Annotated in this window: 47 protein-coding genes, 2 tRNA genes and 1 pseudogene (2 of these 50 only partly in view); 21 read left to right on the forward strand and 29 right to left on the reverse strand. The window is 74.3% G+C overall.

Annotated features, from left to right (window positions below; all coding sequences use genetic code 11):
• Positions 1-1,224, reverse strand: the 5' portion of a protein-coding gene (locus tag AB0G56_RS21615) for a DEAD/DEAH box helicase (protein WP_360971690.1). It extends 192 nt beyond the left edge of the window; only the first 1,224 of its 1,416 coding nucleotides appear in the window; it begins with the start codon at positions 1,222-1,224; its stop codon lies beyond the left edge, outside the window.
• Positions 1,225-1,559: 335 nt separating this feature from the next.
• Between AB0G56_RS21615 and AB0G56_RS21620 the strand changes: the two genes are divergently transcribed.
• Both AB0G56_RS21620 and AB0G56_RS21625 read left to right on the forward strand, forming a co-directional pair.
• Positions 1,560-1,934: a DUF488 family protein gene (locus AB0G56_RS21620; RefSeq protein WP_360971692.1), complete on the forward strand. Its 375-nt coding sequence runs from the start codon at positions 1,560-1,562 to the stop codon at positions 1,932-1,934.
• A 63-nt stretch (positions 1,935-1,997) separates the two neighbouring features.
• Positions 1,998-2,981 (forward strand): Dyp-type peroxidase, encoded by a 984-nt coding sequence (locus tag AB0G56_RS21625; protein WP_360971694.1) that lies wholly within the window; start codon positions 1,998-2,000, stop codon positions 2,979-2,981.
• 123 nt (positions 2,982-3,104) lie between these two features.
• Here the strand turns inward: AB0G56_RS21625 and AB0G56_RS21630 are convergent, their stop codons facing one another.
• Genes AB0G56_RS21630 through AB0G56_RS21640 form a run of 3 tightly spaced genes read right to left on the reverse strand, consistent with a single transcriptional unit; the run spans position 3,105 to position 5,750 of the window.
• Entirely contained in the window at positions 3,105-4,145 is a 1,041-nt protein-coding gene (locus AB0G56_RS21630) for an NAD(P)-dependent alcohol dehydrogenase (protein WP_360971696.1), read from the reverse strand.
• A 38-nt stretch (positions 4,146-4,183) separates the two neighbouring features.
• Entirely contained in the window at positions 4,184-5,005 is an 822-nt protein-coding gene (locus AB0G56_RS21635; protein WP_360971698.1) for an SDR family NAD(P)-dependent oxidoreductase, read from the reverse strand.
• A gap of 7 nt (positions 5,006-5,012) precedes the next feature.
• Complete coding sequence (locus AB0G56_RS21640; protein ID WP_360971700.1) at positions 5,013-5,750, reverse strand: TetR/AcrR family transcriptional regulator; 738 nt, start codon at positions 5,748-5,750, stop codon at positions 5,013-5,015.
• Between the two features lie 195 nt (positions 5,751-5,945).
• Between AB0G56_RS21640 and AB0G56_RS21645 the strand changes: the two genes are divergently transcribed.
• Positions 5,946-6,569 carry an acetate uptake transporter gene (locus AB0G56_RS21645; RefSeq protein ID WP_360971702.1) on the forward strand — a complete coding sequence of 208 codons (624 nt, stop codon included), beginning with the start codon at positions 5,946-5,948 and terminating at the stop codon, positions 6,567-6,569.
• 34 nt (positions 6,570-6,603) lie between these two features.
• Here the strand turns inward: AB0G56_RS21645 and AB0G56_RS21650 are convergent, their stop codons facing one another.
• On the reverse strand, positions 6,604-8,559 hold the full coding sequence (locus tag AB0G56_RS21650; RefSeq protein WP_360971704.1) for an ABC transporter ATP-binding protein: 1,956 nt from the start codon (positions 8,557-8,559) through the stop codon (positions 6,604-6,606).
• Positions 8,560-8,828: 269 nt separating this feature from the next.
• Here AB0G56_RS21650 and AB0G56_RS21655 point away from each other — a divergent pair, with 269 nt between their 5' ends.
• Both AB0G56_RS21655 and AB0G56_RS21660 read left to right on the forward strand, forming a co-directional pair.
• Positions 8,829-9,914 carry a mechanosensitive ion channel family protein gene (locus tag AB0G56_RS21655; RefSeq protein ID WP_360971706.1) on the forward strand — a complete coding sequence of 362 codons (1,086 nt, stop codon included), beginning with the start codon at positions 8,829-8,831 and terminating at the stop codon, positions 9,912-9,914.
• Between the two features lie 195 nt (positions 9,915-10,109).
• On the forward strand, positions 10,110-12,329 hold the full coding sequence (locus AB0G56_RS21660) for an NADP-dependent isocitrate dehydrogenase (protein ID WP_360971708.1): 2,220 nt from the start codon (positions 10,110-10,112) through the stop codon (positions 12,327-12,329).
• Between the two features lie 146 nt (positions 12,330-12,475).
• On the opposite strand, the pseudogene AB0G56_RS21665 reads toward AB0G56_RS21660, so the two are convergent.
• Positions 12,476-12,822, reverse strand: a pseudogene (locus tag AB0G56_RS21665) (DUF5713 family protein).
• A 148-nt stretch (positions 12,823-12,970) separates the two neighbouring features.
• Here AB0G56_RS21665 and AB0G56_RS21670 point away from each other — a divergent pair.
• A complete protein-coding gene (locus tag AB0G56_RS21670; RefSeq protein ID WP_360971710.1) occupies positions 12,971-14,254 on the forward strand; it encodes a cytochrome P450 in 1,284 nt (427 codons plus the stop codon).
• 27 nt (positions 14,255-14,281) lie between these two features.
• Here AB0G56_RS21670 and AB0G56_RS21675 read toward each other — a convergent pair whose 3' ends face one another.
• The 3 genes from AB0G56_RS21675 to AB0G56_RS21685 all read right to left on the reverse strand — a co-directional run bounded on the left by AB0G56_RS21675 (position 14,282) and on the right by AB0G56_RS21685 (position 16,852).
• On the reverse strand, positions 14,282-14,701 hold the full coding sequence (locus AB0G56_RS21675) for a hypothetical protein (RefSeq protein ID WP_360971888.1): 420 nt from the start codon (positions 14,699-14,701) through the stop codon (positions 14,282-14,284).
• Positions 14,702-14,766: 65 nt separating this feature from the next.
• Positions 14,767-15,345: a sigma-70 family RNA polymerase sigma factor gene (locus AB0G56_RS21680; RefSeq protein ID WP_360971712.1), complete on the reverse strand. Its 579-nt coding sequence runs from the start codon at positions 15,343-15,345 to the stop codon at positions 14,767-14,769.
• Positions 15,346-15,415: 70 nt separating this feature from the next.
• Positions 15,416-16,852 carry a S8/S53 family peptidase gene (locus tag AB0G56_RS21685; RefSeq protein ID WP_360971714.1) on the reverse strand — a complete coding sequence of 479 codons (1,437 nt, stop codon included), beginning with the start codon at positions 16,850-16,852 and terminating at the stop codon, positions 15,416-15,418.
• Positions 16,853-17,024: 172 nt separating this feature from the next.
• On the opposite strand from AB0G56_RS21685, the gene AB0G56_RS21690 reads away from it, so the two are divergent.
• Positions 17,025-19,589: a CHAT domain-containing protein gene (locus AB0G56_RS21690; RefSeq protein WP_360971890.1), complete on the forward strand. Its 2,565-nt coding sequence runs from the start codon at positions 17,025-17,027 to the stop codon at positions 19,587-19,589.
• Positions 19,590-19,650: 61 nt separating this feature from the next.
• Here the strand turns inward: AB0G56_RS21690 and AB0G56_RS21695 are convergent, their stop codons facing one another.
• The 9 genes from AB0G56_RS21695 to AB0G56_RS21735 all read right to left on the reverse strand — a co-directional run bounded on the left by AB0G56_RS21695 (position 19,651) and on the right by AB0G56_RS21735 (position 28,352).
• On the reverse strand, positions 19,651-20,787 hold the full coding sequence (locus tag AB0G56_RS21695) for an LLM class flavin-dependent oxidoreductase (RefSeq protein WP_360971716.1): 1,137 nt from the start codon (positions 20,785-20,787) through the stop codon (positions 19,651-19,653).
• Positions 20,788-20,796: 9 nt separating this feature from the next.
• Complete coding sequence (locus tag AB0G56_RS21700; protein ID WP_360971718.1) at positions 20,797-21,894, reverse strand: LLM class flavin-dependent oxidoreductase; 1,098 nt, start codon at positions 21,892-21,894, stop codon at positions 20,797-20,799.
• Entirely contained in the window at positions 21,891-23,264 is a 1,374-nt protein-coding gene (locus AB0G56_RS21705; RefSeq protein WP_360971720.1) for an NtaA/DmoA family FMN-dependent monooxygenase, read from the reverse strand. The genes AB0G56_RS21700 and AB0G56_RS21705 overlap by 4 nt, the downstream gene beginning before the upstream one ends.
• 19 nt (positions 23,265-23,283) lie before the next feature.
• Positions 23,284-24,507 carry an LLM class flavin-dependent oxidoreductase gene (locus tag AB0G56_RS21710; protein ID WP_360971722.1) on the reverse strand — a complete coding sequence of 408 codons (1,224 nt, stop codon included), beginning with the start codon at positions 24,505-24,507 and terminating at the stop codon, positions 23,284-23,286.
• A 27-nt stretch (positions 24,508-24,534) separates the two neighbouring features.
• The gene (locus AB0G56_RS21715) at positions 24,535-25,557 is read right to left on the reverse strand and encodes an ABC transporter substrate-binding protein (RefSeq protein ID WP_360971892.1); all 1,023 of its coding nucleotides are present in this window, start codon (positions 25,555-25,557) and stop codon (positions 24,535-24,537) included.
• A gap of 71 nt (positions 25,558-25,628) precedes the next feature.
• Positions 25,629-26,609: an amino acid ABC transporter permease gene (locus AB0G56_RS21720; protein ID WP_360971724.1), complete on the reverse strand. Its 981-nt coding sequence runs from the start codon at positions 26,607-26,609 to the stop codon at positions 25,629-25,631.
• A 193-nt stretch (positions 26,610-26,802) separates the two neighbouring features.
• Entirely contained in the window at positions 26,803-26,952 is a 150-nt protein-coding gene (locus tag AB0G56_RS21725; RefSeq protein ID WP_360971726.1) for a hypothetical protein, read from the reverse strand.
• Between the two features lie 228 nt (positions 26,953-27,180).
• Entirely contained in the window at positions 27,181-28,065 is an 885-nt protein-coding gene (locus AB0G56_RS21730; RefSeq protein ID WP_360971728.1) for a glutathione S-transferase C-terminal domain-containing protein, read from the reverse strand.
• Between the two features lie 101 nt (positions 28,066-28,166).
• Positions 28,167-28,352, reverse strand: a complete 186-nt coding sequence (locus AB0G56_RS21735; RefSeq protein ID WP_360971730.1) for a putative leader peptide — start codon at positions 28,350-28,352, stop codon at positions 28,167-28,169.
• Between the two features lie 310 nt (positions 28,353-28,662).
• Between AB0G56_RS21735 and AB0G56_RS21740 the strand changes: the two genes are divergently transcribed.
• Genes AB0G56_RS21740 through AB0G56_RS21750 form a run of 3 tightly spaced genes read left to right on the forward strand, consistent with a single transcriptional unit; the run spans position 28,663 to position 33,898 of the window.
• Entirely contained in the window at positions 28,663-30,738 is a 2,076-nt protein-coding gene (locus AB0G56_RS21740; protein ID WP_360971732.1) for an ATP-binding protein, read from the forward strand.
• A complete protein-coding gene (locus tag AB0G56_RS21745; protein ID WP_360971734.1) occupies positions 30,735-33,032 on the forward strand; it encodes a WD40 repeat domain-containing protein in 2,298 nt (765 codons plus the stop codon). Before AB0G56_RS21740 ends, AB0G56_RS21745 begins: the two co-directional genes overlap by 4 nt.
• Positions 33,029-33,898, forward strand: coding sequence for a serine peptidase (locus tag AB0G56_RS21750; protein WP_360971736.1), 870 nt, complete (start codon positions 33,029-33,031; stop codon positions 33,896-33,898). Before AB0G56_RS21745 ends, AB0G56_RS21750 begins: the two co-directional genes overlap by 4 nt.
• A gap of 346 nt (positions 33,899-34,244) precedes the next feature.
• Here AB0G56_RS21750 and AB0G56_RS21755 read toward each other — a convergent pair.
• Together AB0G56_RS21755 and AB0G56_RS21760 are read right to left on the reverse strand one after the other, a co-directional pair.
• Positions 34,245-34,318: transfer RNA gene (locus AB0G56_RS21755), tRNA-Pro, on the reverse strand.
• A gap of 64 nt (positions 34,319-34,382) precedes the next feature.
• Entirely contained in the window at positions 34,383-34,922 is a 540-nt protein-coding gene (locus AB0G56_RS21760; protein WP_360971738.1) for a MarR family transcriptional regulator, read from the reverse strand.
• A gap of 274 nt (positions 34,923-35,196) precedes the next feature.
• On the opposite strand from AB0G56_RS21760, the gene AB0G56_RS21765 reads away from it, so the two are divergent.
• Positions 35,197-35,664 carry an SH3 domain-containing protein gene (locus AB0G56_RS21765; protein ID WP_360971740.1) on the forward strand — a complete coding sequence of 156 codons (468 nt, stop codon included), beginning with the start codon at positions 35,197-35,199 and terminating at the stop codon, positions 35,662-35,664.
• Between the two features lie 271 nt (positions 35,665-35,935).
• Complete coding sequence (locus AB0G56_RS21770; protein ID WP_360971742.1) at positions 35,936-36,748, forward strand: DUF2690 domain-containing protein; 813 nt, start codon at positions 35,936-35,938, stop codon at positions 36,746-36,748.
• 56 nt (positions 36,749-36,804) lie between these two features.
• Here the strand turns inward: AB0G56_RS21770 and AB0G56_RS21775 are convergent, their stop codons facing one another.
• Positions 36,805-37,317, reverse strand: coding sequence for a hypothetical protein (locus AB0G56_RS21775; RefSeq protein WP_360971744.1), 513 nt, complete (start codon positions 37,315-37,317; stop codon positions 36,805-36,807).
• A gap of 165 nt (positions 37,318-37,482) precedes the next feature.
• On the opposite strand from AB0G56_RS21775, the gene AB0G56_RS21780 reads away from it, so the two are divergent.
• Together AB0G56_RS21780 and AB0G56_RS21785 are read left to right on the forward strand one after the other, a co-directional pair.
• Positions 37,483-37,836 (forward strand): cupin domain-containing protein, encoded by a 354-nt coding sequence (locus AB0G56_RS21780; protein WP_360971746.1) that lies wholly within the window; start codon positions 37,483-37,485, stop codon positions 37,834-37,836.
• A 149-nt stretch (positions 37,837-37,985) separates the two neighbouring features.
• Complete coding sequence (locus AB0G56_RS21785; protein ID WP_360971748.1) at positions 37,986-38,990, forward strand: Gfo/Idh/MocA family oxidoreductase; 1,005 nt, start codon at positions 37,986-37,988, stop codon at positions 38,988-38,990.
• A gap of 173 nt (positions 38,991-39,163) precedes the next feature.
• Here AB0G56_RS21785 and AB0G56_RS21790 read toward each other — a convergent pair whose 3' ends face one another.
• The 4 genes from AB0G56_RS21790 to AB0G56_RS21805 form a co-directional block, all read right to left on the reverse strand.
• A complete protein-coding gene (locus AB0G56_RS21790; RefSeq protein WP_360971750.1) occupies positions 39,164-40,069 on the reverse strand; it encodes a sugar phosphate isomerase/epimerase in 906 nt (301 codons plus the stop codon).
• Between the two features lie 390 nt (positions 40,070-40,459).
• Positions 40,460-41,407 (reverse strand): ATP-binding cassette domain-containing protein, encoded by a 948-nt coding sequence (locus AB0G56_RS21795; RefSeq protein ID WP_360971752.1) that lies wholly within the window; start codon positions 41,405-41,407, stop codon positions 40,460-40,462.
• A 95-nt stretch (positions 41,408-41,502) separates the two neighbouring features.
• A complete protein-coding gene (locus tag AB0G56_RS21800) occupies positions 41,503-42,486 on the reverse strand; it encodes an ABC transporter permease (protein WP_360971894.1) in 984 nt (327 codons plus the stop codon).
• 92 nt (positions 42,487-42,578) lie between these two features.
• Positions 42,579-43,592 (reverse strand): sugar ABC transporter substrate-binding protein, encoded by a 1,014-nt coding sequence (locus tag AB0G56_RS21805; protein ID WP_360971754.1) that lies wholly within the window; start codon positions 43,590-43,592, stop codon positions 42,579-42,581.
• A gap of 518 nt (positions 43,593-44,110) precedes the next feature.
• Between AB0G56_RS21805 and AB0G56_RS21810 the strand changes: the two genes are divergently transcribed.
• From AB0G56_RS21810 to AB0G56_RS21825, 4 genes are all read left to right on the forward strand, one after another.
• Positions 44,111-44,989 carry a deoxyribose-phosphate aldolase gene (locus AB0G56_RS21810; RefSeq protein WP_360971756.1) on the forward strand — a complete coding sequence of 293 codons (879 nt, stop codon included), beginning with the start codon at positions 44,111-44,113 and terminating at the stop codon, positions 44,987-44,989.
• Between the two features lie 19 nt (positions 44,990-45,008).
• Positions 45,009-46,025: a 5-deoxy-glucuronate isomerase gene (iolB, locus tag AB0G56_RS21815; RefSeq protein ID WP_360971758.1), complete on the forward strand. Its 1,017-nt coding sequence runs from the start codon at positions 45,009-45,011 to the stop codon at positions 46,023-46,025.
• A complete protein-coding gene (iolD, locus tag AB0G56_RS21820) occupies positions 46,022-47,944 on the forward strand; it encodes a 3D-(3,5/4)-trihydroxycyclohexane-1,2-dione acylhydrolase (decyclizing) (protein WP_360971760.1) in 1,923 nt (640 codons plus the stop codon). Before iolB ends, iolD begins: the two co-directional genes overlap by 4 nt.
• A 132-nt stretch (positions 47,945-48,076) precedes the next feature.
• A complete protein-coding gene (locus AB0G56_RS21825; RefSeq protein WP_360971762.1) occupies positions 48,077-51,310 on the forward strand; it encodes an amidohydrolase family protein in 3,234 nt (1,077 codons plus the stop codon).
• Positions 51,311-51,491: 181 nt separating this feature from the next.
• Here the strand turns inward: AB0G56_RS21825 and AB0G56_RS21830 are convergent, their stop codons facing one another.
• Positions 51,492-51,953, reverse strand: coding sequence for an SRPBCC family protein (locus AB0G56_RS21830; protein ID WP_360971764.1), 462 nt, complete (start codon positions 51,951-51,953; stop codon positions 51,492-51,494).
• Between the two features lie 218 nt (positions 51,954-52,171).
• Positions 52,172-52,245: transfer RNA gene (locus AB0G56_RS21835), tRNA-Pro, on the reverse strand.
• 179 nt (positions 52,246-52,424) lie between these two features.
• Between AB0G56_RS21835 and AB0G56_RS21840 the strand changes: the two genes are divergently transcribed.
• Positions 52,425-52,949, forward strand: coding sequence for a DUF309 domain-containing protein (locus tag AB0G56_RS21840; protein WP_360971766.1), 525 nt, complete (start codon positions 52,425-52,427; stop codon positions 52,947-52,949).
• A 320-nt stretch (positions 52,950-53,269) separates the two neighbouring features.
• A complete protein-coding gene (gene cobF / locus AB0G56_RS21845) occupies positions 53,270-54,040 on the forward strand; it encodes a precorrin-6A synthase (deacetylating) (protein WP_360971768.1) in 771 nt (256 codons plus the stop codon).
• On the opposite strand, the gene AB0G56_RS21850 is transcribed toward cobF, so the two are convergent.
• On the reverse strand, positions 54,000-54,806 hold the full coding sequence (locus AB0G56_RS21850; protein WP_360971896.1) for a polysaccharide deacetylase family protein: 807 nt from the start codon (positions 54,804-54,806) through the stop codon (positions 54,000-54,002). The two genes, cobF and AB0G56_RS21850, sit on opposite strands and share 41 nt — an antisense overlap.
• A gap of 96 nt (positions 54,807-54,902) precedes the next feature.
• Complete coding sequence (locus AB0G56_RS21855) at positions 54,903-55,751, reverse strand: SDR family NAD(P)-dependent oxidoreductase (RefSeq protein WP_360971770.1); 849 nt, start codon at positions 55,749-55,751, stop codon at positions 54,903-54,905.
• A 317-nt stretch (positions 55,752-56,068) separates the two neighbouring features.
• Between AB0G56_RS21855 and AB0G56_RS21860 the strand changes: the two genes are divergently transcribed.
• Positions 56,069-56,181: the 5' end (the start) of a galactosyldiacylglycerol synthase gene (locus AB0G56_RS21860; protein WP_360971898.1), read on the forward strand. The gene runs 940 nt beyond the window's last position; only the first 113 of its 1,053 coding nucleotides appear in the window; the start codon lies at positions 56,069-56,071; the stop codon falls past the right edge of the window.

The raw sequence follows: 56,181 nt of genomic DNA on the forward strand, positions 1-56,181 counted from the left end.
GGCGCCGGTGATGCGGCTCAGCTCCGCCTCGCCCGAGCGCACCTTGGTGACGGTCGGCTCGATGCCGGCCCCGGCCATCATGCGGCTCGTCTCGCGGCGCCCGGCCGCCTCCACGAGCGTGACCACCCTGCCGGACGCACCGGCGCGGGCGGTGCGGCCGGCCCGGTGCACGTAGTCCTTGGGGTCGGCGGGCGGGTCGACGTTGACCACGAGGTCGAGGTCGTCGACGTGCAGGCCGCGGGCCGCGACGTCGGTCGCCACCAGAACGGTGATCAGGCCGTTCTTGAACTGCGTCAGGGTCCGTGTGCGCTGGGGCTGGGACTTGCCGCTGTGCAGGGCCCCGGCGTGCACCCCGCCGGCCCGCAGATGCCGGGTGAGCTGGTCGACGGCGTGCTTGGTGTCGCGGAACAGCAGGACGCGGCCGTCGCGGGCGGCGATCTCCGTGACGACGGCGTAGAGGTCGGGGCCGTGGACGACCAGAAGGTGGTGCTCCATCGTCGAGACCGTGCCCGCGGACGGGTCGACGGAGTGGACGACGGGGTCGTGGAGGTAGCGGCTGACCAGCTGATCGACGTGGCGGTCCAAAGTGGCCGAGAACAGCATCCGCTGGCCGTCGGGGTGTACCTGGTCGAGCGCGTCGACGACCTGCGGCAGGAATCCCAGGTCGCACATCTGGTCGGCCTCGTCCAGCACGGTGATCCTCACCCGTCCCAGGCGGCAGGCGTTGCGCTCGATCAGGTCGTGCAGGCGTCCGGGGGTGGCGACGACCACCTCGGCTCCCTGCCGCAGCGCGGCGACCTGCCGGCCGATCGACATGCCTCCGACGACCGTGGCCATGCGCAGTCGCAGTGCCTCGGCGTACGGCGCCAGCGCCTCGGTGACCTGTTGGGCCAGCTCCCGGGTGGGCACGAGAATCAGAGCGAGGGGCTGCTTCGGTTCGGCGCGCCGTCCAGCCGTACGTGTCAGCAGCGGCAGGCCGAAGGCGAGCGTCTTGCCCGATCCGGTGCGCCCGCGCCCCAGGACATCGCGCCCCTCCAGGGCGTCGGGCAGTGTGGCGGCCTGGATCGGGAAGGGTTCGCGCACCCCCAGTCCGCTCAGTGTCCGCACCACCTCCACCGGCAGTTCCAGGTCGGCGAAGGAGGCGGCCCAGGGCCGCGCCGGGGTCGTGGCTCCGGGCCGGGCGGGACCGCCGTGCGCGATGCCGGAGTCGTCGGGATGCTTCATGAACAGCCTTCCGCAGGGGAACGTACCGAGGAAGGCCCGGCAGGATCGAACAGCCCGCGCACCAGCAGAACCGAACAGGCGGAAGCGCCCACCGCGACGACCACGCAAACGCGTCACACTAACACGACAGGCCCAGCGCCGACTCCACCGCGAACGCCGGCTGCGTCGCCCCGTAGCCGAAAGTAGCCTACTGCGCCGGACGGTCACCGCGTCGGCGCTCCGGCTCGTGCTCGCGTGCCGGGTCCGGGTCCGGGTCCGGGTCCGGGTCCGGGTCCGGGTCCGCCGATAGAATGTGACGGGCCGGACCGGGCCGGTCGAACCGGAAAGGTGCCGTCATGGCCGGACAGATCAGCTACCGAAGGATCTACGAGGACGTGTCGCCGCGGGACGGCAAGCGCGTCCTCGTCGACCGCCTGTGGCCCCGGGGCGTGAGCAAAGAGGACGCCCACCTGGACGAGTGGCTGCGGGACGTCGCCCCTTCCACCGATCTGCGCCGCTGGTACCACCACGATGCCGACCGCTTCGCCGAGTTCCGCCGCCGTTACGTCTCCGAGCTGGGCGATCCCGATCACCAGCCGGCCGTCGAGCGTCTGCGCGAGCTGGCGGCCCGGGACGACGTCACCCTGCTCACCGCCACCAAGGACGTGGACCACAGCGAAGCCGCGGTCCTCGCCGACTGGCTGAACCACGCCGGGCGCCGGGGCGTCTGACGGACGCGACCGGCTGACGTCACGCCCGGTCCACCCCGCGTCACGAACCTGGAGGCACGTTCCGTGGTCGAGTCACAGTCCGTGATCGCTCCGCCCGCCCGTTCCGCCCTCTTCCTCGTGTGCGCCATCACCTCCGGTGGTGAGGCCGCCGTCCGCGACCTGCTCCCCGACGTGGCCGGTCTGAAGCGGTCGGTGGGTTTCCGGGCGCCGGACGACGAACTCAGCTGCGTCGTCGGCATCGGCTCCGCCGCCTGGGACCGCCTCTTCGCCGGACCGCGCCCGCGCGACCTGCACTCGTTCGTGCCGCTGACCGGCGCCCGTCACCACGCTCCGTCCACCCCGGGCGACCTGCTCTTCCACCTGCGCGCCCGGCGCATGGACCTCTGTTTCGAGATGGCCCAGCTGATCGGCGAGCGCCTGCGCGGTGCCGTCACCGTGGTGGACGAGGTGCACGGCTTCAAGTCCTTCGACGAACGCGACCTGCTCGGCTTCGTCGACGGCAGCGAGAACCCGGAGGGCCGGCCGGCCGCCGACGCCGTCCACGTCGGCGCGGAGGACCCCGGTTTCGCGGGCGGCAGTTACGTCGTCGTGCAGAAGTACCTGCACGACCTCACGGCCTGGAAGGCACTGCCGGTCGAGGAGCAGGAGAAGGTCATCGGCCGCTCCAAGCCGGACAACGTGGAGATGCCCGACGACGTCAAACCCGCCGACTCGCACGTCGCGCTCAACACGGTCACCGACGAGGACGGCACCGAACGGAAGATCGTGCGGGACAACATGCCCTTCGGCCGGATCGGCGCGGGCGAGTTCGGCACCTACTTCATCGGGTACGCGCGTACGCCCGCGGTGATCGAGCAGATGCTGCGGAACATGTTCCTCGGCGACCGGCCCGGCGTGCACGACCGGATCCTCGACTTCTCCACCGCGGTCACCGGCGGCCTCTTCCACGTGCCGAGCGCCGACTTCCTCGACGATCCGCCGCCCGCGCCGGCGGTCGCCTCCGTGCCGGAGCGTTCCCAGGGCGTCGGCGGTCCCGAAGGTGCCTGACCACATGTCCACGCCCCGCCGGGCACCGGCGCTCCTGGTCCGCGCCGGCGAGGCCGTGGTGGCGCTCAGCGCCTCCGCCTGAGCACGCCCGGCGGCCCGTGGGCCGGTGCCGGGACGCGGGTGTCAGCCGTGGGGCAGGATGACCGCCCGCCCGTCGATCAGGCCTTCGTGCAGACGCTCGTAGGCGAGGGGGGCCTCGTCCAGTGTGAAGGTCTGCGTGTGCACGGAGACCGCGCCGGAGCGGGCCAGGGCCAGGACCTCGGCGAGTTCACCGCGGCTGCCCCAGTACGGCGAGCTGACGGACACCTCGAAGGGCAGCACTCCGAAGCCCACGGGGAGTGCGGCACCGCCGATGCCCACGAGGGAGATCTCGCCCTCGACCGCCGCCACGGCGCCGGCGGTGGCGACGGTCGGCTCGGCACCGACGAAGTCGAACACGGCCTCGGCGCCGGCCCCGCCGGTCAGTTCGCGGACGGTGGCGGCGGCCCCGGCGTCGGACAGGACCGTCTCGTGCGCCCCGACCTCGCGGGCGAGCCGCAGCTTGTCCTCGCTGACGTCGAGGGCCACGACGCGGGCCGGGCTCAGGGCGCGCAGCAGCTGGATGGCGACGTGACCGAGGCCGCCGGTGCCGATCACCACGGCGGTGGAGCCCGGCACGAGCCGGGGCAGCGCGCGCTTGATCGCGTGGTACGGGGTGAGGCCCGCGTCGGTCAGCGGGACGGCGGCGACCGGGTCGAGGCCGTCCAGCGGAACCAGGTGCCGTGGGTCGTCGACGAGCAGGTACTCGGCCATCGCGCCGGGAGCGCCGAGCCCCGGCGGGCGGATGCCGAGGGCGTCGGCGCGCAGGCAGTAGTTCTCCTTGCCCTCGGCGCACTTGGCGCAGGTGCCGCAGCCCCAGGGCCCGTACACGGCGACGTGCTCGCCCTCCGCGAGCCCGGTCACCCCGGCGCCCAGCGCCGCGACGGTGCCCACGCCCTCGTGGCCGAGGGTGAGCGGCAGCGGGTAGGGGAAGGCCTCGGCCGGCCAGCTCATCACCGCGAGGTCGGAGTGGCAGACTCCGGCGGCGGTGACCTTCAGGAGGACCTGTCCCGGCCCGGGTTCGGGGTCGGGGACGGTGACCACCTCCGGCGGGGCGCCGATGGTGCGGTACTGCAGTGCCTTCATGGCAGATCGATCCTTCCTCCGGTGTGCTCGGCGGGTGCTCAGACGGCGGTGTAGGCGCCGTCGACGAGGTGGTAGCTGCCGTGGACGTACGAGGCACGGTCGGACAGCAGGAAGGCGATCAGTTCGGCGACCTCCTCGGCGCGTCCGAGGCGGCCGGCCGGATGCAGGGCGGTCAGGGAGCGGTGGGCCGCCTCGCCCATGGTGCTGAGCAGCGGGGTCTCGATGAAGCCCGGGCCGACCGCGTTGATCCGGATGCCGCGGGCGGCGTACTCGGCGGCGGCGGTCTTGGTCAGGCCGACGACTCCGTGCTTGGCGGCGACGTAGGCGGGTGAGCCGGCGAAGCCGACCGAGCCGAGGATGGAGGCCACGTTCACGATCGCGCCGCCGGTTGCGGTGGCCTCCAGGGCGGGCAGTTCGTAGCGCAGCGAGTAGAAGACGCCGTCGAGGTTGGTGCGCACGACGCGCTGGTAGGCGTCGATGTCGTAGGCCCCGGTGGGGGCGCTCGGGCCGCCGATACCGGCGTTGTTCACGGCCAGGTGCAGGGCGCCGAAGGTGTCCTGGGCGAAGGCGACCGCGGCCTCGACGGACTCGGGCCGGGTGACGTCCAGGCGGACGGCGGCGGCCTTGACGCCTTCGGCCGTCAGGTCGGCGGCGGCCTGCTCGGCGCCCTCGGCGTTGAAGTCGGCGATGACGACGTGCGCGCCGCCGGCGCCGAGGCGGCGGGCGGTGGCCAGGCCGATGCCGGAGGCGGCGCCGGTGACGAGGGCGGTGCGGCCGGCGAACTCGGTCGCGTAGTCGGTGAGGGGGGTGGCGGCAGGGGCGGTGGCGGGGGTGGGGGTGGGGGTGGGGGTGGTGCTCATGGTGCGCTCACTTCTCGGTCGTACTGTCGGTGGCCGCGGTCGCGGCCTGGGTGGTCAGGGCGTCGTAGGCCCGCTCGACCAGAGCGGCGAGGTCTGCGGCTCCCGGGGTGCCGTCCTCGGCCGCCCGCGCCCATTGGCGCAGAGCCGCGGTGAGGACTCCGGCGGCGGCTCCGACGACGACGGACGGGCGTACGTCCTGGGCGTCGTCGGTGCCGAGCCGGTCGGCGATGATCCGGATCGACTCCTCCTGGGCGTCGACCCGGATGCGTTCGTAGGCGGCGAACAGGGCGGGCTCGCGGTCCAGCAGGGCCAGCAGCCGCCGCATGTCCGGCCGGACCTGCCAGGCGGGGTTCTCCCGGTCGGCGAGCCAGTCGCCGACGGCCCTGCGATAGGCCAGCAGGGGCGGTTCGGCCGCCGGGCGGGCACGCAGCAGGGCGTTGATGCGGTCGCCGTCGCCGCGTACGAAGTCCAGGGCCGCGTCCTCCTTGCCGGTGAAGTTCCGGCTGAACGTGCGGCGGGTGACGTCGGCGCGCTCCGAGATCGCCTCGACGGTCGTGTCGGCCAGGCCCCGCTCCAGGATCAGCTCCAGGGCGGCGGCGGCCAGTGCGCTGCGCGTCTGGCGGGCCTTGCGCCGTCGGCGGTCCTCGCGTTCCCCGTCCGGCCTTCCGCGGGGGTCGGGTGCGTCGGGCCCGCCGGGGGTGTCGGGGGGGCCGGCCGGGCTGCTGGAGGGCTGCGTCGCCGTCATGCCCCTCACCGTACACCTGTGATGTCCCGACGGGACATCTGTCCCCATGGGTCATGAGTCCGCGGGGACCCAGGTGGTACCCCGGGTGCCGCCCCGGGGGTTCGGGGCTGGGGCACGGGGGCGTCGACTGAGGATGCGGCGGGCGGGGTACCCGGTGGCCGGACGTGCTGGCCCAAGGTCGAAGGGATTCGGGCCATGGCTGATGACACGAGCGGCTCCGTCCGCGAGGAGGCCCGCCCCGCGGACCCCCAGGCACGCGCCTACGCGGACCCGGCGCCGGTGGGCCTCGCGGGGTTCGCGCTCACCACCCTGCTGCTGTCCATCGTCAACACCGGCCTCCTCAAGGAGCCCGGCGCCGTCATCCCGGTGCTGGCCCTCGCGGGGTTCTACGGCGGCATCGCGCAGTTCGTCGCGGGGCTCTTCGAGTTCCGCCGCGGCAACACCTTCGGCGCGACGGCGTTCATGTCCTACGGCGCGTTCTGGGTGACGTACTGGTGGCTCGTGCAGCACCTCGCCGGCGCCGGTGACGTGCACAACGCCCTCGGGCTCTACCTGCTCGGCTGGGGCATCTTCACCGCCTACATGGCGGTGGCCGCGCTGCGTGTCAGCCTCGCCGTGCTCGCCGTGCTCGTGCTGCTGACCCTCACCTACGTCTTCCTGGCCGTCGGCGAGTTCCAGGGCGGAGCGCCGCCCCAGGTGATGACGCAGGTGGGCGGTTGGTTCGGCATCGCGACCGGGCTCGTCGCCTGGTACGCCTCGGCGGCGGGCGTCATCAACGCCTCGCACCGGCGCACGCTGCTGCCGACCGGGTCGCGCTGAGGCACGGCCCGGTCCGGGTCCGGGGGCACCGCTCCTACACGGCCACCTCCTCGCCCTCGGCGGCCGGCCCCGCGGCGACCGGCTGTCCGCCGGCCGGCTGCTCCGCCGCCAACCGCCGCCCCTGCTGCTGTTGCTGGGCGAACTGGGTCCGGTACAGCTGCGCGTACCGGCCGCCCACCGCCAGGAGCTCGTCGTGCGTGCCGCGCTCGACGACCGTGCCCGCCTCCACGACGAGGATGAGGTCGGCGGCGCGCACCGTGGACAGCCGGTGGGCGATCACGACGGCGGTGCGGTCCGCCAGGGCCTCGGTCAGGGCCTCCTGGACCGCCGCCTCCGAGGTGTTGTCGAGGTGGGCGGTGGCCTCGTCGAGGATGACGACCCGCTGGCGCGCCAGCAGCAGCCGGGCGATCGTCATGCGCTGGCGTTCGCCGCCGGACAGCCGGTAGCCGCGTTCGCCGACGACGGTGTCCAGGCCGTCGGGCAGGGAGCGGACGAGGTCGTCGAGGCGGGCCCGGCGCAGGGCGTCCCACAGTTCCCCGTCGTCCGCGTCCGGCCGGGCCAGCAGCAGGTTGGCGCGAACGGAGTCGTGGAAGAGGTGGCCGTCCTGGGTGACCATGCCGAGCGTGGCGCGCAGGGTGGCGGCGCTCAGGTCGCGCACGTCGACGCCGCCGATGCGCACGGCGCCCTCGTCGACGTCGTACAGGCGCGGCAGCAGCTGGGCGATGGTGGACTTGCCGGCGCCGGACGAGCCGACGAGCGCGATGGTCCGGCCGGGCTCGGCGCGGAAGGAGACGCCGTGCAGGACCTCGGCGCCGCCGCGCGTGTCGAGGCTCGCCACCTCTTCCAGGGAGGCGAGGGAGACCTTGTCGGCGGACGGGTAGCCGAAGCGGACGCCGTCGAACTCCACCGCGACCGGGCCGTCCGGCACCTCGCGGGCGTCCGGCTTCTCCTCGATGAGCGGCTTGAGGTCGAGCACTTCGAAGACCCGCTCGAAGCTGACGAGGGCGCTCATCACCTCCACGCGCGCCCCGGCGAGCGCGGTGAGCGGGGCGTACAGGCGGGTCAGCAGGAGGGCGAGCGACACGACGGCGCCCGGCTCCAGGGTGCCGCGCAGGGCGAACCAGCCGCCGAGGCCGTAGACCAGGGCCAGGGCCAGGGAGGAGACGAGGGTCAGTGCGGTGATGAAGGCGGACTGCGCCGTCGCCGTGCGGATGCCGATGTCGCGGACCCGGCGGGCGCGGGCGGCGAACTCCGCCGACTCCTCCTCGGGGCGGCCGAAGAGCTTCACGAGGGTGGCGCCGGGGGCCGAGAACCGCTCGGTCATACGGGTGCCCATCGACGCGTTGAGGGTGGCCGCCTCGCGCTGCATGCGGGCCATGCGGCTGCCCATGCGGCGGGCCGGGACGACGAACACCGGCAGCAGCACCAGGGCGAGCAGGGTGATCTGCCAGGACAGGGTGAGCATCACGGCGAGCGTGAGCAGCAGCGTGACCACGTTGCTGACCACGCCGGACAGGGTGTTGCTGAAGGCGCGCTGGGCGCCGATCACGTCGTTGTTGAGGCGGGAGACGAGTGCGCCGGTGCGGGTGCGGGTGAAGAAGGCGACCGGCATGCGCTGCACGTGGTCGAAGACCGCCGTGCGCAGATCGAGGATGAGCCCTTCGCCGAGCGTCGCCGACAGGCGTCTGCCGAGGATGCCGAGCGCCGCCTCGGCCACCGCGATCGCGGCGATCAGCAGGGCGAGGCGGACGACGTCGGCCCGGTCGCCGTGGGAGACGATCGCGTCGACGACGTGTCCGGCGAGGACCGGGGTCGCCACGGCGAGCAGGGCGGTCACCACGCCGAGGGCGACGAAGCGGGCGATGCGGCGGCGGTGGGGGCGGGCGAACGCACCGATGCGGCGCAGCGTCTCGCGGGCGAAGGGGCGGCGCTCCTGCTGGGCGTTCATCACGCTGTGCAGCTGCGTCCATGCGGTGGTCTCCATACTCATGGAAGAGAACCTAGGACCTCAAGCAACGTTGAGGTCAACGCCCGGCCGTGGGACAGGGGGCGCACAAGCGCGCCCGGGGCGCCGGCCCGGTGCCTCCCGGGCACCGGTGGCGTGCGCCCCGGGCCCCGGTCGCGTACGAACTACCCTTGCGCATGGGGCAGGATGAGCGCTCGCGCATCCCGAAATCGAGCAGGTGATCACGTGACGCAACGTCGCCCACGGCCTTCGACGGCCCCCCTCCCCGCGGCCCGCCCGCACGGAGGCGACCGGTGAGCCGCGCCGTGACCCTGGACGACCTGGTCCTTGCCGGGATCTCGGTGGCCGCGGGCGTGGCGGTCGCGTTCCTGTCGCGCACGCTGCTGCTCTGGCTGGCCCGGCACGCCAAGCGGACCCGCTGGAGCGGTGACGACGTCATCGTGGACGCGCTGCGCACGGTGGTGCCCTGGGCGGCGATCGCGGGCGGCGCGGCCGGGGCGGCGGCGGTGCTGCCGCTGACCCGGGCCGCCCGGCAGCACGTGCACCAGGCCCTGACGGTGTTCCTGATCCTCGTGGTCACGCTCTCGGCGGCGCGGGTGATCGCCGGGCTGGTGCGCACGGTCACGCAGTCCCGCTCCGGGGTCGCCGGGTCGGCCACGATCTTCGTCAACATCACCCGGATCCTGGTGCTGGCGATCGGCTTCCTGGTGATGCTCCAGACCCTGGGCATCTCCATCGCGCCGCTGCTCACCGCCCTCGGCGTGGGCGGTCTCGCGGTCGCGCTGGCCCTCCAGGACACCCTGGCCAACCTGTTCGCCGGGGTCCACATACTCGCCTCCAAGACGGTCCAGCCCGGCGACTACATCCGGCTGAGCACCGGCGAGGAGGGCTACGTGGAGGACATCAACTGGCGTCAGACGACCGTGCGCCAGCTCTCCAACAACCTGGTCGTCATCCCCAACGGGCAGCTCGCCAAGACGAACATGACCAACTTCACCCGGCCCGAGCAGCGGCTGACGATCCTGGTGCAGGCGGGTGTGGGCTACGACAGCGATCTGGAGCACGTCGAACGGGTGACGCTGGAGGTCGTCGCCGAGGTGATGCACGAGATCACCGGGGCCCTTCCGGAACACGAGCCCGCCCTGCGGTTCCACACCTTCGGGGACTCGCGGATCGGGTTCACGGTGATCCTCGGGGTCGGTGAGTTCAGCGACCAGTACCGGATCAAGCACGAGTTCATCAAGCGGCTGCACCGGCGCTACCGCCGCGAGGGGATCAGCATCCCGGCGCCGACCCGGACGGTGGCGCTCCAGCAGGGCGCGGGCCCGGTGGTGATACCGCAGCCGCGCGGGGCGGAGGACGGCGCGGTGTCCGCCTGAGAACGGCGTGGGCGGGGGCTCGCGGTCCCCGCCCAAAGCCGGACCCGCCCACCGCCGAAGGCCGGATCCTGGCCGCGTCAAGGCCGGATCCGGTCCGCGTGAGCGGCGGATCCGGCGCGGACCCCTGTCGAGCCGAGGGCGAGCACGAGATATCTTGATGTCGAGCAATGTTGCAGACGTGGAGCGGAGCACCCGGTGACTGACTCGACCATCATCTACACACACACTGACGAGGCCCCGGCCCTGGCGACGTATTCCTTCCTGCCGGTGGTCCGGGCGTACGCCTCGCAGGCGGGTGTGGCTGTGGAGACCCGTGACATCTCGCTGGCCGGGCGCATCATCGCGGTGTTCCCGGAGTACCTGAGCGAGGACCAGCGGATCCCCGACGCGCTGTCCGAGCTGGGCGAGCTGGCCAAGACGCCCGAGGCCAACATCATCAAGCTGCCGAACATCTCGGCGTCCATCCCGCAGCTGAAGGCCGCCGTCGCCGAGCTGCAGGGCCAGGGCTACGCGCTGCCGGACTACCCGGACGACCCGAAGACCGACGAGGAGCGCGAGATCCGCGCCCGCTACGACAAGGTCAAGGGCTCCGCGGTGAACCCGGTGCTGCGTGAGGGCAACTCCGACCGCCGCGCCCCCGCCTCGGTGAAGAACTACGCCAAGACCCACCCGCACCGCATGGGTGCCTGGACCGGCGAGTCCAAGACGAACGTGGCGACCATGGGCGTCGACGACTTCCGCTCCACCGAGAAGTCCGTCGTCGTCGCCGAGGACGGCGCGCTGCGCATCGAGCTGAAGGGCGACGACGGCTCCACCACGGTGCTGCGCGAGTCGGTGCCCGTGCAGCAGGGCGAGGTCGTCGACGCCTCCGTGATGCGGGTCGCCGCGCTGCGCGAGTTCCTCACCGCGCAGGTCGCCCGCGCCAAGGCGGAGGGCGTCCTGTTCTCCGTGCACCTGAAGGCCACGATGATGAAGGTCTCCGACCCGATCATCTTCGGTCACGTGGTGCGCGCCTTCTTCCCGAAGACGTTCGCGAAGTACGGCGAGACCTTCGCCGCGGCCGGCCTGACCCCGAACGACGGTCTGGGCGGCATCTTCAAGGGCCTTCAGAGCCTGCCCGAGGGCGCCGAGATCAAGGCGTCCTTCGACGCCGAGCTGGCCGAGGGCCCCGAGCTGGCCATGGTCGACTCCGACAAGGGCATCACCAACCTGCACGTGCCCTCCGACGTGATCGTGGACGCCTCCATGCCGGCCATGATCCGCACCTCGGGCCACATGTGGGGCCCCGACGGCCAGGAGCACGACACCCTCGCCGTCCTGCCGGACTCCTCCTACGCGGGCGTCTACCAGGCCGTCCTCGACGACTGCCGTGCGAACGGCGCCTACGACCCGTCCACCATGGGCTCCGTCCCCAACGTCGGTCTGATGGCGCAGAAGGCCGAGGAGTACGGCAGCCACGACAAGACCTTCGAGATCCCGGTCACCGGCACGGTCCGCCTCGTCGACCAGGCCGGCAACGCGGTGATCGAGCAGGCCGTCTCGGCCGGTGACATCTTCCGCGCCTGCCAGACCAAGGACGCGCCGATCAAGGACTGGGTGAAGCTGGCCGTCACCCGCGCCCGCGCCACCGGCGACCCGGCCGTCTTCTGGCTGGACGCGACCCGCGCCCACGACGCCAACCTGATCGCCAAGATCGAGCAGTACCTGCCGGAGCACGACACCGAGGGCCTGGACATCAAGGTCCTCTCCCCGGTGGAGGCCACCAAGCTGTCGGTGGAGCGCATCCGCCGCGGCCAGAACACCATCTCCGTCACCGGCAACGTGCTGCGCGACTACCTGACCGACCTGTTCCCGATCCTGGAGCTGGGCACCAGCGCCAAGATGCTGTCGGTGGTCCCGCTGATGGCGGGCGGCGGCCTGTTCGAGACCGGCGCCGGCGGTTCCGCGCCCAAGCACGTGCAGCAGCTGGTCAAGGAGAACTACCTGCGCTGGGACTCCCTCGGCGAGTTCTTCGCCCTGGTGCCGTCCTTCGAGCAGTACGCCGAGGCCACCGGCAACACCCGCGCCAAGGTCCTCGCCGACACCCTCGACCGCGCCACGGCGACCTTCCTCGACGAGGACAAGTCCCCGACCCGTCGCGTCGGCGGCATCGACAACCGCGGCAGCCACTTCTACCTGTCCCTGTACTGGGCGCAGGAGCTGGCCGGGCAGAGCGACGACGCCGACCTCGCCAAGGCGTTCGCGCCGCTGGCCGAGTCGCTCGCCGCGAACGAGCAGAAGATCGTCGACGAGCTGATCGCCGCCCAGGGCAAGCCGGTGGAGATCGGCGGCTACTACCAGCCCGACCCGGCCAAGGCCGCCGAGGTGATGCGCCCGTCGGCCACCTGGAACGAGACGCTGGCGTCCCTGAGCTGACCCGGGAGACACCCCGGACCTGACGGTCCCCCGCTCCGCCCCGGCCCGCACCACGCGGGCCGGGGCGGAGCCGTCTGCCGGGCCCGGTGCGGAGCACTCCGCGGGCCGGGCACGGTCTACGTCCCCGGCCCACGGAGCGGTAGGCGTCAGCGGTCCCGGGGCGCGATCAGCTCCTCCATTCGGCGTCCGTGAAGCCGTAGGCCTGGGCGACGAACCAGAAGTCCTCCGCCATCGCCTCCCGGGCCACCGTCTCGGCCTCGCTGCCAGGCCGCCTCGAAGTCGTCCTGGAGGCCGTTGAACTCCTCGGTGGCCGCGTGCGTCCGGACGTACGGCGCGGGCAGGTCCGCGGGCCGCCGCGCCTCGATGCGCGCGCACAGCCGCACCAGCACCGCCCGGCCCAGGTCCACGACCCGGTCGGGGTAGTAACCGGAGCGGGAGGGGTACAGGTCCTTCAGGAACCGGGGTCGCGCACGCGTGGCCCGGTGACGGGCATGCCTCTTCCCTCCCCCGGTCCCCGGCCTTCGGCGGAGATCCACCGATGTGGCCTCCGATCTTGCCGCGCCCCACTGACAGCGCCCCGGTACCGCACGGCTGGAGCACTCCCCCGCGACAAGCGGCCCGGTCGCGGTGAGGGTGGATGCATGACCCAGGAGATCACCACGCCCTCACCCGACCGGGTGGCTCCGCGGCCTGCCGCCCGGGCCGTGCCGATCACCGTCGAGCAGCCGGCCCCGGCACCGCCCCCGGTGCGGGAGTGGCCCGCCCTGGACCTGGACGGCCCCGAGTTCGACCCGGTGCTCGCCGCGCTGATGCGCGAGGGACCGATCACCCGAATACGCCTGCCCCACGGCGAGGGCTGGGCCTGGCTGGCCACCCGCTACGACGACGTGCGACTGATCACGAACGACCCGCGCTTCAGCCGCACCGAGGTCACCGGCCGCCAGGTGACGCGGCTGGCCCCGCACTTCAAGCCGCGTCCCGGTTCGCTCGCCTGGGCCGACCAGCCCGACCACAACCGGCTGCGCAGGCCGATCGCCGGGGCCTTCACCGTCGGCGCGATGAAGCGGCTGCGGCCCCGCGCGCAGGAACTCCTGGACGCGCTCGTGGCGCCGGTGCTGCGCGCCGGACCGCCCGCGGACCTGGTGGAGCAGGTCCTGGAGCCGTTCCCGATCGCCGTGGTCGCGGAGGTGATGGGGGTGCCGCCCGCCGAACGGGAGCAGGTGCACACCTGGACCCGGCAGATCATCTCCATGTGCGGCGGGGCCGAGGCCGCCGACCGCGCCAAGGAGGGCATGTACGGGTGGATCGCCGCGACGATCCGGGCCCGCCGGGACAGCCCCGGCCAGGATGTGCTGTCGCTGCTCGGTGCGGCCGTGGGCCGGGGCGACATCAGCGAGGAGGAGGCGGTGGGCCTGGCCGGGCCGCTGCAGATCGGCGGCGAGGCCGTCACGCACAACTGCGGGCAGATGCTGTACCTGCTGCTGACCCGCCCCGAGCTGATGGCCCGGATGCGGCAGCGGCCCGCCGAGCGCGGCCCGGTCCTGGACGAGCTGCTGCGCCACATCCCGCACCGCAGCACGGTGGGCCTGGCCAGGATCGCCCTTGAGGACATCGAGCTGCACGGGGTCCGCATCGCCACCGGGGATCCCGTCTACGTCTCCTACCTGGCCGCCAACCGCGACCCGGCCGTCTTCCCCGACCCGGACGTCATCGACCCCGACCGGGACCCCAACCCGCACCTGGCCTTCGGCAACGGCCCCCACTACTGCACCGGCGCCGTCCTGGCCCGGCTGCAGACCGAACTGCTCGTGGACACCCTGCTCGACCGGCTGCCGGGGCTGCGGCTCGCTGTGCCGCCCGCCCGGGTCGCCTGGCGCCGCGGGACGATGATCCGCGGCCCGCAGAGCCTGCCGGTCACCTGGTGAGGACCGCCGACGGCGCCCCTGCACGGCTCACGCCCGCAGCCACTCCGTGACCACCAGGTCCGAGTCCGTGCGCAGACGCAGCGCGAACGGTCCGGCGGGCGGCGCCTGGGCGGCGAAGCGGCCGAGGTCGTCGGCGGTGAGCCGGGCACCGGGCCGCGGGCCGTGGAGCACCTCGATCCGGGCCGGCTGCGGCGGCATCACCTGCCCCAGCAGCCCCTCTGCGCTCACCTCCACGTCGACGGTCAGCTCACCGGCCTGGAAGGTCAGCATCCGCGGCACGTCCGCGGCGCCCCTGACCGGGATGGCGTCCAGGAGCGAGTCGAAGGTCAGCTCGGCGATCCGGGCGTCGAGGTCGTGCAGCGCGTAGGCCTCCAGGGCGAGTTGGCGCAGCTCGTCCGGGACCGGGTCGAGGACGGCGGCGGCCTGCCGCAGCTCCTCCTCCAGCAGGGCCTGCTCCGCCTCCCCGAAGCCGCCGCCCGCGCGGTCGTGGTCGTGGGTGCCGGTGTGGTCGTTCACGAAGTCCCCCGTGCGTCGTCGAGTCGTGCGCGCAGGCGCCGCAGACAGCGCTGGCGCAGAGGTCCGATGCTGCCCACGGCGACGCCGAGCGCGGCCGAGACCTCCTGGTAGCTGGGCGGCGGCGAGGCCATCAGGACGCGCAGCAACTGGCGGCAGCGGTCGCCGAGCCGCTCGAACTCCTGCCACAGCCGCCGGATCCGCTCGCTCTGCGCCGCGGCCTCCTCGGCGTCGAGCAGCGACTGTTCCGGCGTCCCGTCCTCGCTGACCCGGTCGAGCAGGTGGGGGTCGTCCGTCACGGTCAGCCGGCTCAGGCTCCGCAGCGTCCTGAGGCATTCGTTGCGGGCGGTGCTCGCCAGCCACGAGCCCGCCTTGTCGGGTTCCCTGATCCGGCCCAGGTGCTGGGCGAAGCGGAGCCAGACGGTCTGGTACACCTCGTGCCCGTCGGCGTCGGAGAGCCGGTGCGCGCGCACCACCGACCACACCAGCGGACTCATCCCCTCCACCAGTGCTTTCCAGGCCGCCGCGTCACCGTCGACCGCGGACTGGACGAGCACGCCGACATCTGCACGGTCCACCGGTTCACCCCTCGTGTACGGCCTGTCATCGTACGCCGTGGAGGGGAGGGTTCCGGTACTCATGGGGTCCTCATACCGGCGGTGCCGACCGCTGGACGGGGACGGGGCGCCAGGTGGGCGGGCGCAGCGCCGGCACGTGCGCCCCGCGCACCTCCGCGTACTGCCGGTGCGAGGCGAGGAGGTGCCGGCAGGCGGCTCTCGGGTCGCGTTCCCCGTGGGCCGTCATGTGGGCGGCGACCATGCCGGCGGCCACGGGGGCGGCGAAGGAGGTTCCGCTCCAGTGCGCGTACCCCTCGAACATCACCTGGTCCGGTTTGGCCGGGGCGTTGTCGCCCCCTTCGCTCAACAGGCCCGCGTGCCGGGGCGACTGGCAGGTGCAGGCGTAGTGGAAGCCGAACCGGCAGGCGTCGTAGGTGGAGTGGCGGTAGACGTAGGGCACGGGCTTGTCGAAGCCGGTGAGGACGCTGGTGAGGCGCTCGCCGGGGGCGTACGCCTTCACCCAGTGGCCGTGGTTGCTGAAGCAGGCGCCGTGCTCGCCGTCGGAGCGCAGCGCGCCGACCGACAGGACCGTGTCGGCGTAGCCGGGCAGGTCGGCGTAGGCCGCGGGCCAGAAGGGCGTGGCGCTGGAGTTGTTGCCGGCGGCGGCGACCAGGAGGGTGCCCCGGCGGCGCAGTTCCCGCATGAAGGCGTCCACGCCGAGCAGGCCGTCGGTGCGGCCGTTGGAGGTGCCGGCGGAGAGGCTGATGATGTCGGGCCAGCCGCCCGCGTCGACGGCCTCGAACAACCGGTGCCCGAAGTCGGACTCCAGGACGGCGCCGGCGTCGTCGAGGGTGCCGCGTACGGTGATGTCGGTGTCGGGGGCGACCGCGGCGATCAGTCCGGCGATGAACGTGCCGTGGCCGACGTACTGCTCCAGTACGCCGTCGTCGTCGGTCTCCTTCACCTGGCGGTCGCCTCGGACGTGGGCGAGCAGCGGGGCGGCGCCGTGGTCGTGCATGAGGCCGGTGTCGACGACGAGGACGGCCACGGCGGTGTCGGGGTCGTACCGGGTGCCCTGGGGCGCCGGGTTGGTGCCGGCGGCGAGCGGTGCCGGCACCGGCTCGTCGCCGGGGCAGGCGTTGACCGCGATGGACACCACGTGGTTGCGGCTGACCAGCCGCCGTCCGGCGCGTCCCTCGTGCTCACGCAGGGCGCGCAGGGCGTGCGCGACGGCGAGGTCGCCGCCGAAGTCGCCGTGCGCCGGGTCGCCGACCTGGATCCGCGTGATGCCGGTGCGGTTGCTCTGCGGGCTCGCCCGGCGCACCCGGTCGGCGGCCAGTTCCGGCGCCGCGGCGAAGTGGGTGCGCACCGTGTCCTCGACCAGGTGGGCCTCCTCGCCGTCGCGCGCGAGGACCACGCCCTTCTCGTAGAAGAACTCGGCGGAGTCGTCCGGGCCCATGGCCAGGGGAACGCCCGGCATCGAGCGCTGGATCTGCGCGAACTGCTCGTGGAATCGCCGTGGTGCCATGGCGCGCGTGTCCTCCCGTCGGGACGGTGTTCGTCAGTCAGAGCCGTGAAGCCCCCGGTTGATACATCCGCTGCGGTTCCGGAGCCCGGGGACGCGGTTCCGGGGCCGCTCGGGGACCACTACCATCCGGTAGGTGACAGCGGGAAGCGAATCGGAGCTCGAACTGCTGCCGATGGTGTTCGCTGACCCCGGCGAGGCGCTGGCGCGGGCCCGCGCGCTGCTCGACGCCCGGCCCGCGCCGCTGCCCGCCTCGGTGGCACACCAGGTGATCGGCATCTGGCAGCGGGACTTCGGCGACCTGCGCCTGGCCCTGCGGCATCTGCGGCGGGCCCGGGACCTGGCGGCGCGGGCCGGGTCGGCCGAGCGGGAGGCCGACGTGCTGGCCACGCTCGGGGTCGCGCTGGTCCACGCCGGCCGGACCCGGCAGGGGCTCGCGGCGTTCGAGCGGGGCGTGGCGCGCGGCACGGGCCACACCCGGGCGCGGGTCAGGTACCGGCGGGCGTACGTGTGGTGGGTGCTGGGGCGCCACCGGGAGGCGCTGGAGGACGTACGCCGGGCGGTGGGGGTGCTGCGGCAGGCCGACGACGTGATCTGGACGGCCCGGGCGCTGACCCTGCGGGCCACCGTGCACCTGGCGCTGGGCGCGGTGGAGCGGGCGGACGCCGACTTCACGGCGGCCGAGGCGCTGTGGGACACCACCGGCCAGGAGCACGACAAGGCGGACGCGGTGGAGAGCCGCGGGCTCGCGGCGTTCCGGCGCGGTGACGTGCCCGCGGCGCTGCGGCTGCTGGACGAGGCCGAGGAGCGGTACGCCAAGCTGGGCACGCCGACGTTCATGCTGGACATCCGGCGCTGCGAGGTGCTGATGGCGGCCGGTCTCGCGCCCGAGGCGCTGGCCGAGGCGGACACGGCGATCGCCGAACTCGACCGGCTGGGCGGCCAGTCGACCCGCAAGGCCGAGCTGCTGCTGGTGGCGGCGCGCGCGGCCCGGCTGGCCGACGACCCGCACACGGCGATCGACCGGGCGGCGGTGGCGGTGCGGCTGTTCGGCGGGCAGCGGCGCGCCTGGTGGGCGGCGCACGCCCGGCTGGTGCTGCTTCAGGCGCGGGCCGCCACCGGGCGCCGTTCCGGGCGGCTGGTCGCGGACGCCGCGGCGGTGGCCGGGCAGCTGGCGGCGTTCGGTTCCCCGGCCGCGCCCGAGGCGGCGCTGCTCGCCGGCCGGGTCGCGCTCGCGCTGGGCCGTCCGGCGCAGGCGGAGCGGCATCTGGCGGTCGCCGCGCGCAGCCGGTACGGCGGGCCGCCGCTGGCGCGGATGACGGGCTGGGCCGCGCAGGCGCTGCGGGCGCGGGCGGCCGGTTCGGGCCGGGGGGTGCTGGAGGCGTGCCGGCGCGGTCTCGACGTGCTGGACGACCACCGGATGACGCTGGGCGCCTCCGAGCTGCGGGCCCGGGCCACCGCGCAGGGCGCCGAACTCGCCGCGCTGGCCCAGGAGGCGGCGCTCGCCTCCGGCAGCCCGCGGCGGCTGCTGGTGTGGAGCGAACGCTGGCGGGCGACCGTGCTGTCCGCGCCGCCCACCCGGCCGCCCGCCGATCCCGCGCTGCTCAGCGGCCTGACGGCGTTCCGTGAGATCGCGGCCCGCGCGGAGGAGGCCCGGCAGGACGGTCACCCGGTGCCGGCCCTGGAGCGGGAGCAGCGGCGCCTGGAGCGCGAGATCCGCTCCCGCACCCTGCACCTGCGCGGCGAGGCGCCCGGCGGCGGCGACCGTTTCCCGCCCGCGCGGCTGCTGGAGCGGCTCGGGGACGGGTACCTGGTCGAACTGGCCGTGCTGGACGGGCGGGTGCACGTGCTGCTGTGCGGCCGGGGGCGGGTACGGCGTTTCGAGGCCGGGCGGCTCGCGGACGCGGTGACGGAGGCCGAGCACGTGCAGGCGGGGCTGCGGCGCCTCGCGCACCCCGGTGCGGCGGCCCGGCTGCCGCTGGTGGAGGCGGCGGGCCGCCGCCTGGAGGAGCTGCTGCTGGGCCCGGCCGCCCGGCAGCTGGGGTCCGGGCCGGTGGTGGTGGTGCCGCCGGGTTCGCTGCACCGGGTGCCGTGGGCGCTGCTGCCGTCGCTGCGCGAGCGGGTGCTGAGCGTGTCCCCGTCGGCGAGCAGCTGGCTGCGCGCCCGCGAGACCGAACCCCCGCCGCTCGCCCGCCCGGTGCTGGTGCGCGGCCCGGGGCTTGCGACCGGCGGTGCGGAGGTGCCCGAGCTGGCCGGGCGGTACGGGACGGCGACCGTGCTGGAGGAGGGCGCGGCGCATGTGTCGCGGGTGCTGCGGGAGCTGGACGGTGCCGCGCTCGCGCACATCGCCGCGCACGGCGCCTTCCGCGCGGACAGCCCGCTGTTCTCGTCGCTGACGATGGCGGACGGTCCGCTCATCGTGCACGACTTCGAGCGTCTGGAGCGCAGTCCGTACCGGATCATCCTGTCGTGCTGCGACACGGCCCGGTTCGCCTCGGTCGGCGCGGACGAGCTGCTGGGTCTGGTCGCCGCGCTGCTGCCGCTGGGCACGGCGGGGGTGGTGGCGTGCAGCGCGCCCGTCAACGACGAGGCTGTGGTGCCGCTGATGCTCGCGCTGCACAAGGGGATCGGTGCCGGGCTGTCCCTGGCCGAGGCGCTGCGCGACGCGCGCGCCGCCGTGCCGGGCGACGCGACGCACCAGGCGACGGGCTGGGCGTTCTCGGCGTTCGGGGCGGCCTGAGGCACGGTTGTCTCGCCGCACGGTCGCCCCACCGCGCGGCGAAGCAACGCTCGCCGGGGCGCTACCCGGACCTGCGCTGCCACTCCCGCGCCAGCAGTTCGTAGGACCGCACCCGGGCGGCGTGGTCGTGGGTGATCGTCGTGATGAGCAACTCGTCGGCTCCGGTGGCGTCCTGGAGCTGTTCGAGCCGGTCGGCGACGCGCGCCGGTGAGCCGACGAAGCGGGTGTCGACGCGGTCGCGCACCAGTGCCCGGTCCTGGTCGCTCCAGGGCTGTGCGCGGGCCTCCTCGGGCGCCGGGTAGGCGATGGCGCCCTCGGCGGTGCGGATGGAACGGACCCACAGCCCGTAGCCGGCTGCGAGGTGCCGGGCGGTGGCGTCGTCCTCGGCGACCACGACGTCGGCGGAGACGCTGACGTACGGCTTGTCGAGGACGTCGGAGGGCCGGAAGGAGGCCCGGTAGCCCTCCACGGCCTCCAGGACGGTGGCCGGGCTGACGTGGTAGTTCGCGGCGAAGCGCAGGCCGCGCGCGCCGGCCTCCCGGGCGCTCGGGCCGCCGCTGCTGCCCAGGATCCACACCTGGAGGTCCGCGCCCTCGCCGGGCACCGCGTGGGCCTCGACGCCTTCCGGTGAGCGGTAGGTCCCGGCCAGCAGGGCGAGGAGGTCGTCGAGTTGCTCCGCGTACTCCTGGGGCTCGGCGCCCGGGAGGTGGAGCAGCCGGCGTTGCAGGGCGAGGCGGGGCGAGCCGAGCAGGGACGCGAAGGAGAAGCGGGGCGGGATCAGCAGGCCGTTCGGGGCGCGGCCGTCGACGACCGGGGTGGCCGTCGCCGGCGGCGCGGCCGGCTCGGCCGGCGGGCGCCCGCCGGAGCGGCCGAGGCCCAGGTCGAGGCGGCCGGGGTGGAGGGCGTCGACCAGGCCGAACTCCTCGACCGTGGACAGGGCGGTACGGTGCCCGAGCTGGACGGCGCCGGAACCGAGCCGGATGGTGGAGGTGGCCGCGGCCGTCAGGGCGAGGAGGACTGCGGGCGAGCTGCCGGCCACGCCCGGGTTGAGGTGGTGCTCGGCGAACCAGTACCGGGTGTAGCCGAGGCGTTCGGCCCGCCGGGCCAGGTCGAGGGAGTTGCGCAGCGCGTCGGGCGCCGTGGCCCCGGAGGGGATCGGGACCAGGTCGAGGACGCCGAGAGGGGTGCCGAAGGACACGGGGGCTCCTCAGTGGACGTGGGCGGTGGGTGCGGGGGCGGGCGCCTGGCCCGGGAGGACCGGCTCCCAGGCGAACGGCGGGTCGCAGATCGTGCGGCGCAGCACGGGCGCGACCTCGCTCTGGAACAGTTCCAGCGAGTCGCGGTGCTGCGTGTCGGTCAGTTGGCCCGCGTCGGCCTGGACGTGCTGCACGGTGTGCCCGAACCGCTCGTGGTAGCGGTGCACCTTGTCGATCACCTGCTCCGGGCTGCCGATGAGCGCCGAGGAGCGCTCCGCGAAGTCCTCGGGCGTCTCGAAGACCACGGGCAGGCCCGCCTTCTTCTGGAAGGCCAGGTTGCTCTCGAAGACGGGCCGGTAGGCGGCGAGCGCCTCCTGCGAGGTGCGGGCCACGTACAGGCCTGCCGAGCCCGCGCCGACCGCGATGTCCGCCGGGTCGTGGCCGTAGTGCTCCCAGCGTTCGCGGTAGTGGCGGACCAGTGCGGCGTACGGCTCGATCGGGTGGGTGACGTTCGCGGAGAACAGCGGGTCGCCGTAGCGGGCGGCGAGGTCGACGCTCTCCTGGCTGGTCGCGCTGCCGTGCCAGACCCGCACGGGCCGCTGGTACGGGCGCGGCCACACCTCGGCGTCCTTCAGCGGCGGCCGGAAGCGGGTGTCGGCGCTCACCCTGTCCTCGCGCCAGATCGTCCGGAACACCTCGTAGCTCTCGGCGTTGCGGTCCCACTGGTCCTCGGGGGTGACGTGGAACAGGTCCCGCTGGGCGGTGCCGTTGCCCTTGCCGATGATGAGGTCGAGCCGGCCGCCGGAGAGGTGGTCCAGGGTCGCGTAGTCCTCGTAGGCGCGGACCGGGTCGAGCAGGCTGAGGGTGGTGACGGCGGTGAAGAGCCGGATGCGCCGGGTGAGCGCCGCGACGTGGCTGAGCACCACCGTGGGCGCCGAGGAGAGGAAGGGCCGCTCGTGCCGCTCCCCCACCCCGAAGCCGTCGAAGCCCAGTTCCTCGGCGAGCACGGCGTTGTCGAGGACCTCCCGGAAGCGGTCGTGGGTGGACTTCAGTACGCCGGTGGCCGGGTCCGGGCGGTGCACGATCAGGGTGATGGCGAGGAACTTCACGAGGCCGCCTTCTCCTCGCGCGCGTGGTCCGGGTGGGCCAGGCCGAGGTGGTCGCGCAGGGTCGTGCCCTCGTAGTCGGTGCGGAAGACGCCCTGTTCCTGCAGGAGCGGGACGACTTTGTCGGCGAACGGGTCCAGGCCGCCGGGGGTGATGTGCGGGACGAGGATGAAGCCGTCGCAGGCGTCGGCCTGGACGAAGTCGTCGATGTCCTTGGCCACGGTGGCCGGGGCGCCGACGAACGTCTGCCGGTTGCCGGTGTTGATGACCAGGTCGCGGATGGACCAGCCGTGGGCCGCGGCCTGTTCGCGCCAGGCGCGGGCGGTGGCCAGCGGGTCGCGGTACATGCGCACCTGGGCCCGGCCGCGCGCGATGTGGTGCTCGCGGGTGTCGGGGTCGATGTCGGGCAGCGGCCCGTCCGGGTCGTACGCCGACAGGTCGCGGTTCCAGACGAACTCCAGGTGCTTGATCGCGGTGGCGCCGCTGACCTGTTGCCGGCGCACTTCGCGGGCCAGTTCCTCGGCCTCGGCGTCGGTGTCGCCGAGCACGAAGGTCGCGGCGGGCAGGATGAGCAACTGGTCGTGGCGGCGGCCGTACTTGGCGAGGCGGCCCTTGACGTCCTTGTAGAAGGCCTGGCCCTCCGCGAGGGTCGCGTACCGGCTGAAGATGGCGTCGGCATCGGCGGCGGCGAACTCGCGGCCCTCCTCCGAGTCGCCGGCCTGGAAGATCACCGGCCGTCCCTGCGGGGAGCGCGGCACGTCGAACTGCCCGTGGATGTCGAAGTGCTGCCCCTTGTGGACGAAGGCGCCGGCCCGGGCGTCGCGCAGGAAGGTGCCGGCGCCCTGGTCGGCGACGATCTCGTCGCCGCGCCAGGAGTCGAAGAGTTCGTTCGCCGTGGCCAGGAACTCCCGGGCGCGGGAGTAGCGCTCCTGTTGCGGCAGGAAGCCGCCGCGCCGGAAGTTCTCGCCGGTGAAGGCGTCCCAGGAGGTGACGACGTTCCAGGCGGAGCGGCCCGCGGAGAGGTGGTCGAGGCTGGCGAACTGGCGGGCCACCTCGTAGGGCTCGTTGAAGGTGGAGTTGATGGTGCCGGTCAGGCCGAGGCGGTCGGTGACTGCGGCGAGGGCGGCGAGGACGGTGAAGGTGTCCGGGCGGCCGACGACGTCCAAGTCGTATATCCGACCCCCCTGTTCGCGCAGGCGCAGGCCCTCGGCGAGGAAGAGGAAGTCGAACTTGGCGCGTTCGGCGGTGCGGGCGAAGTGGGTGAAGGAGCGGAAGTCGATGTGGCTGCCGGCGGCCGGGTCGCTCCAGACGGTGGTGTTGTTGACTCCGGGGAAGTGGGCGGCCAGGTGGATCTGCTTGTGCGGCTTGCTCATGGCGTGGGGTCCTTCCGGCTCAGGCGGTGGCGGTGGCGGCGTAGCGACTGGCGGGGCGGGCGAGGCCGAGCCGGCCGCGCAGGGTGCCGGCCTCGTAGGCGTGCCGGAAGAGGCCGCGGCGCTGGAGTTCGGGGACGAGGTCCCGGGTGATCCTGGGCAGGTCGTGGCCGAGGACGGCCGGCCGGAGCCGGAAGCCGGTGAGCCCACCGGTGCGCAACTCCTCCAGCAGGTCGGCGAGTTGTGCGGCCGTCCCGGTGAAGACGCGGGCGTCGCCGGCGTACTCGGCGCCGTCGAGGGTGTCGAGGCGGTCCTTGCGGGCGGCGGCCCGCGCCGGGTCGTCGTCCAGGAGGACCACGAGGTCGCCGAAGACGTGCAGCGGCTCGTCGGCGCGGCCCGCCGTCCGCTGTTCGGCGCGGATCTCGTCGACGATGCGGCGGGCGTCGGGGGCATCGCGCGGGGTGACGTAGCCGATGTCGGCCTGGCGGGCGAGCAGCCGGTAGGGGACGGTCTGGTGGGCGAGGGCGCTGACGACCGGCTGGCCCTGTGGCGGACGGGGCGTGATGGAGGGGCCCTTCACGCTGAAGAAACGGCCCTCGAAGTCGATGTAGTGCAGTTTGTCGCGGTCGATGAAGCGCCCGGTGGCGGTGTCGCGGATCTCCGCGTCGTCCTCCCAGCTGTCCCACAGCCGCCGCACGACCTCGACGTGGTCGGCGGCCTCGTCGAACAGTTCGGAGATCCGCTCCTGTCCGGCCGGGCTGCGCAGGCCCTCCAGGGTGATCGGGGGGAAGGTGCGGCGGCCGAAGTGGGCGGCCTCGTGGGGGCGGGGCGTGATCTGGACGCGCAGCCCGGCCCTGCCGCCGCTCACATGGTCGAGGGTCGCGATCGCCTTGGAGATGTGGAACGGCTCCGTGTGCGTGGCCACCACGGTCGGCACCAGTCCGATGTGCCGGGTGAGGGGCGCGACGCGGGACGCGATCAGTACGGCGTCCAGGCGGCCGCGGACCTGGTCGGTGCGGCCGTCCGGTTCGCCGAAGCGGGAGGACTGCTGGCCGAGCCCGTCCTCGAGGGTCACGAGGTCGAGCAGCCCGTGCTCGGCCTCCGTGACGAGGTCGGCCCAGTACCGGGCGGTGAACAGGTCCTGGGGCCGGGACACCGCCTCCCGCCAGGAGGCGGGGTGCCAGCCGGTGCCGTCGAGGGCCACGGCGAGGTGCAGCGGGCCGGGGGAAGAGGAGGTCGTGGACATGCGGGTGCCTTCCTGGAGGTCCGGGGGTCAGGAGTTGTCGAGGGGCAGGCCGGGCGGGTCGGTCTCGGCCTTGGCGACGGCCTCGTCGGAGAGGTTCCAGGCAGCCAGCCACTTGCCGTACTGACCGTCGCGGATCAGGTGGTCGAGGGCGTCGGTGAGCGGCTTGGCCAGTGCGCTGTCCTTCTTCGCGGTGGCCGCGATCAGGCCCTGCAGGCCCGCGCCCGCACCGGAGAAGGTGCCCGCGGTGCGGGTCGCGCGGGGCGTGTTCGCGCTCTGCCGGACGTGGTAGGCGATACCGGGGTCGGGGCCGAAGTAGGCGTCGATACGGCCGCTCGCCAGGGCCAGGTAGGTGCTGTTGCTGTCCTGGTAGTACTTGACGGTGAGCTGCTTGCCCTCGCGGGCGAGCCGGTCCCTCCACTCCAGCAGGATCTTCTCCTGGTTGGTGCCGGAGCCGACGGCCACGGTCTTCCCGGCGAGGGCGCGGTAGTCGCCGCGGAAGGTCCAGGTGCTCTTCGCGGGCACCTCGAAGGCGAGGTTGTCCTGCCGGTAGGAGGCGAACTCGTACTTCTTCTTGCGTTCCTCGGTGACGGTGACGTTGGAGAAGGCCACGTCGGTCCGGCCGCTGTCGATGCCGACGAACATGTTCTCCCAGGTGGAGTTCTTCAGCTCGGGCTTCAGACCGAGGACCGCTGCCACCAGCCGGCCGAGGTCGGGCTCGGCACCGGTGAGGGTCTTCTGGTCCCCGCCGACGTACGCCAACGGCGGGAAGCCGGAGGGCAGCGCGCCGACGCCGATGACGAGCGTGCCTCTCGCCCGTACGGCGGCGGGCAGTTCGGCGTGCAGGGCCTTGACCTCGGATACGTCGAGGGTGGTCTGCCGGGCGGCGCCGTTGGAGAGCTGTCCCACGGTGACCTTCCCGGCGGCGTCCCCGGTGGCGGTGGCGGCCTCGCTGTCACCGCCGCAGCCGGTGAGGAGGACGGCGAGGGTGACGAGGGCGGTGCCGGCGGTGAGTGCGCGCGGGACCCGGCCGGGGAGACGCAGGGTGGGCATGGCTGTCCTTCGCAGGAGTAGGGGGCGGTGGTGGACCGGCGCCCGGTCCACCGCGGCGAGGAGCGGGGTGGTCATACGGCGGCTTCGCGGCGCACGCGCTCCCGCAGCCCGGTGAGCCGGCCGCGCAGCCTCTGCAGCGGGGTCGGCGGCAGCACGCGCTGGGCGCCCCGGGCGTAGTGGCGTTCGACGTGGAACTGGACGACGGAGACGGCGCTGGTCAGGACCAGGTACCAGGCGGTGACCACCAGCAGCAGCGGCACGATGTCGCCGGGGTAGGTGGAGCCCATGGTCTGCGCGGAGCCGAAGAGGTCGAGCAGGGAGACGTAGAAGACCAGGGACGTGCTCTTGACGAGGCCGATGAGCTGGTTGACGTAGTTCGGGACGATGGAGCGCAGGGCCTGCGGCAGGACGATCCGCCGGAACTGGCGGGCCCTGGGCAGGCCGAGGGCGGCGGCGGCCTCGTACTGGCCCTGGTCCACGGAGAGGATGCCACCGCGGACCACCTCGGCCGCGTAGGCCGCCTCGTTGAGGCTGAGCCCGACGACGGCGACGGCCATGTCGGTGGCGAGCCGGGACTCGTCGAACCGGAAGAAGGCCGGGCCGAACGGGATGCCGATGCTGACGGTCCGGTACAGGGCGGAGAAGTTGTAGAGGAAGATCAGCACCACGATCAGCGGCACGGACCGCAGCGCCCACACGTAGGTCCAGCTGACCGCGCGCAGCACCGGGCTGCGGGAGAGCCGGGCCAGGGCGAGGACGACGCCGCCGAGCAGGCCCAGCACGGCGCTGAGAGCGGTGACTTCGAGGGTGACGAGGAGGCCGTCGAGGATGGTCGGCCGCAGGAACCAGTAGCCGAAGCGGTCCCACTGGTAGAAGGGGTTGGTGACCAGGCCGTGCGCGAACTGGGCGACCAGGACCACTACGACGGCGGTGGCGATCCACCGGCCGGGGCGGCGCGCGGGCCGTATCCGCAGGGTGGGCAGCGGCGAAGGCGTGGTGGCGGCCGGCGGTGCCTCGGCGAGGGACACGGCGGCGCCAGGGGGTTCACTCATGGGTGGGCTCCGGCGGAGTCGGACGCCCCGGGCCACGGCGGCGGTCGCACCCGGCCGCGCCGGCGGCGCGCAGCGGGGCGTGGACCGCTGGGCGGACGGCGTGGGACCGGTGGAGGCGCGGTGGCGGGGCGGGCGGACGACGGATCACCGCGACTGCGGTGTCCGGCTCTCGGGCGGGGCTGCGGGAAGTTCGTCAGCCCCGGCGGCGGGCGCGGCCCGGCGCGGTACACAGCGCGCTGCTGACCCGGAGCAGGTCGACGGCACGGTCGGCGACCAGGCGCTGCGCGGACGGCGGAACGCAGCCCTGGGCACGGCCCGTGGCCGTCCGGGGAGCTGCGTACATGTCCGTCACCTGTCGCTCGTCGCTGTGGGGCCCGGGAGCCGGATCCGCGGGGCGGGCCGTGGGGGCCGCCGCGCGCGTCGTCGTGACCGTCCGGGGCGCCCGGGCGTCCGGTCCCGGTCAGGGGTGTACGGGCGCGTGGTCCCGCGTCCCTTCCGGGCCGTAAGTTAAGGCAGTTGTCCGTTCGAAAGTCAACGCCGGTCCGTCAGGTGGACCGTCGGGCACGGCGGTTCATGGCCGGTGGATCCGGCGGGTGCCGTCCGCGTGGGCGGCCCAGTCGAGGATCTGGACGGCGGCGCCGGCGGCCTCCAGGCCCCGGCAGCGGGCGCGGTGGCGGCGGGCGGTGCCGGCCAGGTCGAGGTGGGCGGCGAAGGCCGGGTGCGCGGTGAGGCGCCGGGCGTGGTCCCACAGGGCGGGACGGCCGGCGATGCGGTGCACCGCGTGGGCGTCGAGGTGGTGGCGGTGCACGGTGTCGAGCTGGACGAGGGTGACCCACAGCGTCACGTCGGCGCCCGTGAGCCGGTCGCCCGTGACGTGCTCGTGGCCGGTCAGCCGGTGCTCCAGTTCGTCCAGCGCGCCGAGCAGCACGTCGAGCGCCGAGGCGCGTTCCGCCGGATCGCCGTCCGCGCGCCCGGCGCGCTGGGCGGCCTCCTCCACACCGCGTGCGCACAGCTGCTCGACGGCCTCGATCTCGGCGGCGGCGTCGCGCGGGTACAGGGCGGCCCTGCCGTCGCCGAAGTACCGGTCCAGGTCCCGGGTGATGTCGGGGGCGTGGGTGCTGACGATCCGTCCCGACCAGCCGTCGCTGAGAACCGGGGCGAGCGCCGGGCCGGGGTGGCGGTGGGCGCTCGCCTCGTACAGCGGTTCCAGGGCTGTGTGGCCGCCGTCCTGTCCGTCCGGGACGGCCGGCAGGAACGTCACCGGACAGCTGTCCGCGATGCCCAGCAGGCTGTGCGTGACGGCGATGGCCAGCCCCTGCGGACAGGCGGTGGACAGGTGGAGGCGGTAGCGGCCGGGCACGGCGTAGTGTCCGCTGCGCGCGTCCCGGCCGATGCGGCCCCGGAACGCGGGCGCGGGGCGGGTGGCGAGGTGGGCGGCCTGCGGTGTGACGGACATGGGTCTCCCCGGGTACGGGCACGCGCGAGGGCACGCGCTGCGGAAGCGGTGTCGGAGCCGTGGAGCCGGGGCCAGGCACTGCGGGCCTGGAGACGCCCGGCTCAGCCGGGAGCGCCGAGGGCGCTGCAGACGCGCAGCAGGTCGATGTGGCGGCGCGAGGTGAGCAGGGGCGGGACGGGCGGGGGCGCGCCGGGCAAGGGTGCACTGAGCGGGGCGACCTCGCCGGTCGGGGGCGACGGCCGGGACGTACGGCTCACACGGCCGGTCTCCGGCTCAAGGCGCCACATGATTCCCTACCTGTTCACTAGGATTCCTCTCGAGTGTCGGGCCACCTGGAGCCACAGTCAAGGGGGTGTCCACGAGGCAGGGAAGGCGGCGTCCACCGGGCGGGGTGGGCGGGCAGGCGCCCGGACGCGCACCCACAACTCCCCCTCCCCGGCCCCGTGACGAATGTCCCGGACTCGGTGGTGGCGGGTGGCCGAACCTGCGAAGATCGCTCGATGTCCCGGCCGCGACGCTGTCCGCGCGAGCGTGCGGACGGCGGGAGCCGGCCGGGCGGGGACGACGACGGGGGCCGGGGGTTCTGTGCTGCGGACGATGCTCACGATCGGTCTTCCGATCGACGACGACGGTCAGGACGGACCGCCGTCGCTGGAACAGCAGGAACTCGACCCGCTCGCCGAAGCCCCGCGCCGCGCGGCGGAGGTCGCGAAGGCGCTGGCACGTTTCGGCTACCGGCCGCCCTCCGCAGGCGGCGACGCGCCTTCATCCGCCGAGGCGGGGGACGGCGACCCGTCCGGCCGGATCCGGGCCGCGATCACCATGCCGGACGACGACACCGCTGTACTCGTCGTGCACCTGGTGGCGCACGGCCGGATCGCCGCCTCCGGCGAGCGCACGCTGCACGCGGTGGGCCGGGACGGGCGCAACCTCGACGATCCCGTCGTCGCGTGGATCAGCCTGATCGAGTCGCACCCGGACAAGGTCCGACCCCTCACCTTGTTCATCCTCGACCTGTGCCACTCCGGTGTCGCCGCCGAACTCCCCTGGCACCCCCAGATGCGCACCCTGGAGAGACGAGCCTGGGTGATCGCCGCCTCCGGGGCGAGGGACAGGGCCTTCGGTTACCGGCTCAGCCGCGCCACCACGGCGGTGCTGAACGAGTACCGCGACGGCCTGCTCCGTGCGGACCCCTCGCGCCGTTACATCCCGCTGCCGACGGTCGTGCGCGAGATCAAGCGCAAGGTGGCGAGGCTCAACGCGGAGGAGGGCCTGTCCCAAGAGCTCGCCGGAAGCCACGTCCCGTTCTTCGACACGCTCGACCACCTGCCTTTCTTTCCCAACCCCGAGTACCGTGCCGGGGCCGGCCTCTCCACCGAGCTGGACGAGGACCTGGTGCCGCTGGCCGACGAGGCGCTCGACCCGCTGCACTTCATGAAGCGGGGCGCCGGCGCCGAAGCCCTGGATCGAGGGCTCACCCAGGGCTACTTCCGGGGCCGCGACAAGGAGGCTGCCGAACTCACCGAGTGGTTCGACGGCGCGGGTCCACGGTTCGGCGTCGTCACCGGCAAGCCTGGCGTGGGCAAGTCGGCCCTGCTGGGCGTGATGGTCTGCGCCGCCCATCCCGCGCTCCGCACGGCCACCCAGCACCTGTGGCTGCCCCTGCCGCACCGCCCCGCGGCCAACAGCCGGCTCGCCGTCGTGCACGCGCGCCGCCGCAACCTGGAGGAGATAGCCGACTCCCTTGCCCGTCAGCTCGGGGCCCGCCCCGAGGACAGGCCGACTGGCGGATGGGACGCGGAAGGGCTCGCGCGGCTCACCGGTACGGACCCGAAGGAACCCGCCACGCTCGTGCTCGACGCCCTGGACGAGGCCGAACGGCCGGCGGACGTGGTCCGGGCGCTGCTCATGCCCCTCGCCCAGGAGGCCACGGGCGGCAACGGCGTGCGCCTTCTGATCGGCGCGCGGCCTGAGCCGCCGTTCGGCGTGCTGCTGGACATCGCCGTGCGGGACGGGCTGCTGATCGACCTCAACGCGGCCGACCGGGACGACCTGCGCAACGATCTGGAGGCGTACGTCCGGGACCTGCTGGCCAGCGGCGGCGGCCCCTACGAGCGCAAGGAGAACGCGGCTGCCGCCCGGGAGCTCGCGGCAGGCATCGCCGCCCGGCTCGTCGGATCCCCGGGAGAGGCCGGCCCGGCCGATGAACCTCCCCTGGAGTGGGGCGAGTTCCTCGTCGCCGGCCTCTATCTGCGGCATCTCCTGACCCTGCCGGTCGAGAGCGACCCGTCCCGGGCTCGGCAACTGGGGCTCGCCACGCCCCGGGAACTCACCGAGCTGCTCCACCTGGACCTGGCAGGCCCGGGCGACCGGCCCTGGATGCGCCCGGTGCTCGCGGCCCTGGCCCACGCGGAGGGGCTGGGCATGCCGGAGCGCGTCCTCGCGCACGCCGCCGTCGCCTTCGCCCCGCAGAACGTCGCGGTCGGCCCACAGGCCGCCGGAAGCGAGCCGCTCAGGCCCGCGCTCGTCCGCGAGGCCCTGGACCAGGCCCGTTTCTACCTGCGGCGCGATGTCGACGTCGACGGCACCACGCTGTACCGGCTCTTCCACGAGAGCCTGGCCGAACGCCTGCGCGCCGATCCGCACGGCCTGGGCAGGGGGGACGGGGCTTGAACGCGCCGATCCGGTCGCCGTACGCCGAAGCGGTCTACGCCCGTCTGCTGGACTCCGTACCCGATGCCGGGGAAGGTCGGCGCCTCTGGCAGGTCGCCGACCCCTATCTGCTGCGGCACGCCGCCCAGCACGCCGTACGGGCGAGCCGGGCGGACGACCTGCTGCTGGACGCGGACTTCCTCGTCGAGGCGGACCCGGAGGCGGTCTCCGAGATCCTGAGCAGCGCCGGCGCGCGGGACGCCCGGGTCGCCGCGATGGTCTACCGGGCCTCCTACAGCGCCCACCGGCGCCTCCAGCCGTACCAGCGGCGGCAGATCCTGGCCCTGGACGCGGCACGTTTCCAGGCGTTCGAACTCGGCCGCGAGCTGGCCCGCGGCAGCGACTGGCAGCACCGGTGGGCCACCGGCCAGCAGGCCGGGACGTCCCTGACCGCCACGCTGGAGGGTCACACGCACGAGGTCACCGGCGTGGCGCTGACGGTGCTCGACGGGCAGCCCGTCGCGGTGACCTCCGGCTACGGCGGCAGAGTGCGGGTGTGGGACCTGGCAACCGGACTCACCACCCACACCCTCGAAGGGCACACCGGCCCCGTGACCGCGGTGTCGGTGACGGCCGCCGGCGGCCGGCCGGTCGCCGTCACCTCGAGCTGGGACGGCACCGCTCGTGTGTGGGACCTGGCCACCGGCCGCACCATCTCCGTCCAGCGCGTCCTGGCCGGTCTGCTGACGGGCGTGGCCACCACCTCCGTGGAAGGCCGGCCGATCGCGGTGATCACTGCCTACACGGGCACGGTCCACGTCTGGGACCTGGCCGCCGACCTGCTCGCGGAGAGCCCCCCGAGGACCTTCCCGCCCGCCCACACCGCCCCGGTGACCTCGGTGGCCGCCGGGGTGCTCCAGGGCTGGCCCGTGGCAGTGACCACCAGCTACGACGGCACGGCCCGCGTCTGGGACCTCGACACCGGACCGCACGGGCCGGGCCTCACCCTGACCGGCCACACGCACTGGGTCCTCGGAGCGGCCCTGACCGTGATGGACGGTCGGCCGGTGGCGATCACCGCCGGCCGGGACCGCACGGCACGCGTCTGGGACCTGATCAACGGCCGTCAGGAGACGGTCCTCGTCGGGCACACCGACTGGGTGACGGGCGCGGCCGCCGCGGTCCTCGACGGCCGTCCCGTCGCCGTCACCTCCAGCAGGGACGGGACGGCCCGCGTGTGGGACCTGTCCACGGGCCGTACCGCCGCCACCACGACGGTGGACCGCAGTTCGCAGTGGCTGTCTGGAGTGGCCGTGGCCGACCCGGCGGGCTGGCCCGTCGTCGTCACCGCGGGCGAGCGCGGGACCGTCCAGGTCTGGGACCTGTCCGCGCGCAGCACCGCGGTCGGGCTGCCGGGTCACACGAACGCGGTCACCGACGCGGCCACCGCCTCGGTCGACGGCAGTACGCTCGCGGTCACCGGCAGCCACGACCACACAGCACGGGTGTGGGACGTGACCGCCGGAACCACCAGAACGGTGCTGGAAGGGCACCAGGGGCCGATCACCGGCGTGGCCATGGCCGTCGTGGCCGGGCGGCCTGTCGCCCTCACCGGCAGCACCGACCGGACCGCGCGTGTGTGGGACGCGGTCAGCGGCCGGACAACGGCGGTGTTCACCCGCCACACCGAACCGGTGACCGGGGTCGGCCTGGCGGTCCTGCACGAGCGGCCGTTCGCCGTCACGGCCGCCGCGGACGGCACGGTCCGGGTGTGGGACGTGACCCTCAGACGCGCCGTCCGTGTCATCGCCCAGGAGGTCCGGGCAATGGACGTCGTGGTCGTCGGTGACCGGCTCGCCGCCGTCTTCGCGGCCGCGTCGGGGGCCGACTGGCATCCCGACCTGGGCGACGAGCAGGCCGCATCGGTCCCCCTGGACCGCGACGCGCCAGCCGTCACCGCCGTCTCGGCCACCACCCTCGGCGGCCTGCCCGTCGCGGTCACCGGGAACAGTGAGGGCGCCGTACGGGTCTGGGACCTGAGCGACCCCCGTGAGGCCACGGTGCTCGAGGGGCACACCGACGGCGTGACGGACATCGCCGCCCTGGTACGCGGCGACACCACGTGGGCGATCACCACCGGCTACGACCGCACGGCCCGGGTGTGGGACCTCGCGAACGGCCGGTGCCTGACCACTCTTGCCCTGCCCGACGTCCCGCACAGCGTCGGCGTCGGCCCCGAAGGACACATCGTGCTCGGCATGGGGCACGAGGTGATCGCCCTGACTCTCACCCCCGCGGCGTGGAGGCCCTCGTGACAACGACCCCGGTCCGTATCGTCGGCGTGCACGGCGTCGGACATCTCGACCGCCGTCGCGCCCCGGACGCCGTGCGCGCCGCCTGCGCGGCCGACTGGGCGTCGCATCTGGCGTCCGGCCTCAAGGTGCCCGTCTCGTCGTTCGACTGGGACTTCGCCTACTACGCGCCGCTGCTCCGCACCGGCCCCGTGACCCAGGGGGACGGCGACCCGGAGGACTTGGACGACCCGCTCGCCCGGGAGCTGATGGCCCAGTGGCTGGACGCCCTGGACGCCCCGCGGCCGGTCAGCCAGGGCGCGCTCACGCTGCCCCTGCGCCACGCTGCGGCCTGGGTGGCGGAACACTTCAGCCTGGACGGCCGGCTGACCCGGCTGTTCATCCGGGTCTTCTTCCGCGAGGTGGCCGCCTATCTGCGGCATGACAACGACCCCGCCCGGACGGCCGCCCGCGAGGAGGTGGCCGCGCGGATCGCCCTGCACCGGCCTCGGATCGTCATCGCGCACTCCCTCGGTTCCGTCGTCGCCTACGAGGCGCTGCACGCACATCCCGAACTGGACATCGAGCTGCTGCTGACCGTCGGCTCTCCGCTGGCGATGCCCCGCGCCGTGTTCGACCGGCTGCTGCCCCGCCCCGAGGACGGCCCGGAGGGCCGCCGCGGCGAGCGGCCCGCGTGCGTGCGCCGGTGGGTGAACATCGCGGACCCCGGCGACCCTGTGGCCATCCCTTCGGGGCTCGGCCGCGCATTCCAGGGAATCGGCCTGGACCTGACGGACACCGTGCACGCGGGCTACGGATTCCACCACGCGAAGAACTACCTGTCCTGCGCAGCCACGGCGGCGGTCACAGGTCCGTACGCCGGCCTGTGACGCGGACAGGGACCGCCCAGTCCCCCTTCGGGCCGGCGCCTCGGCCCCCTGACGGGACGTCAGCCTCTCCTCCGCAGCCAAAACGACGGCACCGCGACACCCGCCTTCTGTCAGCGACCCGGAGCCTAGGCACGAGTGCCGACCGCTGCTGATGAGCGCGAGCGTGCGGGCATTGGCCTGTCGAGGGCCGCCCTTCGCACCATGACAAGCCGTTCGGCGCACCTTGACCGGGTCAAGGCCTCTTCAGCCCAGTCAAGTGCGCTGGTCCCCGGCTGGTCCCCGAGAATGATCAAGGGGCCGCTTCAGATCTGCTCTGAAACGGCCCCTGACCCGCGACTTCGTAAAGTCGGGACGACAGGATTTGAACCTGCGACCCCTTGACCCCCAGTCAAGTGCGCTACCAAGCTGCGCCACGTCCCGATGCGTCCGTGCGGTGTCCCGTGCGAACGCGCGGGTCAACCCTACCGCACCCGCGCGGCTGCTCTCAGCCGGCCGGTGCGCCCGCACGGGTGGTGGTCTCCCCCGCGGCCTCCTGCTCGGGGTCGACGTCCTTGGCGTAGGCGAGGAAGTCGTCGACCATGCGGTGGAACAGGGTGGCGAGCCGGCGCAGCTCGTCGGCCGACCAGCCGGACAGGGCGGCCTCCATGCCCCGGGCGCCGACCTCCCGGACGCGCGCGATGGCGTCCCGGCCCGGCTCGGTGAGCCGGATACGCTGGGCCCGACGGTCGTCGGGGTCGGGGACGCGGGTGACGTGCCCGGACTTCTCCAGCTGCTGGACGGTGCGGGTGACGTGGGAGGCCTCCACGCCCAGGCGGTGGGCCAGCTCGCCGGGCCGCAGCGGCTCGGAGTCGGCGATCTGGCGCAGCAGGGCCACCGCGGCGCGGTCCAGCGGAACACCGGCCAGAGCCATCAGCTTCTCGTGCTGCCGGGCCCGCGTGCTCAGGTACGTGATCCGGGTGAGGGCACGCTCGATCTCGGCCACTTCGGGCGAGACGGGTCCGGGGGGCGGGGATGCGGTGGACATGGGGCCAGTTTACCATATCGTTGCGTTACTCAAGTAGTTCGCGAGTGCACTCGCCGTGAACGCGGAGCCGGGCACGGTGAACGCGTCCGGGCGCGGCGCTCAGAGCCGGGCACGGAGAACGCGTCCGAGCGCGGGGAACGCGTCCGAGCGCGGCCCCTGGGACGTCCCCGCCGTCCCCGGGACGCGGGGACGGCATTCCGGGCCGGCCACACGGAAACGCTGGGCGGCAGGTGATCACGGCACGTGGTCACAGAACGACAGCCCGGAGGTTTCCATGATCCGACGGACCCTCACCGGCGGCCTGCTGGCCACGGTCGCGATGCTCGCGCTCGTGCCCACCGCCGCCGACGCCACCCCGGCCGCCCCCGCCCCGCGCACCGCCGTGTCGGCGACCGTCCCCGACCTGCTCCCCGCACACCTGCTCCAGCCGGCGCTCCCCACCGCCCGGCACGCCGCCCACCCCACCACCCACCACGTCAACCACCGTGCCACGCACAGGCGTTCGCACCGTGCCTTCGGACGGGTGGTCACCTACCGTTCGCCGCTGCACGTTCGCTCCGGCCCGGGCACCGGCTACCACGTGATCGGCGTACGGCACGCGGGACGGCTGGTGGCGCTCAAGTGCCGGGCCTACGGCTCGTGGGTGCGCGGCACGCACCAGTGGTACCGGCTCGCGCACGTACGCGGCTACGTCTCCGCCCACTACGTGCGGGTGGTGCGCGGCACCGTGCCGTGGTGCTGACGCGCCGCGCCCTCCGCGCGCGGTGACACGACCGGCCCGCCGCGGGAACCCCGTGTTCCCGCGGCGGGCCCGGCGGCACGTACGGACCGACGGACCAGGACGTACCTGCGTCACACTGCGTCGCACCCGTGCGGACCGGTACGCACCCGGCCGGCCCCCGGCTCACCGTCCTCACCCCCGCCGGATGTGTGGCGGCGCCCCGAGGCAGGGAAGCCATTCCGGCATCCGGGGTGAAAACACCCGAAGCGGGAATGGAGTCGGGAGCAGCAACATGCGCCAGCCCCACGAAGCGGCACCGTCCCCCGTGCCGCTGGCGGCGACCCTGCGCGAGCTGAGGGGCCGTACGGGCCTGAGCCTGGCGGCGCTCGCCACGCGCACCCCTTACAGCAAGTCCGCCTGGCACCGCTACCTCAGCGGGGCCAAGCACCCGCCCCGCTCGGCCGTGGAGGCGCTGGCCCGGCTCGCGGGCGCCGACCCGGCCCCGGTGCTGGCGCTGTGGGAGACCGCACGGGACGACGTGCCCGCCGTGCCCGCAGTGCCCGTCCCGCGCGGGCCCGCTGCCCCGGACGCCCCGGACGCGCCCGCGGGGTCCGGCCGGCCGGCCGGAGGGCGGCGACGACTTCCGCTGCTGCCCACGCTCACCCTGCTGACGGCGCTCGCCGCGGTCGCCACGGCCCTGGCCGCCTCCTCACGCGGTGCCTCGCCGGGCACGCGGGCGGCGTTCACCTCCCCGCCCTGCCAGGGCCGCTCCTGCCAGGGCGAGTTGCCCGGCGCCTCGGCCTGCGCGCGGGACGCGCAGACCCGCAGCGCCGTGTCCGACGCGACGTACACGGTGCGGCTGCGCTGGTCCCCGTCCTGCCACACCGCATGGTCCCAGGTGGGGGTGCGCGGCGCGGTGGCGCGGGAGATCTCCGTGCGGACCGGTGAGGACGTCCTGACGGCCGCCTACTCCGCCGGTGACACCAGGGGCGACACCAGTCCGATGCTGGCCGCCTCCTCGCCGCGCGGGGTGGAGGCGTGCGCCGAGGTGAACGGCGAGGTGGCGTGCACGGGGCTGGACGCCGACGCGGGCCGGGAGCCGTGACGTACCCGGCGGGACGTGGCGTCGCGTCAGGTGCGGGGTGCGGTCCGGCAGCAGGCTCACTTGATGATCGCGTTGGCCACCACGACGATCAGCCCGAACAGGGCGTCCACCAGACCCGTGGCCAGCGCGACCCCCCAGCGCCGCCCCGCCCACCGCGCCGACGCCAGTCCCAGGACGAACAGGAGGGCGATGTTGAAGACGAACGCCGGGTACTCGACACCCTCCGCGGGCCACCAGCCCCAGCCGGCGCCCGCGAGGATCAGCACCGTGGGCAGCACGGCCACCACCAGCGGCCACTCCCCCGCGAGCGCGCGCAGGGCCTCACCGCGCCGGTGCGGTCCGCGCTCGGCGATGTAGTGGGAGTAGCCGTGCGCCAGGGCCGAGGCGAACGCGGTCACCAGCAGCCAGGCGGCGTCGTAGCGGCGGGCCGCCGGTGAACTGTGCCCGTACTCGGTCAGCGCGGCGACCATGGCGCAGGCGACCACGGCGCCGTAGACCCCGCCGAAGAGCAGGAGGGAGCGGGTGTCGTGCGCGGACGGCCCGGGAACGGCCGCCGTCGGGTCCGCCATGGGCTGCTCACTTCCCGGGCGTACGGAGACGGGTCCCCCCAACGATCACCCGGCGCGGCCGCCCCTGCCACTCCACGACCGCCCGACGATGTGTCCGTGCGGCCGTTCCGATCCCCCACACTCTGTCCACGCCACGCTCTCGCGCGCCCCGGTTAAGGTCCCCCCATGACCCACAGTTTCGCTCTCCACGTTCCCGCTGTCCCCGACGCCGAGCTGGTTCCCGAGCCGCTCGCCCCGGAGCAGATCGTCTCCGGCACGCCCGAGGTGACCGGCAAGGTCGTCTGGGAGTCGGCGGACGGCCGGCAGGCGCGCGGCATCTGGCAGATCACCCCGGGGGTCGTCACCGACACGGAGGCGGACGAGCTGTTCGTCGTGCTGAGCGGTTCGGCGACCGTCGAGGTGGAGGGCGGGCCGACCCTGCGTGTCGGCCCGGGTGACATGGCGGTGCTGCGCGAGGGCGACCGGACGACGTGGACGGTGCACGAGACGCTGCGCAAGGTGTACGCGGTCAACCTCTGACCGGCTCCCGCCGGTTGTCCGAGGTGTTCGTACCGACAAGAATGCCTTCACCACCGCCACCGCCACCGTCACCAGCACCGCCACCGTCACCAGCACCGCCACCAGCACCGGCACCCGCACCCGCACCCGCCCCCAAGGAGCAGCGGTCCATGCGCATCGGAATCCTCGGCCTCGGCCGGATCGGCGCCTTCCACGCCGAGACCCTGTCCGGACTCGACGCGGTCACCTCGCTCGTCGTCGCCGACCCGTTCGCGCCGGCCGTCGAGGCAGCCGTCGAGCGGTTCGGTGCGGAGGTCGCGAGGTCGCCGGAGGCACTGCTGGCCGCGGGCGTGGACGGCGTCGTCGTGGCCGCCGCGACCGACACGCACCCGGCGCTGATCCTCGCCGCCGTCCGGGCCGGTCTCCCGGTCTTCTGCGAGAAGCCCGTGGCCCGCACCATGGCGGAGGGCACCGAGGTGCTCAAGGCGGTCGCGGACAGCGGCGTACCCGTGCAGATCGGCTACAACCGCCGCTTCGACGCCGGTTTCGCCGCCGCCCGGGACGCGGTCCGCTCCGGTGAACTGGGCCCGCTGCACACCGTACGGTCCACCACGCTGGACCCCGCGCCGCCGCCCGCCGCGTACGTCGCCGCCTCCGGGGGCATCTTCCGCGACTGCGCGGTGCACGACTTCGACGTCATCCGGTGGGTGACGGGCCGCGAGGTGAGCGAGGTGTACGCCGCCGGCGGCAACCGGGGCGCCGCGTACATCAGGCAGGCCGGTGACGCGGACACCACCGGGGCGGTCCTCACCCTGGACGACGGCACCCTCGCCGTGGTGTCCAACAGCCGTCACAACGCGCGGGGTTACGACGTCCGCATGGAGCTGCACGGCTTCGCCGACTCCCTCGCCGTGGGGCTCGACGACAAGTTGCCGCTGCGGTCGGCCGAACCGGGGGTGAGCTTTCCCTCCGGTGTCCCGCACGACTTCTTCATGGACCGGTTCGCCGCCGCCTACCGGGCCGAACTCGCCGCGTTCACCGAGGTCGTGGCCGGGCGGCTGCCCTCGCCGTGCACGGTCGCGGACGCCCTGGAGGCCGGCTGGATCGCCGAGGCGTGCACGTTGTCGCTGCGCGAGCACCGGCCGGTGCGGGTGGCGGAGGTGCGCACCGGCTGAGGCACCGCACCGGCACGCGAGGGGCCGGCAGGGACCGGCCGTGGCGGGGGCCGTCCGGAGGTGCACCGGCCGTGCGACCCGACCCCGGCACAGGAGCGCCCCGCCCCGCCGTCCGTCGGCGCCGCCCCGCCCACGGGCCCTGGAGCGGGCGCACGCCCTCGGCGCCGGGGACGTCAGGCCCCGCAGGACCTCAGGAACCGGCGGGTGCGTACGGCGATGGGCAGCGGTACGTCCGGTGCGCAGGGGTACATGTCCTGCTCGACGATCGCGAACAGGTCGACGCCCAGTTTCTGAGCGGCCACCAGTACGGGTTCCAGGTCCGGCACCCCGCCCGGCGGTTCGCACATCACGCCGCGCCGCACGGCCGGCCCGAAGGGGAGCCCGTGGGCCACCACTTCGGCGAGGATCTCCGGATCCACCTGCTTGAGGTGCAGGTAACCGATCCGCTCGCCGTACGCCTCGATCAGTTCGACGCTGTCCCCGCCGCAGTACGCGTAGTGCCCGGTGTCCAGGCACAGGTCGACCAGGCCGGCGTCGGTGGCGTCGAGGAAGCGGGTGACGTGGGCCTCGGTGTCGATGTGGGTGTCCGCGTGCGGGTGGACGACGATGCCGAGGCCGTACGTCTCCTTGACCCGGCGGGCGAGCCGCTCCGTCCCCCGGGTCAGGTGCTCCCACTGCTCGGTCGTCAGCTCCGGCGGCTCCAGGATCTCGGCCGTCCGGTCGTCCCTCCAGAAGGACGGGATGACGACGAGGTGCCGTGCGCCGACGGCCCGGGTGAGCGCGGCGACGCGGGCGACGTGTTCCCAGGTGGACTCCCACACGGACGGGCCGCGGTGCAGGCCGGTGAAGACGGTGCCCGCCGAGACCTTGAGGCCGCGCCGGGCCAGCTCGTCGGTGAGCAGGGCCGGGTCGGTCGGCAGGTAGCCGTAGGGGCCCAGTTCGATCCAGGGGTAGCCGGCCTCGGCCACCTCGTCCAGGAAGCGGTCCCAGGGGGTCTGCCGGGGGTCGTCGGGAAACCACACGCCCCAGGAGTCGGGGGCCGAGCCGACCCGGATGCGGTCGAGCGCGGGCACGGTCATGTCAGGAGTTCCCTTCGGGGGCGCCGGTTCGGGAGTCGGGGGGTGGGAGTCGACGGTTCGGGAGACGAGGGGCGGGAGTCGACGGTTCGGGAGACGAGGGGCGGCAGTCGCAGGGGCGGGAGTCGAGGAGCGGGAGTCGCAGGGGCGGGAGACGAGGGGCGGCAGTCGCAGGGGCGGGAGTCGAGGAGCGGGAGTCGCAGGGGCGGGAGTCGAGGAGCGGGAGTCGCAGGGGCGGGAGTCGACGGTTCGGGAGACGAGGGCGGGAGTCGACGGTTCGGGAGTCGCAGGGGCGGGAGTCGACGGTTCGGGAGTCGCAGGGGTGGCGGTCGCGTGGAGCGAGGGGGGAGGGGCACGGGAGCGCACGGGAGCGAGGATCGCCCTTCAGGGGGGTCACGGGGTCGTGTCGCGTGGGTTCCCTTCTCCCGCGTCCTTGCGCGTTCGGTCCTCTCGCGCGCCGTCCTGGCGCGGGAAGCCCTGGCGCGGGAAGTCCTCTTCCCCGGGGAGTTCCTCGATGTCGACGCCGCGAACCTGGGACAGCTCGTGCTTGAGGGCGGCGAGTTCGGCACCGCCCGCCATGTGGTCGGTCAGCTCCTGAAGGCCTACCGCGCCGCGCGCCGCGGACAGCTCCAGGGTGCCCAGACGCAGCACGCTGAAGTGGTCGCCGACCATGTACGCGTGGTGCGGATTGTGGGTGATGAAGATGACGCCGAGGCCGCGGTCGCGGGCGGCGGCGATGTACTTCAGCACCACCCCGGACTGCTTGACGCCGAGGGCGGCGGTGGGTTCGTCGAGGATGAGGACCCGGGCGCCGAAGTGGAGGGCGCGGGCGATCGCCACGCACTGGCGCTGGCCACCGGAGAGGGTGCCGACGGGCTGCTCCAGGTCCTCCAGCACGATGCCCATGCCGCGCAGTTCCTCGTCCGCGGTCCGCTTCATGCGCGCGATGTCGAGGCGGCGGACCGGCCAGGGGCCGCGGGTCAGTTCGGAGCCGAGGAAGAAGTTCCGCCACACCGGCATGAGCGGAACGGTGGCCAGGTCCTGGTAGACGGCGGCGATGCCCTTGGCCAGGGCCTCGCGGGGAGTGGAGAACCGTACCGGGGCGCCGTCGACGAGGAACTCACCCTCGGTGTGCTGGTGCAGCCCGGAGACGATCTTGATGAGGGTGGACTTCCCGGCGCCGTTGTCGCCGAGGACGCAGGTCACCCGTCCGGGGTGGACCGCCAGGTCGACGCCGTGCAGCGCCCGGATGTTGCCGTACGACTTCCCGGCGCCCCTCAGTTCGACGACCGGCCGCTCGCTGCCAGGCGGGGCGTCACCCGGAACGGCCCCGTCCGTCACGGCGGGTGCGTCCGCCCGCGCCCCGCTCCCTGGAACGCTCCCTCTTCCGGCCCCTGCCGCGCCCGGTACTCGGGTCCTGTCGTGCTCCATGTCGGTCACCTCCGGGTCGCCGTGCGCCGGACCCACAGATTGATGAGGACGGCTCCGAGCAGCATCGCGCCGAGGAAGGCCTTGAACCAGTCGGGGTTCCATCCCGCGTAGACGATGCCCTGGTTCACCATGCCGAACATGAAGGCGCCGAATACCGGGCCGATCGCCGAACCGTATCCGCCGGTGAGCAGACAGCCGCCGATGACGGCCGCGGCGATGTAGATCAGCTCGTTGCCGACACCCTCGCCGGACTGCACGGTGTTGAAGGAGAACAACTGGTGCATGCCGACGAACCAGGCGCCGAGGCCGACCAGCATGAACAGTGTGATCTTGGTGAAGGTCACCGGTACGCCGACCGCGCGGGCGCTGTCCTGGTCGCCGCCGACCGCGAAGACCCAGTTGCCGTACCGGGTGCGCAGCAGCACCCAGGTGGCGAGCGCGGCGAAGACCAGCCACCACACGACGGTGATCTTCACCTGGACCCCGCCGACGCCGAAGGAGGAGGCGAACAGGGCCCTCGCCTGGTCGAAGCCGTCCATGTCGCTGACGTCGTCGGTGGCGACGTTGCCGGTGACCAGCTTGGTGACGGCGAGGTTGACGCCCTGGAGGATGAGGAAGGTGCCCAGGGTGACCAGGAAACTCGGCAGGCCGGTCTTCACCAGCATCCAGCCGTTGAACGCGCCGATGCCCAGCGAGAGCGCCAGGGCGACGATCACGCCGGTCCACACGTTCACGGTCAACTGGTAGCTGAGCATGCTCGCGGTCAGCGCCGAGGTGATCACGGCGACCCCGGCCGAGAGGTCGAACTCGCCACCGATCATCAGCAGGGCCACCGGCAGGGCCATGATCCCGATGGTCGACGACTGGTAGAGGACCGTCGCCATCGAGCCGCCCTGGCGGACCGAGGGCGCCGCGGCGAGGAAGAAGACGAGGACGGCGAGGGCGCCGAGGAAGACCCCGACCTCTGGCCGGGCCAGCAGGCGCGGCACCGGCGGGCGCCGCGCGGTCCGGCTCCGGCTCCGCGGGCCGCCGGGACCCGGCCCGGTGGCGACCGCCGGCGCGGTCCGCCCGCTCGGGCCGCTCACCGGGTGCCCTTGGCGGCGAACCCGGCGACCTTGTCGACGTTGGTCCTGTCGACGAAGGCGGGGCCGGTCAGCACCGGCTGCACGCCGCCGCCGCTGTAGTTGCCGTTGTTCCGGTAGAGCCACAGGGAGTCGACCGCGAGGTAGCCCTGGAGGTAGGGCTGCTGGTCGACGGCGAACTGGATGTCGCCCTTCTGCACGGCGCGGGCCAGCTCCTTGTCGAGGTCGAAGGTGGCGACCTTCGCCCTGCCGCCCGCGTCGTGCACGGCCTGCACGGCGGTCAGCGCGAAGGGGGCCCCCAGGGTGACGACGTGGTCGATGCCGCTGTCCTGCTTGAGCTTCGCGGTGATCGTCGATTTCACGGACGGCATGTCGGTGCCGTTCACGTACAGCGTCCCGGTGGTGCCCTCGAAGGTCTTCTTCAGGCCGTCGCAGCGCTGGGTCAGGCCGACGTTGCCCTGTTCGTGGATCACGCAGACGACATGCTTGGCGCCGACCTCGTTCAGCTTGGTGCCGAACGCCTCGCCCGCCACGCTCTCGTCCTGCCCGAAGAACTCCAGCAGCCCGAGCTTCCTCCAGTCGCTCAGACCGGAGTTGAGGCCGACCACGGGGATGCCGCCCCCGACCGCCTTGCCGATGACGCTCTTCATCGCGTCGGGTTTGGCCAGCGTGACCGCGATGCCGTCGACCTTCTGGTCGATCGCGTTCTGCACGAGGTTGGCCTGGTTGCCGGCGTTGGGGTCGGCGGCGTAGACCAGCTTGATGTTGTCCTTGGCGGCGGCGGCCTCGGCACCCTTGCGGACGATGTCCCAGAACGTGTCGCCGGGAGCCTGGTGCGTGACCAGCGCGACCGTCATCCGGGGGGTGGTGGCCCGGCCCGCGGCGGCGGCAGCTCCGCCCTCCGCGGCCTTCTTTCCGCCCGAGCTGCTGGAGCAGCCGGCGAGGGTGAGGGCCGCCGCCGCGGCGAGGGCCACGGCGGGGGCGAGTCGGCGGGAGCGGGAGGAGCGGTCCATCTTTCCTGCACCTCACTGTTCACTGTGCGACGACGGGGAAACGAGGGAAGGAAGGAGCTGGCGCGAACTGACGAAGGAGCGAACTGACGAAGGAGCGAACGGACGAAGGAGCGAACGGACAAAGGGTGCGCGAGCAGAGGAGCGACCGGCCCGGGAAGAGAGGAACGGAAGGAAGTGAACGGGGAGAAGGCGGGCGGGCGGCAGGATCCGGGCGGGCGGGCCCGGCGGGTCCGCCGGGTTCACGGCTGGTGCGCTGGATTCACGACTGGTGCGCTGGATTCACGACTGGTGCGCTGGATTCACGACTGGTGCGGGATTCACGGCTGGTGCGCCGGGTTCACGGCTGGTGCGCTGGGACGGGATCCAATCCCTTGCCGCGCCCGCTGTCAATACTTTGTCAAGACATCATTTCACGCTCAGGTCCGGATGTAAGTACAAACTATTGACACGCTCCCCCGGTGCCCCTACACCTGGGAGGCGGCAGGCCCCCGGATCCGTGTCCTGAACGGAGCCCTCCCTTGAGCGTCACCATCCCCGACCTCACCTCGGTCAGAGTCCGGCACCCCGGCGCCGTCGCCGAGGCGGCCGCACGCCGGGTGCGCCGCCCGCTGATCGGCGACAGCGGGCGGCTGATGATCGTGGCCGCCGACCATCCCGCCCGCGGGGCGCTCGGTGTCGGGGACCGCCGGCTCGCCATGGCCGACCGCGCCGACCTGCTGGAGCGCCTGTGCCTGGCCCTGTCCCGGCCCGGTGTCGACGGCGTGCTCGCCTCCGCCGACATACTGGAGGACCTGCTGCTCCTCGGCGCACTCGACGGCAAGGTGGTCATGGGCTCCATGAACCGCGGCGGCCTGGCGGGCGCGTCCTTCGAGATGGACGACCGCTTCACCGGCCACCGCGCCCGCGACATCGCCCGCCTGCGCTTCGACGCCGGCAAGCTGCTGCTGCGCCTCGACTACGACGACCCCGGCTCCCTGGCCACCATGGAATCCGCGGCCCGTGCAGTGGACGAGATGGCCGCGGCGCGCCTGCCGGTGTTCGTCGAGCCGTTCATCTCCCGCCGGACCGGCGGCAGGATCGTCAACGACCTGTCCGCCGAGGCCGTCATCCGTTCCATCGCCATCGCCTCGGGCCTGGGCGGCACCTCCGCGTACACCTGGCTGAAGCTGCCGGTCACCGCGGACCCGGACGACATGGCCGAGGTGCTGCGCACCTCCACCCTCCCCGCCGTGCTGCTGGGCGGGGAGGTCGGCGACGACCAGGAGGGGGCCTACGCGCGCTGGCGCAAGGCCCTGCGGTTGCCCACCGTCCAGGGCATGGTCGTGGGCCGTTCGCTGCTGTACCCCGCGAAGGGCGGCGTCGAGGACGCCGTCGACACGGCCGTGAGCCTGCTGTGACCAGGAGGGACCGCACCCGATGACCCCCGCTCCCCCACCGACCGGCCCCACCCGCCCCGCCACTCCCGCCGGCCCCACCGACCCGGCGCGCCCCGCAAGCCCGGCCGACCCCGCAAGCCCGGCCGACCCCACACCACAGGCCGGCGCTCACCACCTCCGCGCCGGTCAGGCGGCCGACGGCCGCTACGCCGTGCACGTCAGCCCCGAGTCCGCCCGCTGGGGCCACTCCTCCCTCCGGGTCCTCCAGCTGCCGCCCGGCGGCTCGCACACCTTCGACACCGGCGACAGCGAGTGGATCGTGCTGCCGCTCAGCGGGGGCTGCGCGGTCGCCTGCGCCGGTGCCACCGGCCACGACACGTTCGCGCTCACCGGCCGCAAGAGCGTGTTCAGCGGCGTGAGCGACTTCGCCTACGTCCCCCGGGACGCGCGGACGACCGTCTCGTCCGCCGTCGGCGGGCGCTTCGCGCTCACCGGCGCCCGCTGCGCCCGGCGCCTGCCCGCCCGCTACGGACCGGCCTCGGGCGTGCCGGTGGAACTGCGGGGCAGCGGCGCCTGCTCCCGCCAGGTCAACAACTTCGCCGCCGCGGGAGTCTGGGACTGCGACGCCCTGATCGCCGTCGAGGTGCTCACCCCGGGCGGCAACTGGTCGTCGTTCCCGCCGCACAAGCACGACGAGCACCGGCCGGGCGAGGAGTCGGTCCTGGAGGAGATCTACTACTTCGAGTTCGCCGCGCACCACGGCACACCGGGCCTCGGCTACCAGCGGGTCTCCCCGTCCGGTCCCGGCCGGGACACGGACGTGCTGGCCGAGGTGCGCGACGGCGACGTGGTGCTGATCCCGGACGGCTGGCACGGACCGTCGATGGCGGTGCCCGGACACCACATGTACTACCTCAACGTCATGGCCGGACCGGAGGCCGAACGCGCCTGGCTGATCCGCGACCACCCCGATCACGCCTGGATCCGCGAGACCTGGCCCGAGCAGCCCGTAGACCCCCGCCTCCCCCTCTACTCGGCACCGGAGCAGCCCCGATGAGCCCCAGCCCCAGCCCCAGCCCCGGTTCCCGCACCGCTGCCGGCCCCCGCACCCGCCGTCTGACCGTGGCCCAGGCACTGGTCCGCTTCCTGGCCGCCCAGTACACCGAGCGCGACGGTGTGCGGCACCGGCTGATCGCCGGCACCTGGGGCATCTTCGGCCACGGCAACGTGGCCGGGCTCGGCCAGGCCCTCGTCGAGCACGCGGACGTGATGCCGTACCACCAGGGCCGCAACGAGCAGGCGATGGTGCACGCGGCCGTGGGGTTCGCCCGGCACCGCGGCCGGCTGTCCGCGCAGGCGGTGACGACGTCCATCGGGCCCGGCGCCACCAACCTCGTCACGGGGGCGGCCCTGGCGACGGTCAACCGCCTGCCCGTCCTCCTGCTGCCCGGCGACTACTTCGCCACGCATGCCGCCGACCCGCTGCTCCAGCAGCTGGAGCACCCGTCGGCGGCGGACGTGTCCGTCAACGACACCCTGCGCCCGGTCTCCCGCTTCTTCGACCGGATCACCCGCCCCGAGGCACTGGTCCCCTCCGCGCTGAACGCCGTACGGGTCCTCACCGACCCGGCCGAGACGGGCGCGGTCACCCTCGCGCTGCCCCAGGACGTCCAGGTCCAGGCCCATGACTGGCCGCAGGAGTTCTTCGCCGAGCGGGTGTGGCGGGTGCGCCGGCCCGCCCCCGACCCGGCCGAACTCGCCGACGCCGTCGCGGCGGTCAGGTCCGCCGCCCGCCCGCTGATCGTGGCGGGCGGCGGCGTCCACCACAGCGCGGCCGAGGACGCGCTGAAGGCGCTGGCCGACGCCACCGGGATCCCCGTCGCCTCCACCCAGGCGGGCAAGGGCGCGCTGCGCCACGACCACCCGGCCGACCTCGGCGGCATCGGGCACACCGGCACGGCGGTCAGCGACGACCTGGCCCGCACCGCGGACCTCGTCATCGGCGTCGGCACCCGCTACACCGACTTCACCACCGCCTCCGGCACCCTCTTCCAGAACCCCGGGGTCCGCTTCGTCAACCTGAACATCACCGCGTTCGACGCCCACAAGCTGGCGGCCACGACGCTCGTCTGCGACGCGCGGGCCGGGCTCACGGCGCTCGCCGGGGCCCTGGCCGGACACCGCGTCGACCCCGCCTACGTGGCCGAGTACCGTGCCGGGAAGGAGCGCTGGGAGCGGGTGGTCGAGGCCGCGTTCGCCGCCGGCGACGACAGCGCGGTCCCGACGCAGACGCAGGTGCTGGGCGCGCTGGACGCGGTGGTCGGCGACGCGGACGTGGTGATCAACGCGGCCGGTTCGCTCCCCGGCGACCTGCACAGGTTGTGGCGGGCCCGCTCGCCGCGCCAGTACCACCTGGAGTACGGCTACTCCTGCATGGGCTACGAGATCCCGGCCGCCGTCGGCGTGCAGCAGGCGGCGCCGGACACGCCGGTGTGGGCCCTGGTCGGCGACGGCACCTACCTGATGATGCCGACCGAGATCGTCACGGCCGTCCAGGAGGGGCTGCCGATCAAGCTGCTGCTGATCCAGAACCACGGTTACGCCTCCATCGGCGGCCTGTCGGAGTCGGTGGGCGCCGAACGCTTCGGCACCGCCTACCGCCACCGCGCCGCCGACGGCTCCTTCACCGGGGCCCCGCTCCCGGTCGACCTGGCCGCGAACGCCGGCAGCCTCGGCATGGACGTACTGCGCGCCAAGACCGTGGGCGAGCTGCGCCAGGCGCTGCGCACCGCCCGTACCGCACAGCGCCCCACCTGCGTGTACGTCGAGACGGACGCCGTGAGCCCGGCCGCGGCCGCGGTGCCCGCCGCGGCCTGGTGGGACGTGCCGGTGGCCGAGGTGGCCGCCCGCGAGGCCGCCGTCGAGGCCCGTACGCGCTACGACCGCGAGGTCGCCGCCCGCCGCCGCCACCTGTAGCCCGGCCACCGGCCGCGGGACGGGCGGGCCTCCTGCCCCGGCACATCACCCGCGCGGGGCCGTGACCCCGCCCGCCGCAGCCGGTTGACCAGGTGTTCGGTGGGGACGGCGAGGTCTCGGGAGGACGGCGGTATGGACACGGGCACAGGCACGGGCACGGGCACGGGCACGGGCACAGGCACGGGCACGGGCACGGGCACGGGCACAGGCACGGGCACGGGCACGGGCACAGGCACGGGCACGGGCACGGGCACGGGCAGCGGAGCGGGCGGCGGCACGGATGCGGGGCACGGCTTCGTCAGCCGGCGGCGTTTCCTGGGGACGTCGGCCGTCTCCCTGGCGGCGGCGTCCCCGGTCGCCGTGCCCGCCGCCCGGGCGCTCGCCGCGGCCGGGGCCGGGCGGGTCCTGACGTACCACGAGGCGACCGGAGGATCCGTCACCGCGCGCGCGGACGGTCAGGTGCTGATCGCCGAGGTGCAGGGCGTGCTGTGGCGCGTGCCCCGCGCGGGCGGCGCCGCCGAGCGGCTGACCGGCTGGGAGGTGGAGGCGACCCGGCCCGCTCTCTCCCCCGACGGGCGGACGGTCGCCCTGGGCGGCTACGCGGGCGGTGCCTTCCACCTGTGGACGATGCGGGCGGACGGCGGCGGGCTGCGCCGGCTCACCGACGGCCCGTGGGACGACCGCGGGGTGGCGTGGTCGCCGGACGGCACCCGGCTGGCGTTCTCCTCCGAGCGCGGCGGCGACCCGGTGACCGGGGGCTCGTTCGGCCTGTGGACGCTCGACGTGGGCAGTGCCCGGCTCACCCGGGTGACCACCGGCCCCTTCGAGGACTACGACCCGGTCTGGGCCCCGGACGGACGGACGCTGGTGTGCGTGCGCGCCGCCCACACGGCCGACGGCGGCAACGACGGCGGACGGACCCTGGTGCGGGTGTCCCTCGCGGACGGCACGGCCCGGGCGCTGCACACCGTGGCCACGGGCCGTCTGCTGTGCCCGGCCGTCTCCCCGCGGGGCCGGATCGCCTGGCTGCGGCTGTCCGGTGCGGACGGTCCGCCCTCCCTCCCGCCGTCCCGGGCGGAGCTGCTGGTCGACGGGCACGTGGTCTCGGCGGGCGAGGACCTGGCGGCGGCGCCGCCGTGCTGGCTCGGCGAGGACCGGCTCCTCTACGTGGCCGACGGCCGCATCCGGATCCGCGCCCTGGGCACCCCGTCCGTCACCGACGTCCCCTTCACCGCCCGGATGCCGGTGCCGGGACCGGGCCGCCGGACCGGACGGCGCGACGCGGCGCGGACGGACACCGGCCCCGTGCGCGGCCTGCACCGGCCGGTGCTGTCCCCCGACGGACGCCAGGTGGCGTGCGCCGCCCTCAACTCCCTGTGGCTGCTGCCCGCCGGGGGCGACGCGGCCGGCCTGCCGCGCGAGCTGCTCCGGGCCGCCGCGGTGGACTACGTGCAGATGCCCGCCTGGGCCCCCGACGGGCGCAGCCTGCTGTACTGCACCGACCGCGACGGGCTGTCCGCCGTGCGCAGGATCCGCCTGGACGGTTCGGGCGACGAGGCGGTGACCGGCGCCGGGCGCCTGGCCCCGGCCGTGTCACCGGACGGCACGCGGCTGGCCTGCCTCGACGTCACCGGCGACCTGCTGGTGCGGGACCTGGACACGGGCGAGGAGCGGACCGTGGCCCGCCCGCTCGCCACCGACGGCCCGCCCGGCACCCCCACGTGGTCCCCGGACGGGCGGTACGTGGCCTTCTGCGACCGCAACCGGCTCAACCACCGCTTCCGCGAGGGCTACAACGTCATCCGCGTCGTCGACGTGCGCACCGGCACCGAGCGGCGCCACCTGCCCGCCGCGCACCAGTCGCTGTCCGACCGGGTCGCCGCCGGGCCGGTCTGGTCACCGGACGGCCACTGGATGGCGTTCGTCGCCGAGTCCGTCCTGTGGCTGCTGCCGGTCACGGCCGACGGCACCCCCGCGGGCCGCGCCCGCCGGCTCACCGACGAGCCCGCCGACCACCCGAGCTGGGCGGCCGACTCCCGCACCCTGCTGTACCTGTCCTGCGGGCACCTGCGCCTGCTGTCCCTCGACGACGCCCGGACGCCGGTGCGGGCGCGCACCCTGCCCGCCGTGCCGGGCGCACGCCGCCGCGCGCCCGGCGGCCGGGAACCGCTGCGCGTCCACGCCGGGCAGTTGTGGGACGGCACCGGCGGCGCGCCGCGCCAGGACGTGGACATCCTCGTCCGCGGCGAGCGGATCACCGCCGTCGAACCGCACCGCGCCCGCCGGCCGGGCCACCGCACGCTCGACGCCTCCGCCCGGACCGTCCTGCCCGGCCTGTTCGACAGCCACACCCACCCGTACCAGGCCACCTACGGCGCCCGGCAGAACCTGACCGCCCTCGCCTACGGCATCACGACCACCGCATGCATGGGCGGCCCCCTGTACGAGACGGTCCGGCTGCGCGAGGCGACCGGCTCCGGCGCCTGCCTGGGCCCGCGGTCCCTGGCCTGCACCGAACTGATCGACGGCTCCCGCACCGCCTACAGCATGGGCCGCGCCCACCGCACCGAGAGCGGGGTGCGGCGCACCCTGGAGCGCGCCGCCGCCCTGGACGTCGACTTCGTCAAGACCTACGTACGGGCCCCGGGCCGGTTCATGGCGCTGGCCGCCGAGGCGGCGCACCGGCTGGGCGTGCCGTGCGGCAGCCACCTGTGCGCGCCGGGCCGGACCGCCGGGCAGGACCTGACCACCCATCTCCAGGCCACCCAGCGGCTGCCGTACGGCCATGCCACCACCCCGCTCGGCCACGTCCACCAGGACCTGGTCGAGCAGTACGCCGACGGTGACTTCGCCATGATCATGACGCCGTTCAGCGCGCAGTTCCTGCTCGGCGCGGACCCGGCGCTCGCCGAGGACCCCCGGGTGGACGTCCTCATGCCGCCCTGGGACGCCGCCGCCGTACACGAGCGCGCCGGCACCCGGCCCACCGCGCCGGAACTGGCGGCGCTGGCGCTGGAGTTCGACGACTACCGGCGGCTGGCCGCGCACGGCGCACGGCTCGCCCTGGGCACCGACTCGCCCCTGGTGCCGGTCGGCCTCTCCCTGCACCTGGCCCTGCGCGGCCTGCACGCCCACGGGTTCACCGCCGCCCAGGCCCTGCACACCGCCACCACCGTCCCGGCCCGCCTGTTCGGTCTCGGCCGGGACCTCGGGACGGTGGAGGCGGGCAAGCTGGCCGAGCTGACGGTGGTCGACGGCGACCCGTTCACCGACTTCGCCTCGCTCGTCGACACGGTCGCGGTGGTGCGGGCCGGCGTCCCCCAGCGCCGGGACGACCTCGTCGCCCGGCGCAGGGCGGGCGACTGACGGCCGGTCCCGGGGAACGGGACGGGGGCGTGGACGCCGCCCGCGTGGTGAACGCCGGCGGCCCCGCGTTGCGGAGGCCGCGAAGAACGCGCTGCCCGGCAGCCCGGCCTTCCTCGACGGTGGCTGGAAGACGGCGGACGAGCAGGACCTGCGGGCCCCGTCCGCTGCTCACTCGGGGCCGTCACTCGGGGCCGCGAGATGGGCGGGCCAGCTCGTCGGCCAGGCGGCGCATGGCCGTGCCGTTGGCGCGCCGCATCATGGCGCGGACCGCCGGGGCCAGCAGCCGGTCGGCGAGAGGGACGCGCTGCCAGGCGTACGTGAACGAGACGCGGCTCCCGCCGGTCGGCAGCGGTTCGATGGTGTAGCTGCCGCGGGCCAGGCGCCGGCCGGCCGCGCTGACGTTGCGTTCGACGAGGCGCCGTGGCGCTCGCGCCTCGACGGTCTCGATGGTCACCTCGGTCTTCGCGCCGCCCAGCGTGGCGGTGACCGTGGCACACGACCCGACGCCGCGGCCGGGGCCGCTGCAGCGCCAGTCGGACAGGTAGTGGTCGGTGAACCGCTCGTGGTGAGCCATGACAGCGAGGAACTCGTAGACCTGCTCCGGCGCCTGCGGTACGTCGACCGACACAGTGACGGGCTGCATGTGCCCCACGGTATCGGCGCGTGGGGGCCGATGGATACGCGCGTGACACGGTGAGCACGGCTGCCCGACGGGCTCCGTGCCCCGCGCTCCCGCCGAGCCCCGTGGCCCTCACCCGCTCCCACCGGTCAAGGACGCCGGTTCCCGACTGGTCCCCAGGAACGGTCGAGGGCCGGTCTCGGACTGCTCCGAAACCGGCCCTGATCTGCGACTCTCACGAGTCGGGACGACAGGATTTGAACCTGCGACCCCTTGACCCCCAGTCAAGTGCGCTACCAAGCTGCGCCACGTCCCGATGCGCTCACGTGCGGTGATCCGCGTGATCGCGCGAAAGTCACTTTACCGCACGCCGGGGGCCGCGCCGAAGGAGGCGCTCGGGCAGGTCGCCGGACACCGGTCGCCGGGCCGGGCGTCGAGGAGGGGCATCAAGGAGAGGCATCAAGGAGAGGCGGCGAGGAGAGGCAGAATCGAACCATGAGCAGCACACCCTCCGGCCGGGCGGTCGGCGCGCGGGACCGGGACAGCGAGGGGCGGGCGCGCAACGCCCGGCCCCGGGACGGCCTGGGGCGCCCCCTGCCCTACGGCGCGGACGGGGTGCCACGGCAGCCCGAGGGCGTGGTGCGCACGCCTGAGGAGACGGTCACCGAGGCACAGGGGCTGCTGGACGCGGGCAGGCCGTTCCACGCGCACGAGGTGTTCGAGGACGCCTGGAAGTCGGGGCCCGAGGAGGAGCGCGGGCTGTGGCGCGGGCTGGCCCAGCAGGCGGTGGGGCTCACGCACGCCGCCCGCGGCAATGTCACCGGCGGTGCCCGGCTGCTGCGGCGCGGGGCGGGCGCGGTACGGGAGTGGGCGGCGGACAGCGGGGTGCGCGAGCCGTACGGCATGGACGTGGCCGGACTCGTCGCCTGGGCGGAGGAACTGGCCGACGCCGTGGAGCGCGGGTCGGCGGGCGACGTGGACGCGGCCGAGCGGGCACCCCGGCTGCGCGGCGGGGCGTAGGGCCCCGGCCGCACGGCGGGCATAGGGCCCCGGCCGCACGGCGGGCGCAGGGCCCCGGCCGCACGGCGGGCGCAGGGCCCCGGCCGCACGGCGGGCATAGGGCCCCGGCTGCGCGGCGGGCGCAGGACTCCGGGCTGCGCGGCGGGCGTAGGGCCGGGCGGCGCGGCGGGCGTAGGGCCGGGCGGCGCGGCAGGGGGCGGGGTCACCGACCGGTGGCTGGGCGGTGGCGTAGGCAGTGGCCGGGGGCGGTCAGTGGCAGTCGGTGGTGGTCGCCGGCGGTCGGTGCGCGTGTTGTCAGTGGGCTGCGGCAGACTCGGGGCGTGCGGAAGATTCATGTCATCGGTATCGGCGCGGGCGACCCCGACCAGCTCACCCTGCAGGCGGTCAGGGCGCTGCGCGACACGGACGTGTTCTTCGTCCTGGACAAGGGTGAGATGAAGGCGGACCTCGTGCGGCTGCGCCGGGAGATCCTCCGCACGCACCTGCCCGAGGGCGCGTACCGGGTCGTGGAGGCGCGCGACCCGGAGCGGGACCGCGCGGCGGGCGGCGCGGGCTACTCCCCCGCCGTCGGGCAGTGGCGCAGCGCCCGCGCCGGCGTCTACGAGCGGCTGATCGCCGAGGAACTGGCCGAGGACGAGACCGGCGCCTTCCTGGTCTGGGGCGACCCGGCGCTGTACGACAGCACGCTCGGGATCCTGGAGGAGGTGCTGGCGCGCGGGGCCGTCGACTTCGGGTACGACGTCGTACCCGGCATCAGCAGCGTCTCCGCCCTGGCCGCCCGGCACCGTACCGGGCTGAACCGGATCGGCGGGCCCGTGCAGATCACCACCGGGCGGCGGCTCGCCGAGGGCTTCCCGGACGGCGTGGACGACGTCGTGGTGATGCTCGACGCCCACCGGACGTTCCGGCAGTACGCCGACCAGGACCTCGACATCTACTGGGGCGCGTACCTGGGCACTTTGGACGAGATCCTGGACTCCGGGCCGATCGCCGAGGCCGCGCCGCGCATCGAGCGGCTGCGCGCCGAGGCCCGTGAGCGCAAGGGCTGGATCATGGACACGTATCTGCTGCGCCGCAGACCGAAGGACTAGACCCCGGGCCCTGATCCGGCCGGAAGCGGCGATGGTCATGGGTGCCGCCCGCCTGCCGCGTGGGCCCGTTCCGGCCGACGTCGTGCTCGGCCAGGGGGCCGACCTCCCAGCCGGCGTCGCGGCAGTGGGCGACCAGGCCGGGCAGGGCGGTGAGGGCGGCGTGCCAGCAGCCCGGGGCCGAGGCGCGGTCCGTGTCGTGCAGGAGGACCGTGCCGCCGCCCCGCAGGTCCGCCGTGACGTTCGCGTGAACGGAGGCGCTGGTCGCGTCCGCCGTCCAGTCCCGGCCCCACGCGGACCACAGCACGGGCCGCAGGGCCAGGCGCCGGGCGGCCGCCCAGCGGCCCGCGGTGAGGATGCCGTAGGGCGGGCGGTACCACAGGGGCCGGTGGCCGGTGAGGTCGTGCACCACGCGGACCGCGCGCGCGGTCTCCCGCAGGTCCCGGCCGGGGGCGGGCAGCCACGGACGGCTGTGGGCCCAGCCGTGCACGGCCAGTTCGTGCCCGCGCTCGGTGACGGAGCGGGTGAGCGCGGGGTGGCGGGCCGCGCTCTCGCCCAGCACGAAGAAGGTGGCGCGCACGTCGAGCCGGTCCAGTGCGTCCAGGAAGTACGGCGTGGTCGCGGGGTCGGGTCCGTCGTCGAAGGTGAGCGCGATGTGGCCGGGCCCGCCGTGCCCGGCCAGGCGGGGGAAGCAGGCGGAGCGGAAGCGCGGCAGCCAGGTGGCGGCCGGGACGATGTGCGCGGCCGCCACGACGGCGATGCCGGCCAGCGGCGCGAGGCCCGCCGCCCTGACCGCCGCGGCCCCCGCGCCCGGCCCCTCACCGTGCGCGGCGCCGGTCACGCGTTCGCGGGCGCTCACGCGGGCTCACCCGAACCGTGCGGCGAGGCGCCGGTACAGGCCGGGCGCGGCCCCGCGGACCCGGCCGGGCAGCCGGGTCCAGCCGGGGACGTAGACCTCGTCCCGTCCGCGCGCGACCGCCTCCCACACCGCGTCGGCGACCCGGGCCGCGGGGACGGGCCTGGGCCGGGAGCGCCGGTACGGTACGCCGCGGCGGTCGAAGAAGGGGGTGTCCACCACCCCGGGCACCACGTGGCTGATGCCGACGCCGGTGCCCCGCAGTTCGTAGCGGACGGCGTCGGCGAAGGTGCCCAGCGCGGCCTTGGCGGCCGAGTAGACGGCCTCGTCCCGCACCCCCACGGTCCCGGCCAGGGAGCCGATGATGACCACGCGGCCGGCGCCCTGTCCCACCATGTGCGGCAGCAGCAGCCGGACCAGATGGACGGTGGCGAGGACGTTGACGTCGAAGACCTCGTCGATGGCGGGTTGCGGCATCGTGCTGAACGGCCCGGCCCAGCCGATGCCCGCCCCGGCGACCAGCAGGTCCACCCGGCCGACACGGTCGAGCGTGAACTCCGCGAGCCGGCGTTCGGCGCCCGGGCCGGACAGGTCCGCCGGGTAGACCTCCGCCGAGGTGCCCCGGGCCACCTCCTCCAGACGGGTGCGGTCCCGCCCGTTGAGCACCATCCGCCAGCCGCCCTCCGCCGCGAGCCGGCGTGCGACGGCCGCGCCGATCCCGGAGGAGGCGCCCGTCACCAGGGCGCCCCCGCCCCTCGGGGTGCCGTCACCGCTTCGGCGGCGCTCGGCGCCCGGCGTCGCCGGTGCCTCGGGACGGGCCCCGGAGCCGGACCGTACGCGGGAAGGGGCTTGGGTCATGGGGGCGCACCTCTGGATCGACGGGCCCGGGGCCGCCGGTGCGGCCCCGGCAGTCCGGGACGGCCATGCCGGGCGTGGGGTATCCCCGGGGGCCGGGTCCGAAACACGGGACGGGCTGGGGCGGGTCCGTTCGTTTGACTGCGGTGGGTGAGGGTTACTCACTTCCAGTGTCGTCCGAATCGCCCGCCCCGCCACCGCTGCCCGCCGCCCGTGGCTCCGTGACCGGGCCCGCGGGGGCCCTTCCGGCCGGCCTCGCGGCCGACGCCCCGGCCCCCGGTCCTGCCGGGGCCGAGCGGCTGCTCGTGGTGAGCGCGAGCATGGGTTCGGGGCACGACACGGTGGCGGCGGAACTGGCCCGCCGGGCGCGCGCCGCCGGCCGGGAGGTCCATGTCGTCGACGTACTGGCGCTGCTGCCCTGCGGTCTCGGGGC

Origin of the sequence: Streptomyces sp. NPDC021356 (assembly GCF_040641015.1) — a bacterium.
Classification (GTDB): Bacteria; Actinomycetota; Actinomycetes; order Streptomycetales; family Streptomycetaceae; genus Streptomyces.

What these genes read in the sequence shown, in the direction of transcription:
- AB0G56_RS21725 (WP_360971726.1), bottom strand. Translation starts at nt 26,952, where the DNA reads ATGTACGCAGCTCCCCGGACGGCCACGGGCCGTGCCCAGGGCTGCGTT.
- AB0G56_RS21790 (WP_360971750.1), bottom strand. Translation starts at nt 40,069, where the DNA reads ATGACCGTGCCCGCGCTCGACCGCATCCGGGTCGGCTCGGCCCCCGAC.
- iolB (WP_360971758.1), top strand. Translation starts at nt 45,009, where the DNA reads ATGACCCCCGCTCCCCCACCGACCGGCCCCACCCGCCCCGCCACTCCC.
- AB0G56_RS21740 (WP_360971732.1), top strand. Translation starts at nt 28,663, where the DNA reads ATGCTCACGATCGGTCTTCCGATCGACGACGACGGTCAGGACGGACCG.
- AB0G56_RS21840 (WP_360971766.1), top strand. Translation starts at nt 52,425, where the DNA reads ATGAGCAGCACACCCTCCGGCCGGGCGGTCGGCGCGCGGGACCGGGAC.
- AB0G56_RS21630 (WP_360971696.1), bottom strand. Translation starts at nt 4,145, where the DNA reads ATGAAGGCACTGCAGTACCGCACCATCGGCGCCCCGCCGGAGGTGGTC.
- AB0G56_RS21830 (WP_360971764.1), bottom strand. Translation starts at nt 51,953, where the DNA reads ATGCAGCCCGTCACTGTGTCGGTCGACGTACCGCAGGCGCCGGAGCAG.
- AB0G56_RS21805 (WP_360971754.1), bottom strand. Translation starts at nt 43,592, where the DNA reads ATGGACCGCTCCTCCCGCTCCCGCCGACTCGCCCCCGCCGTGGCCCTC.
- AB0G56_RS21685 (WP_360971714.1), bottom strand. Translation starts at nt 16,852, where the DNA reads ATGGCACCACGGCGATTCCACGAGCAGTTCGCGCAGATCCAGCGCTCG.
- AB0G56_RS21720 (WP_360971724.1), bottom strand. Translation starts at nt 26,609, where the DNA reads ATGAGTGAACCCCCTGGCGCCGCCGTGTCCCTCGCCGAGGCACCGCCG.
- AB0G56_RS21855 (WP_360971770.1), bottom strand. Translation starts at nt 55,751, where the DNA reads ATGACCCAAGCCCCTTCCCGCGTACGGTCCGGCTCCGGGGCCCGTCCC.
- AB0G56_RS21825 (WP_360971762.1), top strand. Translation starts at nt 48,077, where the DNA reads ATGGACACGGGCACAGGCACGGGCACGGGCACGGGCACGGGCACAGGC.
- iolD (WP_360971760.1), top strand. Translation starts at nt 46,022, where the DNA reads ATGAGCCCCAGCCCCAGCCCCAGCCCCGGTTCCCGCACCGCTGCCGGC.
- AB0G56_RS21770 (WP_360971742.1), top strand. Translation starts at nt 35,936, where the DNA reads ATGCGCCAGCCCCACGAAGCGGCACCGTCCCCCGTGCCGCTGGCGGCG.
- AB0G56_RS21765 (WP_360971740.1), top strand. Translation starts at nt 35,197, where the DNA reads ATGATCCGACGGACCCTCACCGGCGGCCTGCTGGCCACGGTCGCGATG.
- AB0G56_RS21645 (WP_360971702.1), top strand. Translation starts at nt 5,946, where the DNA reads ATGGCTGATGACACGAGCGGCTCCGTCCGCGAGGAGGCCCGCCCCGCG.
- AB0G56_RS21690 (WP_360971890.1), top strand. Translation starts at nt 17,025, where the DNA reads ATGGTGTTCGCTGACCCCGGCGAGGCGCTGGCGCGGGCCCGCGCGCTG.
- AB0G56_RS21710 (WP_360971722.1), bottom strand. Translation starts at nt 24,507, where the DNA reads ATGTCCACGACCTCCTCTTCCCCCGGCCCGCTGCACCTCGCCGTGGCC.
- AB0G56_RS21620 (WP_360971692.1), top strand. Translation starts at nt 1,560, where the DNA reads ATGGCCGGACAGATCAGCTACCGAAGGATCTACGAGGACGTGTCGCCG.
- AB0G56_RS21730 (WP_360971728.1), bottom strand. Translation starts at nt 28,065, where the DNA reads ATGTCCGTCACACCGCAGGCCGCCCACCTCGCCACCCGCCCCGCGCCC.
- AB0G56_RS21705 (WP_360971720.1), bottom strand. Translation starts at nt 23,264, where the DNA reads ATGAGCAAGCCGCACAAGCAGATCCACCTGGCCGCCCACTTCCCCGGA.
- AB0G56_RS21780 (WP_360971746.1), top strand. Translation starts at nt 37,483, where the DNA reads ATGACCCACAGTTTCGCTCTCCACGTTCCCGCTGTCCCCGACGCCGAG.
- AB0G56_RS21785 (WP_360971748.1), top strand. Translation starts at nt 37,986, where the DNA reads ATGCGCATCGGAATCCTCGGCCTCGGCCGGATCGGCGCCTTCCACGCC.
- AB0G56_RS21735 (WP_360971730.1), bottom strand. Translation starts at nt 28,352, where the DNA reads ATGTGGCGCCTTGAGCCGGAGACCGGCCGTGTGAGCCGTACGTCCCGG.
- AB0G56_RS21670 (WP_360971710.1), top strand. Translation starts at nt 12,971, where the DNA reads ATGACCCAGGAGATCACCACGCCCTCACCCGACCGGGTGGCTCCGCGG.
- AB0G56_RS21640 (WP_360971700.1), bottom strand. Translation starts at nt 5,750, where the DNA reads ATGACGGCGACGCAGCCCTCCAGCAGCCCGGCCGGCCCCCCCGACACC.
- AB0G56_RS21650 (WP_360971704.1), bottom strand. Translation starts at nt 8,559, where the DNA reads ATGAGTATGGAGACCACCGCATGGACGCAGCTGCACAGCGTGATGAAC.
- AB0G56_RS21775 (WP_360971744.1), bottom strand. Translation starts at nt 37,317, where the DNA reads ATGGCGGACCCGACGGCGGCCGTTCCCGGGCCGTCCGCGCACGACACC.
- AB0G56_RS21715 (WP_360971892.1), bottom strand. Translation starts at nt 25,557, where the DNA reads ATGCCCACCCTGCGTCTCCCCGGCCGGGTCCCGCGCGCACTCACCGCC.
- AB0G56_RS21760 (WP_360971738.1), bottom strand. Translation starts at nt 34,922, where the DNA reads ATGTCCACCGCATCCCCGCCCCCCGGACCCGTCTCGCCCGAAGTGGCC.
- AB0G56_RS21635 (WP_360971698.1), bottom strand. Translation starts at nt 5,005, where the DNA reads ATGAGCACCACCCCCACCCCCACCCCCACCCCCGCCACCGCCCCTGCC.